We start from the raw sequence: 50,517 nt of genomic DNA on the forward strand, positions 1-50,517 counted from the left end.
GCCCGGCTGATCGCCGCGTTCCGCGAGGCAGGCGATTCGGTGGTACACATTCGCCACGAATTCACCTCAGCGGATGCGCCGTTTTTCACCCCGGGCTCAGAGGGCGCCAAGCTGCATCCAAAGGTACTCAACCGTGCCGATGAACCGGTGGTGCTCAAGCACTTCGTCAACTCGTTCCGCGAAACCGAACTGCAAGCGATCCTCGAAGAACGAGGCATCAAGGAATTGGTGGTGGTCGGCAGCATGAGCCACATGTGCGTTGACGGTATCACCCGGGCGGCGGCGGATCTGGGTTACGCCGTCTCGGTGATTCACGACGCCTGCGCCAGCCGCGATCTGCAGTTCAACGGGCTTACGGTGCCGGCCGCCCACGTCCACGCCGCGTTCATGTCAGCGCTGGGTTTTGCCTACGCCAGCGTGCTATCCACTGACGAATTCCTCGCCGCCACTCGCTGAGTAATATCCTGCAAGAAATTCAGGCCCGCGATGCAGCGGGTCTTTTTTTGTCTGTCATAAAAATCTCACGCGTGAGCCATTGATGGCACTTTGAATTGGTTGTAGTGTGGCTCACGCGTGAGATGTTCATAACCGAGCCATTGCCATGAAAAGCCGTTCCCCCACCGCGAAATCAGAGAGCCCCAAGGGGGAGCGCGCGAAGCCGTCGGCGAAAAAACCATCGAGCTTCTATATGAAGCAGATGCGCGCGGGTCTGGCCGCTGCCGGTTATGTGAAACACGAAACTTGGGTGCTTCCCGAAAACCGAAGCTTGCTCAAGCAAATGGAGCAACAGCTACGCCAACCGATTCTGGCTGGCTCTTTCATGTCGGAGAATTACATGAGCGCAGGCAACAACTGGACCATCGATAGCCTCTTCAACGCCCTCAAGGCTCTGGACGAGGTGGCTTCGCAAGAGATCACGCTGTCGCTGATCCAGAGCTCCGAACCCAGCATCAAGCTGGAAATGAACGAATTCGGCGGTCTGCCGATTCATATCGCCCTGGCTGGCCAGCAGATCATCGTCGACACCGTGCTGGTGGACATCGATTCGATCTCGAACGTAGCGGCCTTCAACGACGCCGTGTTGCGCAGCCGGGAAATGTTCCCGCTGTCGTCGATCGGTATCGAGTCGATGCCCAACGGGCAGACCGTTTACAACATGTTTGGCGCCCTCAGCGCCGACTCGAGCCTGACCAACGTCGTCACCGAGGTGAAAACACTGGTCGACAACGTGCAGCGCGCGAGTGAAGCCTTCGAACACTTCTTCAAGTAATCAACAGGGAATATCCAATGACTCAGTCCATCTGGAGCAAGTTGTTCACCGCGCTGCGCGGCGGCGCCAATGAAGTCGGCGAAGCCATTGCCGACCAACAGGCCCTGCGCATCCTCGATCAGGAAATCCGCGACGCCGACACCGCACTGTCGAACGCTCGTCGCGAGCTGGTCACGATCATGGCCAAACACAAACTGGCCGCCGACCGCGTGAGCGAGTACGACGCCAAGATCAAGGATCTGGAAGCCAAAGCCGTCTCGGCGCTGAACGCCGGCCGTGAAGACCTGGCGCTGGAAGTGGCCGAAGCAATTTCGACCCTGACCAACGAGCTGGATGTCGAGAAAAAGCAGAGCGACGAATTCGGCACTTACGCCGAAAACATGCGCAAAGACATCAGCAAGGCCGAGTCGCGTATCAAGAGCCTGCGCCAGCAAGTGGACATGGCCAAGGCCCGCGAAAGCGTGCAGAAAGCCCAGGTCAGCGCTTCCATCGCCAGCGGCGGCGCCAATGGCAAACTGGAAACCGCCGTCGGTACGTTGAACCGTCTGCAGGCCAAGCAGCAGCAACGCGCGGCTGAACTGAGCGCTGCCGACGAACTGGCCGACGCTTCGACCGGCAACGATCTGGAACGCAAACTGCGCGACGCCGGCATCACGCCGAACGAAGGCAGCGCCAATGCGATTCTCGAGCGTCTGAAGCAAAAGTCCTCGCAGTAACGCCGCAACTGGCTCTGTGTAGGAGCTGCCGAAGGCCGCGATCTGTTGATCTTGTCTTTTAAAATCAAAAGATCGCAGCCTTCGGCAGCTCCTACCCAGGCTCTCGTTTACTCGCGCAACATTTCATTTTGCCTGCTAGTTCGCCGCTCAGCCCGGTACACTAGCGACGCTTTTTCGCCGACGAACACTTCCACCCGCTTCAAGGAACGTACCCATGGGATGGTTTAAAGACTTGCTGGGCACCAGCAACTGGCAGACCGCTGCGCCAACACCGACCGTTGCCAGTGGCCCACTCGGCATGGCTCAGGGCAAGGCTGTCAGGTTCGATACGACGCTGGCGCTGTTGCTCGATGGCTCGACCACCGTGCGAGTGCCCTTCGATCAGGCGATCTGGAGCCACGGCTGGGTCGACCTCGGCCAGTCCAATAAACTGCACCGCTATTACATGAACGACGAGGATTTCTGGCTGCAGATCCACGTCACCGGTGACGATCAGATCGAATCCGTCACCCTGTTCAATTACCTCAGTTACGTGACCGTCAACAGTGACGCCGAACTGCAGCGCCTGGCCGGCCCCAACAGCCAGATCGGCTTGCCCGGTTACAACCACGGCGGTGTCGAATACAGCCGTGAGTGGGGCACCGAACAAGGCCAGACCGAACTCGTGCCGATGACCGAACAGGTGGTCAATCCGGACGAGAGCTACACCATCGAACACCACTCAATGCTTTATGCCCGCGAAACCGGTCTGACCGATCGACGCGAATTGCTGCTGTTCTCCGTCGAACAGGATGAAGAAGGCACCGTCAGCCTGAGCACCTCGCTCGGCATCTCGCTGTACACGACAGATCTGAGCACCATTTAAAAAAGGAAGTTTTTCATGCTGGAAGTGCTGGCCGTTTCCCTGAACAAAACCGCCCTGGTCGGTTTCGTCGTCTACCTCATCGGCGCCGTACTGCTGTTCATGCTGTTTCAATTCGTCTACACGCGCATCACCCCGCACAAAGAGTTCGAGCTGATTCGCTCCGGCAACGTTGCCGCCGCCATCGCCTTGGCCGGCGCGATCATCGGCTTCGCGATTCCAGCCAGTAACGTGATTGCGTTTTCGGTCAACGTCCTCGACTTCGTGCTCTGGGCAGTGATTGCCGCCGTGGTGCAACTGCTGGCATTCCTCGCCACGGGTCTGGTGCTCAAAGGCACGTCCCAGCGCATCGCCAACGGTGAAGTGGCTTCGGGTATCTATGTTGCTGCGGTCGCGATCAGCGTCGGCATGCTCAACGCCGCGTGCATGACACCGTCCAACTGATCGGCAGGAAGCCTTAGATGAAACGCAGCAAATACGTTCAGTTGTCCCTCGCCGCCTCGGTGGCCATGGCCATTTCCGGCCAAGCGACAGCCGCAGATCAACCACGCAGTTTCCAGAACGTGGAACAGTGCGTCGACGCCGAAGTGGCCGCCGATGTCTGCTCCACCGCCTACGTCGCCGCCCTGACCGAACACCGGCGCATTGCCCCGGCGTACGACAACAAGGCCAAGTGCGACGCGGACTTTGCCGCTGACTGGTGCCAAAAGAATTCTGACGGCCGCTTCGTGCCGAAACTCGGCGGCTTCAAAGTGCCAATGAGCGGTGAGCCGGCGCAGAACCTCGACGCCATCGCCGATGCGCAGATGCCTGCCGGTAATGCAACGGCGCAAAATGTGCAAAGCACTTCGCACGTCTCCAGCGGTGGCGGTGGCGGCAACGGCTGGCTAACCGGTTGGCTGATCGGCAACGCGATGAGCAACAACGCCGAACGCACGGTTTACCGCGATCGCGAAACGCGCCAGCCGTACAACACCTCGACGCAGTATCGCAGAGCCGAAACCACGACGCGCAGCCAGACGGATTACGAAAGCAGCAAAAGCAAACCGGTCAACGTGGCCTCATCGACGTCACGCGGCGGCTTCGGCAGCCAGTCCAGCGCCCGTAGCGGTTGGGGTGGCTGGGGCAGCAGTTCCGGTCGTTCGAGCAGCTGACGATGAAGAAGATCCACTGCGCCGAACGGCCTGACTGGAAACAGACTGCCGAAAGTCTCGGCTTCATGTTTCACACCATTGATGACGAGCCGTACTGGGACGAAAGCGCGTATTACCAGTTCACGCTCGCGCAGATCGAAAACGATCTTGAGGATCCGACCACCGAACTGCACGAGATGTGCATGGACCTGGTCGACCGCGTGGCGCACAGCGAAGAACTGCTGGATCGCCTGAGCATCCCGGCGCCGTACTACGACATGATCCGCACATCCTGGCGGGAAGGTCATCCGCATCTGTACGGGCGCATGGACTTTTCCTACAGCGGCGACGGCCCGGCGAAACTGCTGGAACTCAACTACGACACGCCGACCAGCCTCTACGAAGCGGCGGCGTTCCAGTGGGGCTGGCTGGAACAATGCATCGAACGCGGCACGCTGCCGCGCCATGCCGACCAGTTCAACAGCATCGACACCCAGCTGCATCAGGCCTTCGCCGAGTTACAACTGAAGCGACCGTTCTACTTCGCCTCGATGAAAGACTCGGTCGAGGACAAGGGCACCACGGATTACCTGCGCTTGATCGCCGAGAAGGTCGGCATCGAATCACGGCACATCGATATCGAAGACATCGGTTTGACGGCTGAAGGTCGTTTCGTCGACCTGGAAGATCGCTGGATCCCGCACCTGTTCAAGTTGCATGCCTGGGAATTCATCTTCCACGAGCCATTCGGCGCGGCGATTGCCGAGTGCGATACGCAGTTTTTCGAACCGGCGTGGAAGGCGATCCTGTCGAACAAGGGCGCGTTGCCGTTGCTGTGGGAGCTGCACAAGGGCCATCCGAATCTGCTGGCAGCGCATCTCGATCCGAATCCGGCCAGCGCAGTGCCGAAAGGCTGGGTACGCAAGCCGTACTTTTCCCGCGAAGGCGCCAACATTGAGTTGCAAACGGCTGACGGTCTGATCGTAAAAGAGGACGGGCCCTACACGGATGCGCCGTTCATCCTGCAGGAGTTTGCGCCGCTGCCGAAGTTTGGCGACAGCTACACACTGATCGGTTCCTGGGTGATTGGCGATCAGGCTGCGGGGATTGGAGTGCGGGAAGACAACAGTTTGATCACCAAAGACTCCAGCCGCTTCTTGCCCCACCTGATCCTCGACTGAAACACAAATCCCCTGTAGGCGCTGCGGCACGCTGCGATCTTTTGATCTTGTTTTTTAAGATCAAAAGATCGCAGCCTCGTTTCACTCGACAGCTCCTCCAGTCGATCGGCGTTATCTCCGATTCTTCAGAACAAAAAAGGCCCGTCGTTTAAGCGACGGGCCTTTTTATTTAGAGCGGGTGCAGCAACAAATCAGAACGGAATATCGTCGTCAAAGCTGTCGAAATCCGGCGCCGGTTGCGGTGCGGCCTGCTGTGGAGCCGGGGCCGAACGCTGCTGTGGAGCCGACTGCTGCGGACGCGGAGCCTGCTGGCGTGGGGCCGGAGCGGACTGCTGGTAGTTGTTGCCACCGCCTTGTTGGTCGCCCTGTTGTGGACGGCCGCCGAGCAGTTGCATGGTGCCTTGCATGTCGACCACGATTTCGGTGGTGTAACGCTTGATACCGTCTTTTTCCCACTCGCGGGTCTGCAGCTTGCCTTCGATGTAGACCTGCGAACCTTTACGCAGGTATTCACCGGCGATTTCGGCAACCTTGCCGAACATCGAAACACGGTGCCATTCGGTCTTCTCGACCTTCTGACCGGTTTGCTTGTCAGTCCATTGTTCGCTGGTGGCCAGACTCAGGTTGGTCACGGCGTTACCGTTAGGCAGGTAGCGAACTTCGGGATCCTGGCCGCAAGTGCCGACCAATATGACTTTGTTAACCCCACGGGCCATAACGTTCTCCTAGGCTTCGCAAGCAGCCCCGGCCGGGTTGTTCACCAGGCGTTCGAGGGTGTCGCGATCCACTAATTCTTTGTCCAGTTTGATGTAAACAGCCGCCTCGTCAGCGACTATCACTGCATCGGTTACCCCTACGAGGGCCTTGAGGCGCTCGACCAGACCCGCTTCGCGGATCGCCTCGGGCGACAACGGCAAGCGCAGACTCGTCACGTAGGGAGGTTCACGCATGGTAACAGCAAAGGCCAGCCAAAGTGCAGCCAGCGCGGCGCATCCGAGGAACACAACCGACAGACCGCCATGCTGAAACAGCCAGCCGCCGAGTATCCCGCCGAGTGCCGAACCGAGGAACTGGCTGGTGGAATACACGCCCATGGCCGTGCCCTTCCCGCCTGCCGGTGAAACCTTGCTGATCAGCGACGGCAATGAAGCCTCCAGCAGATTGAACGCGGTGAAGAACACCACCGTACCAATCACCAGAGCCCGCAGGCTGTCGCCGAACTGCCAGAAGAATAGCTCAGTCAGCATCAGCGTCAGGACGGCGCCAAGCAAAACTCGTTTCATTTTGCGTTTCTTCTCGCCATAGATGATGAACGGGATCATGGCGAAGAACGAAATCAGCAGCGCGGTGAGGTAGACCCACCAGTGCTGCTCCTTGGGCAAACCGGCTTTTTCGACCAGTGCCAGCGGCAGCGCGACGAAGCTCGACATCAACATGGCATGTAACACAAAGATGCCCAGATCGAGGCGCAGCAGGTCTGGATGCTTGAGTGTCGGCATCAGTGCCTGACGCGCGACACCGGACTCACGATGCTGCAGCGGCCCGGTAGCGCGCGGCACCATGAACATGATGATCAGGATCCCGACCAGCGCCATGCCACCGGTAGCGAGGAACAATCCGGAAAGGCCGAAAGCACGGGTCAGCAGGGGCCCGACCACCATGGCCACGGCAAACGACAGACCGATGGTCATACCGATCATGGCCATCGCTTTGGTGCGATGTTGCTCGCGAGTCAGGTCTGAGAGCAGTGCCATGACCGCAGCAGAGATTGCTCCGGCACCTTGCAGGATCCGGCCGGCAATCACCCCCCAGATCGAATCGGCCTGAGAGGCCAGCACGCTGCCGAGCGCAAAGACGATCAGCCCGAGGTAAATCACCGGGCGACGACCAATGCGGTCAGAAATGATCCCGAACGGAATCTGGAAAATTGCCTGGGTCAGGCCGTAAGCGCCAATGGCCAACCCGATCAGCGCCGGGGTCGCTCCCGCCAGATCCATGCCGTAGGTCGCCAGTACCGGCAACACCATGAACATGCCCAGCATACGGAAGGCGAACACCAGGGCCAGACCGCTCGCCGCGCGGGTCTCGCTGCCACTCATGCGTTCGCTGTGGGGATCGTGCATGGAAAAACCTCATGTGAACCGGCGGCGATTCTACCAGTCCCATCGAAAGACGGGGTAGATCGCGACGCTTTGACGCGTATAGATGAAACTCTCTTCATCCAGGGCAAAAAACCCTTCGTTTGATAGTGTGCATCCATCCAGTATTTGCCCGTATACTCCTACGTTTTCGACGCCCGCCGAGCGAGGCCACTTTGGACAAGATCCTGATACGTGGGGCCCGTACCCACAACCTGAAGAACATCGACCTGACCCTGCCACGGGACAAGCTGATCGTCATCACCGGCCTGTCCGGATCCGGCAAGTCGTCCCTGGCCTTCGACACACTGTACGCCGAAGGTCAGCGCCGCTATGTCGAATCGCTGTCGGCCTACGCCCGCCAGTTCCTGTCGATGATGGAAAAACCCGACGTCGACACCATCGAAGGCCTGTCGCCGGCGATTTCCATCGAACAGAAATCGACCTCGCACAACCCGCGCTCCACGGTCGGCACCATCACCGAAATCTACGACTACCTGCGCCTGCTCTATGCACGCGTTGGTACACCGCGCTGCCCGGATCACGATATTCCGCTGGAAGCACAAACGGTCAGTCAGATGGTTGACCTGGTGCTGGCGCAACCGGAAGGCAGCAAACTGATGCTGCTGGCGCCGGTGATCCGCGAGCGAAAAGGTGAACACCTGTCGGTCTTCGAAGAGCTGCGCGCCCAAGGTTTCGTCCGTGCCCGGGTCAATGGCCGGATCTGCGAACTCGACGAGTTGCCGAAACTGGATAAACAGAAGAAGCATTCGATCGATGTGATCGTTGACCGCTTCAAGGTGCGCGCCGACCTGCAGCAACGTCTGGCCGAGTCTTTCGAGACCGCGCTGAAACTGGCGGACGGCATCGCCCTGGTCGCGCCGATGGACGATGAGCCGGGCGAAGAGATGATCTTCTCCGCGCGCTTCGCCTGCCCGATCTGCGGCCATGCAATCAGCGAGCTCGAACCCAAGCTGTTTTCCTTCAACAACCCGGCCGGCGCCTGCCCGACGTGTGACGGTCTGGGGGTGAAGCAGTTCTTCGACATCAAGCGACTGGTCAACGGCGAGCTGACGCTGGCCGAAGGTGCGATTCGCGGCTGGGACCGGCGCAACGTCTATTACTTCCAGATGCTCGGCTCACTGGCCTCGCACTACGGCTTCAGCCTGGAAGTGCCGTTCAACGATCTGCCGGCCGATCAGCAGAAATCCATCCTGCACGGCAGCGGCTCGCAGAACGTCGACTTCAAATACCTCAACGACCGTGGCGATATCGTTAAACGCTCGCACCCGTTCGAAGGCATCGTGCCGAACCTGGAGCGTCGCTACCGCGAGACCGAGTCGGCGAGCGTGCGTGAAGAGCTGGCCAAGTTCCTCAGCACTCAGTCCTGCCCGGACTGCCGCGGCACTCGCCTGCGTCGTGAAGCGCGCCACGTGTGGGTTGGCGAGAAAACGCTGCCAGCGGTGACCAATCTGCCGATCGGTGACGCTTGCGAGTATTTCGGCCAGTTGAAGATGACCGGTCGACGCGGCGAGATCGCTGACAAGATCCTCAAGGAGATCCGCGAGCGTCTGCAGTTCCTCGTCAATGTCGGTCTCGACTATCTGTCGCTGGATCGCAGCGCTGACACGCTGTCCGGTGGCGAGGCGCAGCGGATTCGTCTGGCCAGTCAGATCGGTGCGGGCCTGGTCGGCGTTCTGTACATTCTCGATGAACCGTCGATTGGTTTACATCAACGCGATAACGACCGCCTGCTCGGCACGCTCAAGCACCTGCGCGATATCGGCAATACGGTGATTGTGGTCGAGCACGACGAAGATGCGATTCGCCTGGCAGACTATGTCGTCGATATTGGTCCGGGCGCAGGCGTGCATGGTGGGCAAATCGTTGCCGAAGGCACGCCGGCAGAAGTCATGGCGCACCCGGATTCCCTGACCGGCAAATACCTGTCGGGCCGGGTAAAGATCGAAGTGCCGGCCAAGCGCACACCGCGTAACAAGAAGCTCAATCTGTCGCTGAAAGGCGCGCGCGGCAATAACCTGCGCAACGTTGATCTGGACATCCCGATTGGTCTGCTGACTTGCGTGACCGGTGTTTCCGGCTCGGGTAAATCGACGTTGATCAACAATACGTTGTTCCCGCTGAGCGCCACGGCGCTCAACGGCGCAACCACCCTGGAAGCGGCAGCGCACGACAGCATCAAAGGCCTGGAACATCTCGATAAAGTCGTCGACATCGACCAGAGCCCGATCGGTCGCACCCCGCGGTCAAACCCGGCAACTTATACCGGGCTGTTTACGCCGATCCGTGAACTGTTCGCTGGCGTGCCCGAGTCTCGCTCCCGTGGTTACGGCCCGGGGCGTTTCTCGTTCAACGTCAAGGGCGGTCGCTGCGAAGCGTGCCAGGGCGATGGTCTGATCAAGGTGGAAATGCACTTCCTGCCGGACATCTACGTGCCCTGCGACGTGTGCAAGAGCAAGCGCTACAACCGCGAAACCCTCGAGATCAAATACAAGGGCAAAAGCATTCACGAAACCCTCGAAATGACTATCGAGGAAGCCCGGGAGTTCTTCGACGCGGTGCCGGCACTGGCGCGCAAACTGCAGACTTTGATGGATGTCGGCCTGTCGTACATCAAGCTCGGTCAGTCGGCGACCACGTTGTCGGGTGGTGAGGCGCAGCGGGTCAAGCTGTCTCGCGAGCTGTCCAAGCGTGACACCGGCAAGACCCTGTACATCCTCGATGAGCCGACCACCGGTTTGCACTTCGCGGATATCCAGCAGTTGCTCGATGTACTGCATCGTCTGCGCGACCACGGCAACACGGTGGTGGTGATCGAACACAACCTCGACGTGATCAAGACGGCCGACTGGCTGGTCGATCTCGGGCCGGAGGGCGGTTCCAAGGGTGGTCAGATCATTGCCACCGGTACACCGGAAGAAGTGGCCGAGATGAAGCAATCTCATACCGGTCATTACCTCAAACCGCTGCTGATCCGCGATCGGGCGTAAACGCCAGACATGAAAAAGCCCCTGTCACTTCATCAGTGACAGGGGCTTTTTTGTATCGATTGCAATCAGGAAGTGTGAGATTGCAGGTAGTTCTCAAGGCCGATCAGCTTGATCAGGCCCAACTGCTTTTCCAGCCAGTAGGTGTGGTCTTCTTCGGTGTCGTTGAGCTGAACCCGCAGGATCTCGCGGCTGACATAGTCTTTGTGCTGTTCGCACAGCTCGATGCCTTTGCACAGCGCAGCACGAACTTTGTATTCAAGGCGCAGATCCGCTTCGAGCATCTCCGGCACGGTTGTACCCACATCCAGATCGTCCGGACGCATACGCGGGGTGCCTTCAAGCATCAGAATACGGCGCATCAACGCATCAGCGTGACCGGCCTCTTCTTCCATTTCATGGTTGATTCGCTCGTAGAGCTTGGTGAACCCCCAGTCCTCATACATCCGCGAATGAACAAAATATTGATCACGCGCGGCCAGTTCGCCGGTCAGCAACGTGTTGAGGTAATCGATAACGTCTGGGTGGCCTTGCATCGCCCTACATCTCCCTACTTGAAAGTCTGTAGTTTGAACCAACCTGACCGGAAGGTCACCCGCCGCGCGCAATAAAAGCGAAGATATTCTTAGAAAAGCAGCCTAAATAACGCAAAAACCGCCCAAATGAGGGCGGTTCTGCTTCTCGTTTAGACTTCGTTAAGCTGTACGTTGAGCAGCTTTGCGATTGCTTCTCCATACGCCGGATCGGCTTTATAAAAATGCTGCAGCTGGCGGTCGACCACATCACTGGAAACGCCTGCCATAGCACCGGCGATGTTGCTTACCAGCAATGCTTTCTGTTCGTCGCTCATCAAACGAAACAGCGCACCGGCGTGGCTGTAGTAATCGGTGTCTTCGCGGTGATCGTAGCGATCGGCCGCACCACTCAGGGCCAGCGCAGGCTCGGCATAATGCGGAGCTTGTTTCGGCGACTCGATATAACTGTTCGGTTCGTAGTTTGGCGCTGCACCACCGTTACTGCCGAAAGCCATTGAACCGTCGCGCTGGTAGGTATTGACCGGACTGCGCGGAGCGTTCACCGGCAGTTGCTGGTGATTGGTACCCACACGGTAGCGGTGAGCATCGGCGTACGCGAATACGCGACCTTGCAGCATACGATCCGGCGACAGGCCGACACCCGGTACCATGTTGCTTGGGCCAAACGCAGCTTGCTCGACTTCAGCGAAGTAGTTCTGCGGGTTACGGTTCAACTCCAGCTCGCCAACTTCGATCAACGGAAATTCTTTTTGCGACCAGGTTTTGGTCACATCGAAAGGGTTCTCGTAGTGCGCCGCGGCTTGCGCCTCGGTCATGATCTGAATGCACACGCACCATTTCGGGAAGTCGCCGCGCTCAATCGCTTCAAACAGATCGCGCTGCGCGTAATCTGGATCGGTACCTGCCAAGCGCGCTGCATCAGCCGGCGCCAGGTTCTTGATCCCTTGCTTTGTCTTGTAGTGCCACTTCACCCAGTGACGCTCACCTTTAGCGCTGATCAAGCTGTAGGTGTGACTGCCGAAGCCGTGCATATGACGATAGCCGTCAGGAATGCCGCGGTCAGAAAACAGGATGGTGACCTGATGCAGCGCCTCAGGTGAATGTGACCAGAAGTCCCACATCATCTGCGCGCTTTTCAGGTTGCTTTGCGGCAAGCGTTTTTGCGTGTGGATGAAGTCAGGGAATTTAAGCGGATCACGAATGAAGAACACGGGCGTGTTGTTACCCACAATGTCCCAATTGCCTTCTTCGGTGTAAAACTTCAGGGCAAAGCCGCGTGGGTCACGCTCGGTATCCGCCGAACCACGTTCTCCACCCACTGTAGAAAAGCGCAGGAAAGTCGGGGTTTGCTTGCCAACGGATTCAAACAGCTTGGCGCTGGTGTAATCAGTGATGTCACGAGTAACGGTGAACGTGCCATAAGCACCCGAGCCTTTCGCATGGACGCGACGCTCAGGGATATTTTCACGGTTGAAGTGCGCAAGCTTCTCGATCAGATGGAAATCGTCGAGTAGCAGCGGGCCACGCGGGCCGGCGGAGCGAGAATTCTGGTTATCCGCGACAGGTGCGCCACTGGCGGTCGTAAGCGTTTTGATCTGGCTCATACGGTCTTCTTCCTCTGTCAGTCTTGAAACTGCCGGCTAATCGGCTTGCTGGGAATTATTGATCATCAATATGACAGCCACAAATTCATTAACTTGCAGACATCGATAGATAATTACTAATTATGTTTCCCAGCACATAGTGACAACACAACGGTGTCAGAAGCTTGTACGAACAGCGCATTTTTCTGCGGACACAAAAAACCGGGCACTAGGCCCGGTTCTTCGTTTCAGACTGACGTCTTACTCGGCGGATACAGCTTCGCCAGCAGTAGCACGATCAACCAACTCGACGTACGCCATAGGCGCGTTGTCGCCAGTGCGGAAACCGCACTTGAGGATGCGCAGGTAGCCACCCTCACGGGTAGCGTAACGCTTGCCCAGGTCGTTGAAGAGCTTACCAACGATGGCTTTCGAACGAGTACGGTCGAAAGCCAGACGGCGGTTAGCCAGGCTGTCTGTCTTGGCCAGAGTGATCAGCGGCTCAGCAACGCGACGCAGTTCTTTGGCTTTTGGCAGAGTAGTTTTGATCAGCTCGTGCTCGAACAGCGACACCGCCATGTTTTGAAACATGGCCTTGCGGTGCGAGCTGGTGCGGCTCAGGTGACGACCACTTTTACGATGACGCATGGTTCATTCCTTACCAAACACTACGTTCGGTGATTACGACGATCAGGCAGTCGCCTTGTCGTCCTTCTTAAGACTTGCAGGCGGCCAGTTGTCGAGGCGCATGCCGAGGGACAGACCGCGGGAGGCCAGAACGTCCTTGATTTCAGTCAAGGATTTCTTGCCCAGGTTCGGAGTCTTCAACAGCTCCACTTCGGTGCGCTGGATCAGGTCACCGATGTAGTAGATGTTTTCCGCCTTAAGGCAGTTAGCCGAACGTACAGTCAGTTCCAGATCGTCAACCGGGCGAAGCAGGATCGGATCGATCTCGTCTTCCTGCTCGACAACCACTGGCTCACTGTCACCTTTGAGGTCGACGAACGCAGCCAACTGCTGTTGCAGAATGGTTGCAGCGCGGCGGATAGCCTCTTCAGGATCCAGAGTACCGTTGGTTTCCAGATCAATAACCAGCTTGTCCAGGTTAGTACGCTGCTCGACACGGGCGTTTTCCACCACGTATGCGATACGGCGAACCGGGCTGAACGAAGAGTCGAGCTGCAAGCGACCGATGCTGCGGCTTTCGTCTTCATCGCTCTGACGCGAGTCTGCTGGTTCATAACCACGACCACGAGCTACGGTGAGCTTCATGTTCAGGGCGCCGTTAGACGCCAGGTTAGCGATTACGTGATCGGGATTAACGATCTCGACATCATGATCCAGCTGAATATCGGCAGCGGTAACCACCCCCGAACCCTTCTTCGACAAGGTCAGCGTAACTTCGTCACGACCGTGCAGCTTGATGGCCAGACCTTTAAGGTTCAACAGGATTTCAATTACGTCTTCCTGTACACCTTCGATGGCGCTGTACTCGTGGAGCACACCGTCAATCTCGGCCTCGACTACTGCGCAGCCGGGCATTGAGGACAACAGGATGCGGCGCAGCGCGTTGCCCAGGGTGTGGCCAAAACCACGCTCGAGAGGCTCGAGAGTGATCTTGGCGCGGGTTGGACTGACAACCTGCACATCAATATGGCGGGGTGTCAGGAACTCATTTACCGAAATCTGCATGGATGCACCTATTTTCTAGCCCTTACTTGGAGTAGAGCTCGACAATCAGGCTTTCGTTGATGTCGGCGGACAGATCACTGCGAGCAGGAACGTTCTTGAAAACGCCCGACTTCTTCTCAGTGTCTACTTCTACCCATTCTACGCGGCCACGTTGGGCACACAGATCGAGAGCTTGGACAATGCGAAGCTGGTTTTTTGCTTTCTCGCGAACTGCAACCACGTCACCAGCACGAACCTGATACGACGGAACGTTTACGGTCTGACCGTTAACGCTGATCGACTTGTGCGATACCAGTTGACGGGATTCAGCACGAGTCGAACCAAAGCCCATACGATATACGACGTTGTCCAGACGGCATTCGAGCAGTTGCAGCAGGTTTTCACCGGTTGCACCTTTCTTGCCAGCAGCTTCTTTGTAGTAGCCGCTGAACTGACGCTCGAGAACGCCGTAGATACGACGGACCTTCTGCTTTTCACGCAGTTGGGTGCCGTAGTCGGACTGGCGACCGCGGCGTTGGCCGTGGATACCAGGTGCTGCTTCAATGTTGCACTTCGATTCGATCGCGCGCACGCCGCTCTTCAGGAAGAGATCGGTGCCTTCGCGACGAGCGAGTTTGCATTTTGGACCAATGTAACGAGCCATTCTTTACAATCTCCTGGATTACACGCGGCGCTTCTTCGGCGGACGGCACCCGTTGTGCGGGATTGGCGTCACGTCGGTGATGCTGGCGATCTTGTAGCCACAGCCGTTCAAAGCGCGGACTGCGGATTCACGACCTGGACCTGGACCTTTGACGTTGACGTCGAGGTTTTTCAGGCCATATTCCAGCGCAGCTTGACCAGCACGTTCAGCAGCTACTTGAGCAGCGAACGGGGTGGACTTGCGGGAACCGCGGAAACCCGAACCACCAGAGGTAGCCCAAGAAAGCGCGTTACCTTGACGGTCGGTGATGGTCACGATTGTGTTGTTAAAAGAAGCATGGATGTGGGCGATGCCATCAACCACTGTCTTTTTAACTTTTTTACGAGGACGAGCAGCAGGTTTTGCCATGATTAATTTCCTGTCGATTCGCGTGGGCGATTACTTGCGGATCGGCTTACGCGGACCTTTACGGGTACGCGCGTTAGTCTTGGTACGCTGACCGCGTACTGGAAGACCACGACGATGACGCAGACCACGGTAGCAACCGAGGTCCATCAAACGCTTGATTTTCATGTTGATTTCGCGACGCAGGTCACCTTCAGTGGTGAACTTCGCCACTTCGCCACGCAATTGCTCAATCTGCTCGTCGCTCAGATCTTTGATCTTTGCGGCTGGGTTTACCCCAGTCTCTGCGCAAATTTTCTGCGCAGTAGTGCGACCAACACCATAGATGTAGGTCAGCGAGATAACAGTGTGCTTGTTATCTGGAATGTTAACGCCTGCAATACGGGCCATTCAGTGGGACTCCAATTGACAGCTACCTACGCCCCGGAAGCCAAGAAATAGGGCGCGAGATAATATCGCTGTAATAACAAATAATCAACCCGGCAGCGCACTAGCTGCCGGGCTTCAAGCGGATCACACTCAGCCTTGGCGCTGTTTGTGACGCGGTTCCGCGCTGCAAATTACTCGAACAACACCTTCGCGGCGAATAATCTTGCAGTTACGGCACAGCTTTTTCACCGATGCACGAACTTTCATCACCAACTCCTCGAACCTTATGGGTACTCAGCGCAACATGCCGCTGCCGTAACCCTTCAGGTTGGCTTTCTTCATCAGGGATTCGTACTGGTGCGAAACGAGGTGCGATTGTACTTGGGACATGAAGTCCATCACAACCACGACCACGATCAGCAACGAGGTCCCGCCAAGGTAGAACGGAACGTTTGCTGCAACCACCAGGAACTGGGGCAACAGGCACACGGCCGTCATGTAAAGAGCACCGAACATGGTCAAGCGGGTCAGAACGCCATCAATGTAGCGCGCAGACTGCTCACCTGGACGGATGCCCGGAATAAAGGCACCGGACTTCTTCAGGTTTTCCGCTACGTCTTTCGGATTGAACATCAACGCCGTATAGAAGAAGCAGAAGAAAATAATCCCTGCACTAAACAGCAGAATATTCAACGGCTGACCAGGAGCGATCGACTGCGAGATGTCCTGCAACCAGCCCATACCTTCAGACTGACCAAACCAGGCACCCAGCGAAGCCGGGAACAGCAAAATGCTGCTCGCGAAAATAGCCGGAATAACACCGGCCATGTTCACTTTCAGCGGCAAGTGGCTTGTCTGCGCAGCAAAAACCTTGCGGCCCTGCTGACGCTTGGCGTAGTGAACAGCGATACGACGCTGACCACGCTCAATGAACACCACAAAACCGATAATCGCTACTGCCAGCAAACCGATGGCAACCAAGGCGAAGATGTTGATATCACCCTGACGCGCAGACTCGAAAGACTGCCCGATTGCTCTCGGAAGACCGGCGACGATACCCGAAAAAATCAACATCGAGATACCGTTACCTACACCACGCTCAGTAATCTGCTCACCCAGCCACATCATGAACATCGCACCAGCCACAAAAGTGGATACCGCGACGAAATGGAAGCCAAAGTCACCAGTGAACGCAACGCCCTGCCCCGCCAGACCAATGGACATGCCAATAGCCTGAACGAGAGCGAGGACGACGGTGCCGTAGCGGGTGTACTGGCTGATCTTGCGACGGCCAGCTTCACCTTCCTTCTTCAACTGCTCCAGCTGCGGGCTGACGGCGGTCATCAGTTGCATGATGATCGATGCCGAAATGTACGGCATGATCCCCAGTGCAAAGATGCTCATCCGTTCCAGCGCGCCGCCGGAGAACATGTTGAACAAGCTAAGAATGGTCCCCTCATTCTGTCGAAACAGGTCTGCGAGTCGGTCCGGGTTGATACCTGGAACCGGGATGTGTGCGCCTATTCGGTAGACGATAATCGCCAGGAACAGAAAACGCAGACGAGCCCAGAGTTCAGACATACCGCCTTTGCCGAGCGCAGAGAGAGCACCTTGCTTAGCCATTTATTCCTCGAACTTGCCGCCAGCTGCTTCGATAGCCGCACGCGCACCTTTGGTGGCGCCGATTCCCTTGCCGATAGTGACAGCGCGAGTCACTTCACCGGACAGCATGATTTTCACACGCTGTACGTTGACGTTGATCACGTTGGCATCTTTCAGGGACTGCACGGTGACGATGTCGCCTTCCACTTTAGCCAGCTCGGACAAACGCACTTCTGCGCGATCCATGGCTTTCAGGGAAACGAAACCGAACTTCGGCAGGCGACGATGCAGCGGCTGTTGACCGCCTTCAAAGCCTGGAGCAATGGTGCCACCGGAGCGGGAGGTCTGACCTTTGTGACCACGGCCACCAGTCTTACCCAAACCGCTACCGATACCACGGCCCGGACGATGCTTTTCGCGACGGGAACCCGGCGCTGGACTCAGATCATTGAGTTTCATCGATTAACCCTCGACACGCAGCATGTAGTAAGCCTTGTTGATCATCCCGCGATTCTCGGGAGTATCCTGGACTTCTACAGTGTGACCGATGCGACGCAGACCCAGACCCTTAACGCACAGTTTGTGGTTAGGGATGCGGCCGGTCATGCTTTTGATCAGCGTTACTTTAACGGTAGCCATGATCAGAAGATCTCCTTGACGCTTTTGCCACGCTTGGCGGCAATGGATTCAGGAGACTGCATAGCTTTCAAACCTTTGAAAGTGGCGTGAACCACGTTTACCGGGTTAGTCGAGCCGTAGCACTTGGCCAGAACGTTCTGAACGCCAGCAACTTCGAGGACAGCACGCATAGCGCCGCCAGCGATGATACCGGTACCTTCAGAAGCAGGCTGCATGTACACCTTCGAAGCGCCGTGAGCGGACTTCATTGCGTACTGCAGAGTGGTGCCGTTCAGATCAACTTGGATCATGTTGCGGCGAGCAGCTTCCATTGCCTTCTGGATCGCAGCAGGCACTTCACGCGACTTGCCACGGCCGAAGCCAACACGCCCTTTACCATCACCAACCACGGTCAACGCGGTGAAAGTGAAGATACGGCCGCCTTTAACGGTTTTGGCTACGCGGTTAACTTGAACCAGCTTCTCAATGTAGCCTTCGTCGCGCTTTTGGTCGTTATTTGACATAACTTAGAACTCCAGCCCAGCTTCACGAGCAGCATCAGCCAGCGCTTTAACGCGGCCGTGGTACTTGAAGCCAGAGCGGTCGAAAGCCACTTGCGAGACGCCAGCGGCCTTAGCACGCGTAGCGACCAGCTGGCCAACCTTTGTGGCCGCGTCGATGTTGCCAGTGGCGCCATCACGCAGTTCTTTATCCAAAGTCGAGGCGCTTGCCAGGACTTTGTTGCCGTCGGCCGAGATGACCTGGGCGTAGATGTGCTGCGACGAGCGGAACACGCAGAGACGCACGACTTCGAGTTCGTGCATTTTCAGGCGTGCTTTGCGAGCGCGACGCAGTCGAGTAACTTTTTTGTCGGTCATTTGCTATGCCCTACTTCTTCTTGGCTTCTTTACGACGGACGACTTCGTCCGCGTAGCGCACACCTTTGCCTTTGTACGGCTCTGGTGGACGGAAGTCGCGGATCTCAGCGGCCACTTGACCTACCAGCTGCTTATCGATGCCCTTGATCAGGATATCGGTCTGGCTAGGAGTCTCAGCGGTGATGCCTTCCGGCAGTTCGTAATCCACTGGGTGCGAGAAGCCAAGGGCCAGGTTCAGAACCGAGCCTTTTGCTTGCGCCTTGTAACCAACACCGACCAGCTGGAGCTTGCGCTCGAAGCCTTGGCTTACGCCTTGGACCATGTTGTTTACCAACGCACGCGTGGTACCGGCCATTGCGCGAGTTTGTTGATCGCCATTGCGAGCAGCGAAACGCAGCTCACCAGCTTCTTCAACGATCTCAACGGACGAATGGATGTTCAGTTCAAGAGTACCCTTGGCACCCTTCACCGAAAGCTGTTGGCCTGCGAATTTTACTTCGACACCGGCTGGCAGCTTAACGGGGTTCTTAGCGACGCGAGACATGCTTATCCCCCCTTAGAACACAGTGCAAAGAACTTCGCCGCCGACACCGGCAGCGCGCGCAGCACGATCCGTCATCACACCTTTGTTGGTGGAGACGATAGACACGCCAAGACCGCCACGAACTTTCGGCAGATCTTCAACGGACTTGTACTGACGCAGGCCTGGACGACTAACGCGCTTCACTTCTTCGATAACCGGACGGCCTTCGAAGTACTTCAGCTCGATGGACAACGACGGCTTAGCGTCGGTGGTGATCTGAAAATCCGCGATGTAACCTTCGTCCTTCAGGACTTTTGCTACAGCCACCTTCAGCGTGGAAGACGGCATGCTTACGACAGACTTTTCAGCCATCTGGGCATTACGGATTCGAGTTAGCATGTCCGCTAACGGGTCCTGCATACTCATGGGCTAGACGCTCCTAATACAGAAAAATTAGCCTTGCGGCTACTACTTGTCGCCGAGAACTTCCGGGCATGAAAAACACGGGCTCAGGCGAGCCGGTCATTCTAGACACACCCCAGAAATGAATCAAGCCCCAAAAGGGGCTTGATTCAGATTCAAGGCCACCGATGGTCAGGTTCTTCCGAACCCGAACATCGAGACTTTGACAGAAATTACCAGCTGGCTTTAACCAGACCTGGTACGTCACCACGCATTGCAGCTTCACGCAGCTTGTTACGGCCAAGGCCGAACTTGCGGTAAACGCCGTGCGGACGACCAGTCAGGCGGCAACGGTTACGCATGCGCGCAGCGCTTGCGTCACGTGGTTGCTTCTGCAGAGCTACGGTAGCTTCCCAACGTGCTTCTGGACTTGCGTTCAGATCAACGATGATAGCTTTCAGCGCTGCACGCTTGGTGGCGTACTTGGCAACAGTGAGCTGACGCTTCAGCTCACGGTTTTTCATGCTCTTCTTGGCCATTTTCCTACTCCAATCAGTTGCGGAACGGGAATTTGAAAGCACGCAGCAGAGCGCGGCCTTCATCATCGTTCTTGGCAGTGGTGGTCAGGGTGATGTCCAGACCGCGGAGAGCATCGATCTTGTCGTAGTCGATTTCCGGGAAAATGATCTGCTCTTTCACGCCCATGCTGTAGTTACCACGACCATCGAAGGACTTGGCATTCAGGCCGCGGAAGTCGCGAACCCGAGGCAGGGAGATCGACAGCAGACGATCCAGGAACTCATACATACGCTCACGGCGCAGGGTCACCTTGACGCCGATCGGCCATCCTTCACGGACTTTAAAGCCAGCGATGGATTTACGAGCGTAGGTCACAACGACTTTTTGGCCGGTGATCTTTTCCAGGTCAGCAACAGCATGCTCGATGACTTTCTTGTCACCAACAGCTTCGCCCAGACCCATGTTCAGGGTGATTTTTGTAACGCGTGGAACTTCCATCACGTTCGAAAGCTTAAGTTCTTCCTTAAGCTTCGGTGCGATTTCCTTCCAGTAAATCTCTTTTAGTCGTGCCATGGTCTTCTACCTAGCAGTGTTCAAGCATCAACCGCTTTTTGGGTCGACTTGAAGACACGAATTTTCTTGCCGTCTTCTACTTTGAAACCAACGCGGTCAGCCTTGTTGGTTTCGCCGTTGAAAATGGCGACGTTAGAAGCGTCCAGTGGAGCTTCTTTTTCGACGATACCGCCTTGCACGCCCGACATCGGGTTAGGCTTGGTATGACGCTTAACCAGGTTCAGACCACCAATAACCAGACGGTTATTAGCAAGAACCTTAAGCACCTTACCGCGCTTACCTTTGTCTTTGCCGGCGATCACGATGATCTCGTCGTCACGACGAATCTTTTGCATGTCGGATCTCCTTACAGCACTTCTGGGGCGAGCGAGACGATCTTCATGAACTTCTCAGTACGAAGTTCACGGGTCACTGGCCCAAAGATACGGGTGCCGATCGGCTCTTGCTTGTTGTTCAGAAGAACAGCAGCGTTGCCATCAAAGCGGATAATGGAGCCATCAGCACGACGTACGCCGTGACGAGTGCGGACTACAACAGCAGTCATCACTTGGCCTTTTTTCACCTTACCGCGAGGAATTGCTTCCTTCACGGTAACTTTGATGATGTCACCGATACCAGCGTAACGACGATGGGAGCCACCCAGCACCTTGATGCACATAACGCGGCGAGCGCCGCTGTTATCGGCCACATCGAGCATGGATTGAGTCTGAATCATATAATTTCTCCGACCCCTAGTCCTTAGACTTCCACAGCGCGTTCGAGAACATCAACCAGCGCCCAAGACTTGGTCTTGGCCAAAGGACGAGTTTCACGAATAGTGACTTTGTCGCCGATGTGGCACTGATTGGTTTCGTCGTGCGCGTGCAGCTTAGTCGAACGCTTAACGTATTTACCGTAGATCGGGTGCTTAACGCGACGCTCGATCAGTACGGTGATGGTTTTGTCCATCTTGTCGCTGACAACACGGCCAGTCAGCGTACGGACAGTTTTTTCGGCTTCAGCCATGATTACTTACCTGCCTGCTGGTTGAGCACAGTCTTCACGCGAGCGATGTCACGTTTAACTTGCGAGAGCAGATGAGACTGCCCCAACTGGCCAGTTGCTTTCTGCATACGCAGATTGAACTGGTCGCGCAGCAAGCCGAGCAGTTGCTCGTTCAGCTGCTGTGCGGATTTTTCACGAAGTTCATTCGCTTTCATCACATCACCGTCCGTTTAACAAAGGCGGTGGCGAGCGGCAGCTTTGCAGCAGCCAGGGCAAAAGCCTCACGCGCCAGCTCTTCAGAAACACCCTCGATTTCATACAGGACTTTGCCTGGCTGAATCTGGGCAACCCAGTACTCCACACTACCCTTACCTTTACCCATCCGAACTTCGAGTGGCTTCTTGGAAATAGGCTTGTCCGGGAATACACGGATCCAGATCTTGCCGCCACGTTTAACGTGACGGGTCAGTGCACGACGCGCTGACTCGATCTGACGAGCGGTGAGACGACCACGAGCTACAGACTTCAGCGCGAACTCGCCGAAGCTGACTTTGCTACCGCGCTGAGCCAGACCACGGTTGTGGCCTGTCATCTGCTTGCGGAACTTCGTACGCTTAGGTTGCAACATTTGGCGTACCCCTTACTTAGCAGCTTTTTTACGAGGCGCTGGTGCTTGTGGTTTCAGCTCTTCTTGGCGACCACCAATTACTTCGCCTTTGAAGATCCAAACCTTTACACCGATCACACCGTAAGTGGTGTGAGCTTCGTAGTTGGCATAGTCGATGTCGGCACGCAGGGTGTGCAATGGCACACGACCTTCGCGATACCATTCAGTACGTGCGATTTCAGCACCGCCGAGACGACCGCTCACTTGGATTTTGATGCCTTTGGCACCAATGCGCATGGCGTTCTGAACGGCGCGCTTCATAGCGCGACGGAACATTACACGACGCTCCAGCTGCTGAGCTACGCTCTGCGCAACCAGCATACCGTCGAGTTCCGGCTTGCGGATCTCTTCGATATTGATGTGCACAGGCACACCCATTTGCTTGGTCAGGTCCTGACGCAGTTTCTCAACATCTTCACCCTTCTTCCCGATAACGATACCTGGACGAGCGGTGTGGATGGTGATACGTGCAGTTTGGGCCGGACGATGGATATCGATACGGCTTACGGACGCGCTTTTTAGTTTGTCTTGGAGATACTCACGCACTTTCAGATCTGCGAACAAGTAGTCCGCATAAGTCCGACCGTCTGCGTACCAGACGGAGGTGTGCTCCTTGACGATTCCCAGGCGAATGCCAATGGGATGTACTTTCTGACCCATCTCTTCGACTCCGTTACTTGTCAGCAACCTTGACAGTGATATGGCAAGACCGCTTGACGATGCGATCAGCACGGCCTTTGGCACGTGGCATGATGCGCTTCAGCGAACGCCCTTCGTTGACGAAAACGGTGCTGACCTTAAGGTCATCAACGTCTGCGCCTTCGTTATGCTCGGCGTTGGCTACGGCCGACTCCAGCACTTTCTTCATGATCTCGGCGGCTTTCTTACTGCTGAAAGCCAACAAGTTGAGCGCTTCGCCCACCTTCTTCCCGCGGATCTGGTCGGCGACCAAGCGGGCTTTCTGGGCGGAGATTCGAGCGCCCGACAACTTAGCGGCTACTTCCATTTCCTAACCCCTTAACGCTTGGCTTTCTTGTCAGCCACGTGCCCACGATATGTGCGGGTACCGGCGAACTCGCCCAGTTTATGGCCGACCATGTCTTCGTTCACGAGAACTGGGACGTGCTGACGACCGTTATGTACGGCGATGGTCAGACCGACCATCTGTGGCAGGATCATCGAACGACGCGACCAAGTCTTAATTGGTTTGCGATCGTTCTTTTCCGCCGCCACTTCGATCTTCTTCAGTAGGTGAAGATCAATAAAAGGACCTTTTTTCAGAGAACGTGGCACTGTCGTATCCCTCTATTTACTTGCGACGACGGACGATCATTTTGTCGGTACGCTTATTACCACGAGTCTTCGCGCCCTTAGTCGGGAAGCCCCATGGCGATACCGGATGACGACCACCAGAGGTACGACCTTCACCACCACCATGCGGGTGGTCAACCGGGTTCATGGCAACACCACGAACGGTTGGGCGAACGCCACGCCAGCGTTTGGCACCAGCTTTACCCAGCGAACGCAGGCTGTGCTCGGAGTTCGAGACTTCGCCCAGGGTCGCACGGCATTCAGCCAGGACTTTACGCATTTCACCGGAACGCAGACGCAGGGTAACGTACACGCCTTCACGAGCGATCAGCTGAGCCGAAGCACCAGCGGAACGAGCGATCTGTGCGCCTTTACCTGGCTTCAGTTCGATGCCGTGTACGGTAGAACCGACTGGAATGTTGCGCAGTTGCAGAGCGTTGCCTGGCTTGATTGGAGCCAGAGCGCCTGCGATCAGCTGGTCGCCAGCACTCACGCCTTTAGGGGCGATGATGTAGCGGCGCTCGCCGTCTGCGTAGCAGAGCAGTGCGATGTGAGCAGTACGGTTTGGATCGTATTCGATACGCTCGACAGTGGCGACGATGCCATCTTTGTCGTTGCGACGGAAATCGACCATACGATAATGCTGCTTATGACCACCACCGATGTGACGCGTGGTAATACGGCCATTGTTGTTACGACCACCAGTCTTCGATTTTTTCTCGAGCAGCGGTGCGTGAGGAGCGCCTTTATGCAGCTCCTGGTTGACCACCTTGACCACAAAACGGCGGCCAGGGGAAGTCGGTTTGCATTTAACGATTGCCATGATGCACCCCTTCCTTACTCAGCACTGCTGCTGAAATCGAGATCTTGGCCTGGCTGAAGGGAGATAACTGCCTTCTTCCAGTCATTACGCTTGCCCAGACCGCGAGCAGTGCGCTTGCTCTTACCCAGAACGTTCAGGGTAGTGACGCGCTCTACTTTCACGCTGAACAGGCTTTCGACGGCCTTCTTGATTTCCAGCTTGGTTGCATCAGTAGCAACCTTGAAAACGAACTGGCCTTTCTTGTCTGCCAGAACCGTAGCCTTCTCGGAAACGTGCGGGCCAAGCAGAACTTTAAATACGCGTTCCTGGTTCATCCCAGCAGCTCCTCGAATTTCTTCACGGCCGACACGGTGATCAACACCTTGTCGTATGCGATCAGACTAACTGGATCGGAACCTTGAACGTCACGTACATCTACGTGCGGCAGGTTACGAGCAGCCAGGTACAGGTTCTGATCAACAGCGTCCGACACGATCAAAACGTCGGTCAGGCTCATGTTGTTCAGCTTGCCCAGCAGATCTTTGGTTTTCGGAGTTTCAACAGCGAAATCCTGAACCACGACCAGACGATCAGTACGCACCAGCTCAGCAAGGATGGAACGCATTGCTGCGCGATACATCTTCTTGTTCAGCTTCTGGGAGTGATCCTGTGGACGTGCTGCAAAAGTGGTACCGCCGCCACGCCAGATTGGGCTACGGATAGTACCGGCACGAGCACGGCCAGTACCTTTCTGACGCCATGGGCGCTTGCCGCCACCACGAACGTCGGAACGGGTCTTTTGCTGCTTGGTACCTTGACGGCCGCCGGCCATGTAGGCCACGACTGCTTGGTGAACCAGCGTCTCGTTGAATTCGCCGCCAAATGTCAGTTCGGAAACTTCGATCGCTTGAGCGTCATTTACATTTAATTGCATGTCAGCTTCCCCTTAACCGCGAGCCTTGGCTGCTGGACGTACAACCAGGTTGCCGCCAGTAGCGCCAGGAACAGCACCCTTGACCAACAACAGATTGCGTTCAGCGTCCACGCGCACTACTTCCAGGGACTGCACGGTCACGCGCTCAGCGCCCATATGACCGGACATTTTTTTGCCCTTGAATACACGACCAGGAGTCTGGCACTGGCCGATAGAGCCTGGGACGCGGTGGGATACGGAGTTACCGTGGGTGTTATCTTGCCCGCGGAAATTCCAACGCTTGATCGTACCCTGGAAGCCTTTACCTTTGGACTGACCGGTTACATCAACCAGTTGACCAGCGGCGAAGATTTCAGCGTTGATCAGATCGCCAGCCTGGTACTCGCCTTCTTCAAGACGGAATTCCATGGTGGTGCGACCAGCGGCAACGTTCGCTTTAGCGAAGTGGCCAGCCTGAGCTGCTGTTACACGCGAAGCACGACGCTCGCCGACAGTGACTTGCACTGCACGATAGCCATCGGTCTCTTCAGTTTTGAACTGGGTGACGCGATTCGGTTCGATCTCAATGACCGTGACCGGAATGGAGACACCTTCTTCGGTGAAAATACGGGTCATACCGCATTTACGACCGACTACACCAATAGTCATGTTGTAAACCTCATGAGTGTACGGGGCTTTCACCCGCTATGGCCGCCCATTTCAGAGCGTTACACGACTAAGACCGAGTCTTAGCCGAGGCTGATCTGCACTTCCACACCGGCCGCAAGATCAAGCTTCATAAGTGCATCAACGGTTTTATCCGTTGGCTGGACGATGTCCAGAACGCGCTTATGAGTGCGGATTTCGTACTGGTCGCGCGCGTCTTTGTTGACGTGCGGAGAAACCAGAACGGTGAACCGCTCTTTACGGGTAGGCAGTGGAATTGGACCACGCACTTGAGCACCAGTACGTTTCGCGGTTTCCACGATTTCCTGGGTTGATTGGTCGATCAGGCGATGGTCAAAAGCCTTCAACCTGATACGGATTTGCTGATTTTGCATTGGATTTCAGACTCCGGCTGCTATTCCCACCGAGCGCAATACGCCCGTTAAAAGGAGGCGCAATTCTATAGACGCCCCAGATAGGTGTCAACCCAATAAAAAAGCCCCCGCTGAGCGGGGGCTTTTTCACATCATCAAGCAATCTCTATAAAAGAGAATTACGCGATGATTTTGGCTACGACGCCAGCGCCGACGGTACGACCGCCTTCACGGATAGCGAAACGCAGACCGTCTTCCATCGCGATGGTTTTGATCAGGGTAACAGTCATCTGAATGTTGTCACCTGGCATTACCATTTCAACGCCTTCTGGCAGCTCGCAGTTACCAGTCACGTCAGTAGTACGGAAGTAGAACTGTGGACGGTAGCCTTTGAAGAACGGAGTGTGACGACCGCCTTCCTCTTTGCTCAGAACGTAAACTTCTGCAGTGAAAGTGGTGTGCGGCTTAACCGAACCCGGCTTAACCAGAACCTGACCACGCTCAACGTCGTCACGCTTGGTGCCACGCAGCAGAACGCCGCAGTTCTCGCCAGCACGACCTTCGTCGAGCAGCTTGCGGAACATTTCAACACCGGTGCAAGTAGTAACGGTGGTGTCACGCAGACCAACGATTTCCAGCGGATCTTGAACGCGAACGATACCGCGCTCGATACGACCAGTCACAACAGTACCGCGACCCGAGATCGAGAATACGTCTTCGATTGGCATCAGGAACGGCTTGTCGGTTACACGCACTGGTTCTGGGATGTAGCTGTCCAGAGTTTCAACCAGCTTCTTGACGGCAGTGGTGCCCATCTCGTTGTCGTCTTTGCCTTCCAGAGCCATACGAGCCGAACCGATGATGATTGGAGTGTCATCGCCCGGGAAGTCGTAGGTGGACAGCAGGTCGCGAACTTCCATCTCAACCAGTTCCAGCAGCTCAGCGTCGTCTACCAGGTCAGCCTTGTTCAGGAAAACCACGATGTACGGAACGCCAACCTGACGGGACAGCAGGATGTGCTCGCGGGTTTGTGGCATCGGACCATCAGCGGCCGAGCAAACCAGAATAGCGCCGTCCATTTGAGCAGCACCGGTGATCATGTTCTTCACATAGTCAGCGTGACCTGGGCAGTCGACGTGAGCGTAGTGACGGATCTTCGAGTTGTACTCAACGTGTGCGGTGTTGATGGTGATACCGCGAGCTTTCTCTTCCGGTGCGCTGTCGATCTTGTCGAAGTCAACGATTGCGGAACCGAAAACTTCGGAGCAAACGCGAGTCAGAGCAGCAGTCAGAGTGGTTTTACCGTGGTCAACGTGACCAATGGTGCCAACGTTGACGTGCGGTAGGGAACGATCAAATTTTTCTTTAGCCACGACAATTAACTCCTAGCCTAAAGGGGCTGAATCAGCCTTGTTTTTTGGTTACGGACTCGACGATGTGCGACGGAGCCGTATCGTATTTTTTGAATTCCATAGAGTAGCTTGCGCGACCCTGGGACATGGAACGAACGTCGGTCGCATAACCGAACATCTCACCCAGTGGAACCTCGGCACGGATAACCTTGCCGGACACTGTGTCTTCCATACCCTGGATCATGCCGCGACGACGGTTAAGGTCGCCCATCACATCACCCATATAGTCTTCAGGCGTAACAACCTCTACCGCCATGATCGGCTCGAGCAACTCACCACCGCCCTTCTGGGCCAGTTGCTTGGTCGCCATGGAAGCAGCCACTTTAAACGCCATCTCGTTGGAGTCGACGTCGTGGTAAGAACCATCGAACACGGTAGCCTTCAGGCCGATCAGCGGATAGCCGGCAACAACGCCGTTCTTCATCTGCTCTTCGATACCCTTCTGGATAGCCGGGATGTATTCCTTAGGAACCACACCACCTACAACTTCGTTCACGAATTGCAGACCTTCCTGACCTTCGTCAGCAGGAGCAAAACGAATCCAGCAGTGACCAAACTGGCCGCGACCACCGGACTGACGAACGAACTTGCCTTCGATTTCACAGTTCTTCGTGATGCGCTCACGATACGAAACCTGAGGCTTGCCGATGTTGGCTTCGACGTTGAACTCACGGCGCATCCGGTCAACCAGGATGTCCAGGTGCAGCTCGCCCATGCCGGAGATGATCGTTTGACCAGTCTCTTCATCAGTTTTAACGCGGAAAGACGGGTCTTCCTGAGCAAGTTTGCCCAGAGCGATACCCATTTTTTCCTGGTCATCCTTGGTCTTAGGCTCTACGGCAACCGAAATAACCGGCTCCGGGAAGTCCATACGAACCAGGATGATTGGCTTGTCAGCGTTGCAGAGGGTTTCACCAGTGGTGACGTCCTTCATGCCGATCAGGGCCGCGATGTCACCAGCGCGTACTTCCTTGATCTCTTCACGGGCGTTTGCGTGCATTTGCACCATACGACCCACGCGCTCTTTCTTGCCTTTAACCGAGTTGATCACGCCGTCGCCGGAGTTCAACACGCCCGAGTAAACGCGGACGAAGGTCAAAGTACCCACGAATGGGTCGGTAGCGATCTTGAACGCCAGAGCCGCGAAAGGCTCGTTGTCGTCTGCATGACGCTCCATCTCTTCTTCCTCGTTATCAGGGTTAGTACCCTTGATAGCTGGAATGTCAGTTGGTGCAGGCAGGTAGTCGATAACGGCGTCGAGAACCAGGGGAACACCCTTGTTCTTGAAGGAAGAACCGCAAACGGCCAGAACGATTTCACCGGCGATAGTACGCTGACGCAGAGCAGCCTTGATCTCTTCGATCGACAGCTCTTCGCCTTCCAGGTACTTGTTCATCAGCTCTTCGTTGGCTTCGGCGGCAGCTTCAACCATGTTGTTGCGCCACTCTTCAGCCAGCTCTTGCAGCTCGGCAGGAATGTCCTTGCGAACAGGAACCATACCTTTGTCAGAGTCGTTCCAGTAGACAGCTTGCATGTTGATCAGATCGATCTGACCCTGGAAGTTGTCTTCGGAACCGATAGCCAACTGGATTGGCACCGGAGTGTGACCCAGACGCTGCTTGATCTGACCGATCACGCGCAGGAAGTTGGCACCAGCACGGTCCATCTTGTTTACGTAAACAAGACGTGGAACGCCGTACTTGTTGGCTTGACGCCATACGGTTTCCGACTGAGGCTCAACACCCGAAGTACCGCAGAACACAACGACAGCGCCGTCGAGTACGCGCAGGGAGCGTTCAACTTCAATAGTGAAGTCAACGTGGCCCGGGGTATCGATTACGTTGAAGCGATGCTCGTCTTTGTACTGCTTCTCGGAACCTTTCCAGAAGGCGGTAATAGCAGCAGAAGTAATGGTAATACCACGCTCCTGCTCCTGAACCATCCAGTCTGTGGTCGCGGCGCCGTCATGCACCTCGCCCATTTTGTGACTTTTGCCGGTGTAAAAAAGGACGCGCTCGGTGGTGGTGGTTTTACCAGCATCCACGTGAGCGACGATACCGATGTTACGGTAGCGGCTAATCGGAGTAGTACGAGCCATAAAGCCCTCGCAAAATTAGTGAAGCTAAAATTAGAAGCGGTAGTGCGAGAAAGCTTTGTTAGCTTCAGCCATACGGTGCACGTCTTCACGCTTCTTAACAGCAGCACCTTTACCTTCAGCAGCATCCAGCAGTTCGCCAGCCAAACGCAGAGCCATAGACTTCTCGCCACGCTTACGGGCGAAGTCTACCAACCAGCGCATTGCCAGAGCGTTACGACGGGAAGGACGAACCTCGACCGGAACCTGGTAAGTAGCACCACCAACGCGGCGCGACTTCACTTCGACCAGCGGAGCGATGGCGTCGAGTGCTTTTTCGAAGAGTTCCAGGGGATCGGTGCCAGCCTTACGGGTCGCAACGGTTTCCAGGGCACCATAAACGATACGCTCGGCAACGGCTTTCTTGCCGCTTTCCATAACGTGGTTCATGAATTTGGCGAGGATCTGGCTTCCGTATTTCGGATCGTCCAGAATCTCACGCTTTGCTGCTACGCGACGTCTTGGCATGATAAGCCCTCAAGCGGTCTTCAGGTTAGCTCGGGACAGATCCAATGGATGCGTGCCCGACCTTACTCTTATCGACTCAATAAAATGAAAATCTGCAAAACGGCCGATTACTTCGGACGCTTGGTACCGTACTTCGAACGACCCTGGTTACGACCTTTAACGCCGGAAGTATCCAAGGAGCCGCGAACGGTGTGGTAACGAACACCTGGCAAGTCTTTTACACGACCGCCGCGGATCAGTACCACGCTGTGCTCTTGCAGGTTGTGACCTTCACCACCGATGTACGAGGAAACCTCGAAACCGTTGGTCAGGCGCACACGGCATACTTTACGCAGTGCCGAGTTAGGTTTTTTCGGCGTAGTGGTGTACACACGGGTGCACACGCCACGACGTTGCGGGCAGTTCTGCAGCGCAGGTACGTCGGATTTCTCGACGATACGCTTACGCGGCTGACGTACCAGCTGGTTGATAGTTGCCATCTACTAGCTCCACTGTTGTCTTGCGACGCTATTGTCTTGCAAGAAAAGCAAAATGGCAGGAACGAATTCCCGCCAAATTTAGGGGATCAAGAGTCTAAAGAGGATCTTGTCCCCAGTCAAGGCAAGGCCCCGACCTCCCCGCCCCTCGAACCTCGACAAAATGTCTCGATTCGATGAACGGAGTGATCAGGGCCTTACGCTCATTTATCGCAGAACTCAGTTACCGCTCGAGTTCAGCGCTTCGGTCAGTGCAGCTTCCACTTCACTGGCGCTCACGCGCAACGGCTTGTCTGCTTCACGACGACGCTTGCGCTCGCTGTGATATGCCAGGCCGGTACCTGCCGGGATCAGACGACCCACGACAACGTTTTCTTTCAGGCCGCGCAGGTAGTCGCGCTTGCCGGTGACTGCCGCTTCGGTCAGTACACGAGTGGTTTCCTGGAAGGAAGCCGCCGAGATGAACGATTCGGTGGACAACGACGCCTTGGTGATACCCAACAGAACGCGAGTGTATTTGGAGACGAATTTGTCTTCGCCGCCCAAACGCTCGTTCTCTACCAGTACGTGAGTCAGTTCCATCTGGTCGCCCTTGATGAAACTGGAATCGCCGGATTCAGCGATTTCAACTTTACGCAGCATCTGACGCAGGATGGTCTCGATGTGCTTGTCGTTGATCTTCACGCCTTGCAGACGGTAAACGTCCTGGATCTCGTTGACGATGTACTTGGCCAGCGCGCTCACACCCAGCAGACGCAGGATGTCGTGCGGATCGCTTGGACCGTCGGAGATAACTTCGCCGCGGTTTACCTGCTCGCCTTCGAACACGTTCAGGTGACGCCACTTCGGAATCAGCTCTTCATACGGATCACTACCGTCGTTCGGGGTAATAACCAGACGGCGCTTGCCTTTGGTTTCTTTACCGAACGCGATGGTGCCGCTGACTTCAGCCAGAATCGACGCTTCTTTCGGACGACGAGCTTCGAACAAGTCGGCAACACGCGGCAGACCACCGGTGATGTCACGGGTCTTCGAAGTTTCTTGCGGGATACGCGCGATAACGTCACCGATCGCGATCTTCGCACCATCCGCTACACCGACCAAGGCGTTGGCTGGCAGGAAGTACTGAGCGATAACGTCAGTGCCTGGCAGCAACAGATCCTTGCCGTTGTCGTCGACCATCTTCACTGCTGGACGAATTTCTTTGCCCGCAGCTGGACGATCTTTCGCGTCGAGTACTTCAATGTTGGTCATACCGGTCAGTTCGTCAGTCTGACGCTTGATCGTGATGCCTTCTTCCATGCCCACGTAGGTCACGGTACCTTTCATTTCGGTAACGATCGGGTGAGTGTGCGGATCCCACTTGGCCACGATTGCGCCAGCGTCGACCTTGTCACCTTCTTTAACCGAAATCACAGCACCGTACGGCAGCTTGTAACGCTCGCGCTCACGACCGAAGTCATCAGCGATGGCCAGCTCACCGGAACGGGACACAGCAACCAGGTGACCATCCACTCGCTCAACATGCTTCAGGTTGTGCAGACGGACGGTACCGCCATTCTTCACCTGAACACTGTCCGCAGCGGAAGTACGGCTTGCCGCACCACCGATGTGGAACGTACGCATCGTCAGCTGGGTACCCGGCTCACCGATGGACTGGGCAGCGATAACGCCGACCGCTTCACCGATGTTCACCTGGTGACCACGAGCCAGATCACGGCCGTAGCACTTGGCGCAAATGCCATAGCGGGTTTCGCAGCTGATCGGCGAACGCACGATCACTTCGTCGATGCTGTTCAGCTCGATGAATTCAACCCACTTCTCATCTACCAGAGTACCGGCCGGAACGATAACGTCCTCGGTGCCTGGCTTGAATACGTCACGGGCAATAACACGACCCAATACGCGCTCACCCAACGGCTCTACAACGTCACCGCCTTCAATGTGCGGAGTCATCAGCAGACCGTGTTCGGTGCCGCAATCGATCTCGGTTACAACCAGATCCTGCGCCACGTCTACCAGACGACGAGTCAGGTAACCGGAGTTCGCAGTTTTCAACGCGGTATCCGCCAGACCTTTACGAGCACCGTGAGTCGAGATGAAGTACTGAAGTACGCTCAAACCTTCACGGAAGTTCGCAGTAATCGGCGTTTCAATGATGGAACCGTCCGGCTTGGCCATCAGACCACGCATACCGGCCAGCTGACGAATCTGTGCTGCGGAACCCCGCGCACCCGAGTCGGCCATCATGTACATCGAGTTGAAGGACTCTTGGTCGACTTCGACACCATGACGGTCGATGACTTTCTCTTTCGAGAGGTTGGCCATCATCGCCTTGGAGACTTCGTCGTTCGCTTTCGACCAAAGGTCGATCACTTTGTTGTACTTCTCGCCCTGGGTTACCAGGCCGGAGGCGTACTGGCTCTCGATCTCTTTCACTTCGTCGGTGGCTGCACCGATGATGCGGGCTTTTTCATCCGGGATAACGAAGTCGTTAACACCGATGGAAACGCCGGAGATGGTCGAGTAAGCGAAACCGGTGTACATCAACTGGTCAGCGAAGATCACGGTCTCTTTCAAACCAACCACGCGGTAGCACTGGTTGATCAGCTTGGAGATCGCCTTTTTCTTCATTGGCAGGTTGACGACGTCGTACGACAGACCTTTTGGCACAACCTGGAACAGCAGCGCACGGCCGACAGTGGTGTCGACGATACGGGTGTTGCTCACGCTGTTGCCGTCACGGTCGTTGACGGTTTCGTTGATGCGTACTTTAACCTTGGCGTGCAGTGCGGCTTCGCCGGCACGGAACACACGGTCAACTTCCTGCAGATCCGCGAATACACGACCTTCGCCTTTGGCGTTGATTGCCTCACGGGTCATGTAGTACAGACCCAATACAACGTCCTGCGACGGAACGATGATTGGCTCACCGTTGGCTGGCGACAGAATGTTGTTGGTCGACATCATCAACGCACGCGCTTCGAGCTGGGCTTCCAGCGTCAGCGGTACGTGCACGGCCATTTGGTCGCCGTCGAAGTCGGCGTTGTACGCGGCGCAAACCAGCGGGTGCAGCTGGATAGCCTTACCTTCGATCAGTACCGGTTCAAACGCCTGGATACCCAGACGGTGAAGGGTCGGTGCACGGTTGAGAAGAACCGGGTGTTCGCGAATCACTTCAGCGAGAACGTCCCAAACCTCTGGCAGTTCGCGCTCGACCATTTTCTTGGCCGCTTTGATGGTGGTCGCGAGACCACGCATTTCGAGCTTGCCGAAAATGAACGGTTTGAACAGCTCGAGAGCCATCTTCTTCGGCAGACCGCACTGGTGCAGACGCAGGGTCGGACCTACGGTAATTACCGAACGACCGGAGTAGTCAACACGCTTACCGAGCAAGTTCTGACGGAAACGACCCTGCTTACCCTTGATCATGTCAGCCAAAGATTTCAGAGGACGCTTGTTGGAACCAGTGATAGCGCGGCCACGACGACCGTTGTCGAGCAGAGCATCGACCGCTTCCTGCAACATACGCTTTTCGTTGCGCACGATGATGTCCGGAGCGGACAGATCCAGCAGGCGCTTCAAACGGTTGTTACGGTTGATCACTCGACGATACAGATCGTTGAGGTCGGAAGTCGCGAAACGACCGCCATCCAGCGGGACCAGTGGACGCAGATCTGGCGGCAGAACCGGCAGAACGGTCAGCACCATCCACTCTGGAAGGTTGCCGGAACCCTGGAAGGCTTCCATCAACTTCAGACGCTTGGACAGCTTCTTGATCTTGGTTTCCGAGTTGGTTTGCGGAATTTCTTCACGCAGACGGCCAATCTCGTGTTCCAGGTCGATAGCGTGCAGCAGTTCACGGACAGCTTCGGCACCCATGCGGGCGTCGAAGTCGTCACCGAACTCTTCCAGCGCTTCGAAGTACTGCTCGTCGTTCAGCAGCTGACCTTTTTCAAGGGTGGTCATGCCTGGATCGATAACGACATAGCTCTCGAAGTAGAGAACGCGTTCGATATCACGCAGGGTCATGTCCATCAGCAAGCCGATACGGGACGGCAGCGATTTCAGGAACCAGATGTGGGCAACCGGCGAAGCCAGTTCGATGTGCGCCATGCGCTCACGACGAACCTTGGCAAGTGCAACTTCAACGCCGCACTTCTCGCAGATTACACCACGGTGCTTCAAGCGCTTGTACTTACCGCACAGGCACTCGTAATCCTTTACCGGGCCAAAGATCTTGGCGCAGAACAGACCGTCACGCTCAGGTTTGAACGTACGGTAGTTGATGGTTTCCGGCTTTTTAACTTCACCGAACGACCACGAGCGGATCATCTCAGGCGAGGCCAATCCAATACGGATGGCGTCGAACTCTTCGACTTGACCCTGGTTTTTCAGCAAATTCAGTAGGTCTTTCAAGGCCTTTCCTCCTGGCGGAGCAGAGAGCGGGCAATCCTGCCCCGCTCTCGATTCGCGTCACGTGTTATTCGGTTTCCAGATCGATATCGATGCCGAGGGAACGAATTTCCTTGATCAACACGTTGAAGGACTCGGGCATGCCCGGCTCCATACGGTGATCGCCATCCACGATGTTTTTGTACATCTTGGTACGGCCGTTCACATCGTCCGACTTCACTGTGAGCATTTCTTGCAGAGTGTAAGCAGCACCGTATGCTTCCAGTGCCCAGACCTCCATCTCCCCGAAACGCTGACCACCGAACTGCGCCTTACCACCCAGCGGCTGCTGGGTAACCAGGCTGTACGAACCGGTAGAACGCGCGTGCATCTTGTCGTCTACCAAGTGGTTCAGCTTCAGCATGTACATGTAGCCAACGGTAACTGGACGCTCGAACTTGTTGCCGGTACGGCCGTCAGTCAACTGCATCTGGCCGCTTTCCGGCAGGTCTGCCAGTTTCAGCATGGCCTTGATTTCGCTTTCCTTGGCGCCGTCGAACACTGGAGTGGCCATTGGAACACCGCCACGCAGGTTCTTCGCCAGATCCAGGATTTCCTGATCGGAGAAGCTGTCCAGATCTTCGTTACGACCGCCGATCTGGTTGTAGATCTCGTCCAGGAAGGTACGCAGTTCAGCGACTTTACGCTGCTCTTCGATCATCCGGTTGATCTTCTCGCCCAGCCCCTTGGCCGCGAGGCCCAGGTGGGTTTCAAGGATCTGACCAACGTTCATACGCGAAGGTACGCCCAGCGGGTTGAGGACGACGTCGACCGGGGTGCCATTGGCATCGTGCGGCATGTCTTCAACCGGCATGATCACGGAGACCACACCTTTGTTACCGTGACGACCGGCCATCTTGTCGCCCGGCTGGATGCGACGACGGATTGCCAGGTAAACCTTGACGATTTTCAGCACGCCTGGAGCCAGGTCATCGCCCTGCTGCAGTTTGCGCTTCTTGTCTTCGAACTTGTCGTCCAGCAGACGGCGGCGATCAACGATGTAGGCCTGAGCCTTCTCGAGCTGCTCGTTCAGAGCATCTTCAGCCATGCGCAGTTTGAACCACTGACCATGCTCAAGACCGTCGAGAACTTCGTCGGTGATGTCCTGACCTTTCTTCAGACCTGCGCCGCCTTCAGCCTTGTGGCCTACCAGAGCGGAACGCAGACGTTCGAAAGTCGCGCCTTCAACGATACGGAACTCTTCGTTCAGATCCTTGCGAATCTCGTCGAGCTGAGTCTTCTCGATCGACAGTGCACGAGCATCACGCTCAACGCCGTCGCGGGTGAAGACCTGTACGTCGATGACAGTACCTTTGGTACCGGTAGGTACGCGCAGGGAAGTGTCTTTAACGTCGCTGGCTTTCTCACCGAAGATTGCACGCAGCAGTTTTTCTTCCGGAGTCAGTTGGGTCTCGCCTTTCGGAGTGACCTTACCGACCAGGATGTCGCCTGCGCCAACTTCAGCACCTACGTAAACGATACCGGCTTCGTCCAGTTTGTTCAGTGCAGCTTCACCCACGTTCGGGATGTCTGCAGTGATTTCCTCAGGCCCAAGCTTGGTGTCACGGGCCACACAGGTCAGTTCCTGAATGTGGATCGTGGTAAAGCGGTCTTCCTGAACCACACGCTCGGACAGGCAGATGGAGTCTTCGAAGTTGAAGCCGTTCCATGCCATGAACGCGATGCGCATGTTCTGACCCAGTGCCAGCTCACCCATGTCGGTGGACGGGCCGTCGGCCATGATGTCGCTACGCTGAACGCGATCACCTTTGCTCACCAGCGGACGCTGGTTGATGCAGGTGTTCTGGTTCGAGCGGGTGTATTTGGTCAGGTTGTAGATGTCGACACCAGCTTCGCCGGTTTCAACTTCGTCATCAGCAACACGAACCACGATACGGCTGGCGTCGACGGAATCGATCACGCCACCACGACGAGCCACGACGCAAACGCCGGAGTCACGGGCTACGTTACGCTCCATGCCGGTACCTACCAGCGGCTTGTCAGCGCGCAGGGTTGGTACAGCTTGACGCTGCATGTTCGAACCCATCAACGCACGGTTGGCGTCGTCGTGCTCGAGGAACGGAATCAGCGACGCTGCGACCGAAACTACCTGCTTCGGCGAAACGTCCATCAAGGTGACTTCTTCAGGTGCCTTGACGGTGAATTCGTTCAGGTGACGTACGGCTACCAGTTCGTCGATCAGGACTTTCTGGTCGTTCATGGTCGCCGAAGCCTGCGCGATCACGTGATCGGCTTCTTCAATGGCGGACAGGAACACGATTTCGTCGGTGACCACACCCTCTTTCACCACGCGGTACGGGCTTTCCAGGAAGCCGTACTGGTTGGTGCGAGCGTAAGCAGCCAAGGAGTTGATCAGACCGATGTTCGGACCTTCCGGCGTTTCAATCGGGCATACACGACCGTAGTGAGTCGGGTGTACGTCACGAACTTCAAAGCCTGCGCGCTCACGAGTCAGACCGCCAGGGCCGAGTGCAGAAACACGACGCTTGTGGGTGATCTCGGACAGCGGGTTGTTCTGGTCCATGAACTGCGAGAGCTGGCTGGAACCGAAGAACTCTTTCACCGCTGCAGCCACTGGCTTGGCGTTGATCAGGTCTTGCGGCATCAGGCCTTCGCTTTCAGCCATCGACAGACGCTCTTTGACCGCACGCTCAACACGTACCAGGCCAACGCGGAACTGGTTCTCGGCCATTTCGCCTACGCAGCGAACACGACGGTTACCCAGGTGGTCGATGTCATCGACGATGCCTTTACCGTTACGGATGTCGACCAGGGTCTTCAGTACCGCGACGATGTCTTCCTTGCACAGCACGCCCGAGCCTTCGATCTCGGTACGACCGATACGACGGTTGAACTTCATCCGGCCGACCGCAGACAGGTCATAACGCTCAGGGCTGAAGAACAGGTTGTTGAACAGGGTTTCGGCAGCGTCTTTGGTTGGCGGCTCGCCTGGACGCATCATGCGATAGATCTCGACCAGCGCTTCCAATTGGTTGCTGGTGGAGTCGATCTTCAGCGTGTCGGAGACGAACGGACCGCAGTCGATGTCGTTGGTGTACAGAGTTTCGATGCGAACGACGCCGGACTTGGCAATTTTTGCCAGGACTTCAGTGTTCAGCTCGGTGTTGCACTCTGCCAGGATTTCGCCGGTAGCCGGGTGCACGATGACCTTGGCGGTAGTGCGACCGAGGACGTAGTCCAGAGGCACTTCCAGGGTCTTGATGCCGGCTTTTTCGATCTGGTTGATGTGGCGCGCGGTAATACGGCGGCCCGCTTCAACAATGACCTTGCCTTTCTCGTCCTGAATGTCGAGAACCGCAATTTCACCACGCAGACGCGAAGCAATCAGTTCCAGACTGAGGGTTTCGCCGCTCAGGTGGAAAACGTTGGTGGTGTAGAAAGCGTCCAGCACTTCTTCAGTGGTATAGCCGAGCGCACGCAGCAATACCGATGCCGGCAGCTTGCGACGACGGTCGATACGCACGAACACGCAGTCTTTCGGGTCGAACTCGAAGTCCAGCCACGAACCGCGGTAAGGAATGATGCGCGCGGAGTACAGCAGTTTGCCGGAGCTATGCGTCTTGCCGCGGTCGTGGTCGAAGAACACGCCCGGGGAACGGTGCAGCTGGGAAACGATTACACGCTCGGTACCGTTGATTACGAAGGTACCGTTCTCAGTCATCAGGGGGATTTCACCCATGTAGACTTCTTGCTCTTTGATGTCCTTGATCGCTTTGTTCGACGATTCTTTGTCGAAAATGATCAGGCGCACTTTTACCCGCAAAGGTACGGCGAAAGTTACACCGCGCAATACGCATTCTTTGACATCAAATGCCGGTTCGCCCAGGCGATAACCGACGTACTCCAGCGCAGCATTGCCGGAGTAGCTGATGATCGGGAAAACGGATTTGAAGGCCGCATGCAGGCCCACGTCGCGGAACTGATCTTTAGTCGCTCCCGCTTGCAAGAATTCACGATACGAATCCAGCTGGATGGCCAGGAGGTAAGGCACATCCATGACGTCCGGCAACTTGCTAAAGTCCTTGCGGATACGTTTTTTCTCAGTATATGAGTAAGCCATCAGCGTTCCCCAGCTTGGTCACCTGCTTGTTTGGCCCCTCCCGACGGGAGCAGCCAGAAAATCGTGCAAACCCCATGGTTTGCGCCACCGCATCGGGTGGTTACAGCGCCTTCATCAGCACCGACCCAGTCGGCTGCCAATAACGGAAAAAGGCCGGTGGCAAGAGCCACCAGCCATCAGCCTGTCGCTTGACGCTCGGGCTGGAGGAGCAAAGTCGATACTTATTTCAGCTCGACTTTAGCGCCTGCTTCTTCCAGCTTCTTCTTAGCGTCTTCAGCCGCTTCTTTCGAAACGCCTTCAGCTACAACCTGAGGAGCGCCGTCTACTTTCTCTTTGGCTTCTTTCAGGCCCAGACCGGTCAGTTCACGAACTGCCTTGATCACGTTAACCTTCTTCTCGCCAGCTTCCAGCAGAACAACGTTGAACTCGGTTTGCTCTTCAACAACAGCGGCAGCAGCAGCTGGACCAGCAGAAGCAGCGGCAGCGGATACGCCGAACTTCTCTTCCATTGCCTTGATCAGCTCAACGATTTCCAGAACCGATTTTTCGCCGATTGCGTCGATGATTTGTTCGTTAGTCAGAGACATGACTTATTTCCTGAATTGGGGGATAGCCTGGAGGCCATCGAAATAAACAAAAATACGCGAGAGAGGAAACGCTCAGCCTTAGGCTGCAGCAGCTTCTTTCTGGTCGCGAAGTGCCGCCAGAGTACGAGCCAATTTGCTGGTAGCGCCTTGAATCACGCTCATCAGCTGGGAAATTGCTTCGTCACGGGTCGGCAGGCTTGCCAGAACGTCGATCTGATTAGCTGCGAGGAACTTGCCCTCGAACGCAGCTGCCTTGATCTCGAACTTGTCCTGACCTTTAGCGAACTCTTTGAACAGACGAGCAGCAGCGCCCGGGTGTTCGTTGGAGAATGCGATCAAGGTCGGGCCGGTGAACACGTCGTTGAGAACACTGTATTCAGTGTCAGCAACAGCGCGCTTGAGCAGGGTGTTACGTACAACACGTACGTAAACGCCAGCTTCACGAGCCTCTTTACGGAGTCCGGTCATTGCGCCTACTGTTACGCCACGGGCATCAACCACGACAGCGGACAGAGCGACTTTGGCAGCCTCGTTGACTTCAGCGACGATGGCCTTCTTGTCTTCGAGATTAATTGCCACGGGTTTAACTCCTGCTTGTTACCGTTTCATTCGATCGAAACCGAATGTCGTTTTGGTGTCTGATTCGGTAAGGAACCGGGAGCACCATCTGCGTAGGCTGGTGGTTTAAGACTTGCGTCGCCTACGGTCTTGGATAGCCCCCGCCAGGCAGGGACCCCAATTTTTCAACTGGCGCGAGTAGTCGCGCCAATTTTTGTCTTACGCGTCCAGCGAGCTCTGGTCGATAACCAGACCTGGGCCCATAGTGGTGCTCAGGGTAACGCGCTTGACGTAAATACCTTTCGACGAAGCTGGCTTGATACGCTTCAGATCAGCGATCAGGGCTTCAACGTTTTCCTTCAGCTTGACGGCGTCGAAGCCCATCTTGCCAACGGAAGTGTGAATGATGCCGTTTTTGTCGGTGCGATAACGAACCTGACCAGCTTTAGCGTTCTTGACCGCAGTCGCTACGTCTGGAGTTACGGTACCAACCTTAGGGTTAGGCATCAGACCGCGCGGACCGAGGATCTGACCCAGTTGACCTACAACGCGCATGGCATCCGGGGATGCGATCACTACGTCATAGTTCAGGTCGCCGCCTTTCATTTCGGCAGCCAGGTCGTCCATACCTACACGGTCAGCGCCGGCAGCCAGAGCGGCCTCGGCAGCTGGACCCTGGGTGAACACAGCAACGCGAACAGTCTTGCCAGTGCCGTGTGGCAGCACAGTAGCGCTACGAACAACCTGGTCGGATTTACGCGGGTCTACACCCAGGTTTACAGCAACGTCAAACGACTCGCTGAACTTGACAGTCGACAGCTCGGCCAACAGGGCTGCGGCGTCTACAATGTTGTAGGCCTTGCCTGCTTCGATTTTGCCGGCGATAGCCTTTTGACGCTTGGTCAGCTTAGCCATTACACACCCTCCACGTTAAGGCCCATGCTACGAGCAGAACCGGCGATAGTACGCACGGCTGCATCCATATCAGCTGCAGTCAGATCCGCGTTTTTGGTTTTCGCGATTTCTTCCAGCTGAGCACGGGTAACAGTGCCAACCTTAACGGTGTTCGGACGAGCGGAACCGCTGGTCAGACCGGCCGCCTTCTTCAGCAGAACCGAAGCAGGGGTGGATTTTGTTTCAAAAGTGAAGCTACGGTCGCTGTAGACAGTGATGATCACTGGAGTCGGCAGACCTGCTTCAAGACCCTGAGTACGGGCGTTGAAAGCCTTGCAGAATTCCATGATGTTCACGCCGTGCTGACCCAGAGCAGGACCAACAGGTGGGCTTGGGTTAGCCTGAGCGGCCTTCACTTGCAGCTTGATGTAAGCGGTAATTTTCTTGGCCATGAGGCACTCCAATTACGGGTTCGATCGCCTCGAAAGGCTCCCCGGTTACTTGCGCGTTTATCCCAGTGACGACAAAACCCCACAGCCTAGGGCTGCGGGGTTGGGATGCTTGTTCAGCTAGACCTTTTCGACCTGACTGAACTCCAACTCTACCGGGGTAGAGCGACCGAAAATAAGCACAGCCACTTGGATCCGGCTCTTTTCGTAGTTAACTTCTTCAACAACGCCATTGAAATCAGCAAATGGACCGTCATTGACTCGCACCGTTTCGCCTGGCTCAAACAGAGTCTTCGGCTTCGGCTTGTCGCTACCATCAGCGACGCGACGCAGAATTGCTTCCGCCTCTTTATCAGTGATTGGCGCAGGCTTATCAGCGGTACCGCCAATGAAACCCATCACCCGAGGAGTGTCCTTGACCAAGTGCCAAGTCCCCTCATTCATATCCATCTGAACCAGCACATAGCCTGGAAAGAACTTACGCTCGCTCTTGCGCTTCTGGCCGTTACGCATTTCAACCACTTCTTCAGTGGGAACCAGAATCTCGCCGAAGCCATCTTCCATGCCAGCCAGCTTTACGCGCTCGATCAGCGAGCGCATCACATGCTTCTCGTAACCCGAGTAAGCATGCACAACATACCAACGCTTAGCCACGGGACACCCTTAGCCGACGATCAAGGAAACAAGCCAGCCGAGCAGGGAATCGAGCCCCCACAACAGCAACGCCATAACCAGAACAACAGCCACCACAATAAGGGTGGTCTGCGTGGTTTCTTGGCGAGTTGGCCACACGACTTTACGAATCTCGGTGCGAGCTTCCTTAACGAGTACAAAGAAAGACTTGCCCTTCGCAGTCTGCAGGCCTACAAAGGCAGCTACAGCAGCAATGACAAGCAAAGCGAGTACACGGTACAGGATCGGCGAAGCAGAGTAATACTGATTGCCAACAACGCCAACAACCACCAAAGCGACAACTACAAGCCACTTGAGCAGATCGAAGCGAGAGCCTTGAGCTTCAGCTTTAGGAGTCATCTATGAAGATCCTGTGAAAAGAAAGCCAGACACACCAAGTGAATCTGGCAGGTCAGGAGGGAATCGAACCCCCAACCTACGGTTTTGGAGACCGTCGCTCTGCCAATTGAGCTACTGACCTAAAACAAAATCAGGCCGACCATTATGCCGGCCCGAAAAATACATTACAACTACTTACTCGATGATTTTAGCTACGACGCCAGCGCCGACGGTACGACCGCCTTCACGGATAGCGAAACGCAGACCGTCTTCCATCGCGATGGTTTTGATCAGGGTAACAGTCATCTGAATGTTGTCACCTGGCATTACCATTTCAACGCCTTCTGGCAGCTCGCAGTTACCAGTCACGTCAGTAGTACGGAAGTAGAACTGTGGACGGTAGCCTTTGAAGAACGGAGTATGACGACCGCCTTCTTCCTTGCTCAGAACGTAAACTTCTGCAGTAAACTTGGTGTGCGGCTTAACCGAACCCGGCTTAACCAGAACCTGACCACGCTCAACGTCGTCACGCTTGGTGCCACGCAGCAGAACGCCGCAGTTCTCACCAGCACGACCTTCGTCGAGCAGCTTGCGGAACATTTCAACACCGGTGCAAGTAGTAACGGTGGTGTCACGCAGACCAACGATTTCCAGCGGATCTTGAACGCGAACGATACCGCGCTCGATACGTCCGGTCACAACAGTACCGCGACCCGAGATCGAGAATACGTCTTCGATTGGCATCAGGAACGGCTTGTCGGTTACACGCACTGGTTCTGGGATGTAGCTGTCCAGAGTTTCAACCAGTTTCTTGACGGCAGTGGTGCCCATCTCGTTGTCGTCTTTGCCTTCCAGAGCCATACGAGCCGAACCGATGATGATTGGAGTGTCATCGCCCGGGAAGTCGTAGGTGGACAGCAGGTCGCGAACCTCCATTTCAACCAGTTCCAGCAGCTCAGCGTCGTCTACCAGGTCAGCCTTGTTCAGGAAAACCACGATGTACGGAACGCCAACCTGACGGGACAGCAGGATGTGCTCGCGGGTTTGTGGCATCGGACCATCAGCGGCCGAGCAAACCAGAATAGCGCCGTCCATTTGAGCAGCACCGGTGATCATGTTCTTCACATAGTCAGCGTGACCTGGGCAGTCGACGTGAGCGTAGTGACGGATCTTCGAGTTGTACTCAACGTGTGCGGTGTTGATGGTGATACCGCGAGCCTTTTCTTCTGGCGCACTGTCGATCTTGTCGAAGTCAACGATTGCGGAACCGAAAACTTCGGAGCAAACGCGAGTCAGAGCAGCAGTCAGAGTGGTTTTACCGTGGTCAACGTGACCAATGGTCCCAACGTTGACGTGGGGCAGGGAACGATCAAATTTTTCCTTAGCCATCGATATCACCCTCAACAGAAGAAATTAGACAAACAATATCAACCATTAAAACAAAGGCAGATATTTTCATATCTGCCTTGTTATATGGAGCTCTTGAGCGGATTTGAACCGCTGACCTCACCCTTACCAAGGGTGTGCTCTACCAACTGAGCTACAAGAGCAAAACACTTTGCACAACCTGCAAACTTGGAGCGGGTAGCGGGAATCGAACCCGCATCATCAGCTTGGAAGGCTGAGGTTCTACCACTAAACTATACCCGCGGAGCCTGCAGCTCACGCTTAAATCTGGTGGAGGGAGAAGGATTCGAACCTTCGAAGTCGTAGACGTCAGATTTACAGTCTGATCCCTTTGGCCGCTCGGGAACCCCTCCTAATCAGGCCGGCATTCTATACTATGCCAAACCCCTGTCAAGCATTTTCTCATTTAAAAACCTGAGGTTAGCTGCGTTGACACCGCCTCACATCGAAAACCTGTTTGGGTCTTCGCTGTGGAGCGGGCGCCATTCTATGCAAACTATTCAGCAGGTGCAACCCCCTCACACAGCATTATTTTATGTTTTAACTCATTGAATTCGTTGGAAAGGTTTTGCAGCTGAGCATCACCCAACAAACGCTGGCTCTGAGGCGCGACAGACAACCAATAACCGGCCCCAGAAGCATCCTTCGATGAAGATTGCACATCGACCCCCATTTCGGCCAAACGCTGCTGAAAAACTGAAAGAGACTCTTGCCGGGAAAAACCACCGAGGAACAGACACTCCTGCCGTCGAGCCCCCCGCCCCTCCCGAACTTCACCTGTCGTTTCGCTAAGCAAGCGAATGTCTTGCTGGGAACCTCGATACAAACTGAGAGGCGTTACGTCCTTCGCCCGCAAAGGTGCTTCCTGCTGGTGCCAGACATAATAGAAACCATTAAGAACGATAAGCAGGAGGAACAACCAACGCATACAAACCTCAGGAAAAAGGACATGCCATAGCCAGCCCCACAAATACCAGGTCAGGAACGACTCTGGCCCCGGGCGCGACATCTGCGACCAATACAGCATCACCACCAGTTATAAAGACTGCGAAATCTTCCCCCCAGTAGGCGCTCGCCATTTCCAGCTGCGTCAGCACAAAACCCCGCAACATTAACGAACACCCACGCTCCACCGCCTCAACGGTGGTGCGCCCAGGTGCATTGCTGGACAGCGCGCGCTCAGCCGCCAGATCTCCATAGCGAATCTTACGGGTATGTGTACGTAACTGATTGCGCATCAATGGCATACCAGGACAAATGAAACCGCCCAGATGCTCACCATCAGCAGCAATAAAGTCAGCCGTTACCGCCGTACCGAAATCGAGCACAAGGCAAGCGCTGCCCGATGCAAGATGAAACCCACCCAGCATGGCCAACCACCTATCAAGCCCTAGACGCTCATAGTCTTCATAACCATTTTTGACACCAGATATTTCACGTGCGGACTGCGCACACACCACCGAAATACCGAACTCTCGCTTGATCGCATCGATTAATGCATCAGTTTCTTCCGCAGTCCTGACACTAACCAAGCGGCACTTGCGCAGCACAAGCCCGTCAAGGGATCTCAAACTTTCAAGTAACGCCAGATCAGAGTCGACAACCCCTTCGGAAAAGAGAGCCGCGGGCGCAGCCCTCAGCACTCGCCACTTAATAAAGCTGTTCCCGCAGTCGAGCTCAAGAATCATCACGCAACCTCAGGCTGAGCTCACCACCGCTAAAGACTTTTTCCACGCCATCCACCTTCAGGCGCAGCGCACCCTGATTATCTATTCCGAGCACAACACCATCTATCTGACTGGAACCCGCAATCAACGATACAGGCCGATCATGCCACAAGTGATTAGCCTCCCATTCTGCCTGGAGAACCGAGAAACCATCCGCCTGATGGCGCCGGATGTAAGCACTTAACTGTTTACTCAGCTCAACCACCAAGGCATTACGATCACTGCTTTTGCCTGACTCAAGCCGGATAGATGTCCATTGCTGATCGACCTCATCCGATAATTGCATATTCACGTTAATGCCAATGCCCAGCACAACATGGCAAACATCGGCGGGATCTCCGACGAGTTCAAGGAGAATGCCGGCGATTTTCTTGTTACCTACCAAGACATCGTTGGGCCACTTCAATCCGCTACTTGGCACTCCAAAATTTCGCAGAGTCTGCAAGACAGCCAACCCCACAACAAGACTCAACCCCTCGAGCTGGCGCATTCCGCCGTCGATACGCAGGACAAGACTGTAATAGAGATTCTCAGCAAATGGACTCACCCATTTGCGACCTCTTCGCCCACGTCCAGAGACTTGTCGCTCCGCGAGCACCAAAAAGGGCGCCAAACTACCTTGGCCAATCGCACGCAAGGCCTCAGCATTTGTCGAGTCGACCGAATCCAGGACAGTCACCGGCCAACCTGGCGCCATTGCCGATATCGCCCGAGAGTCGAGAAGCGTCAATGGCGCAGCCAATTGATAACCCCGCCCACGAACTTTATGAATGGACAAGCCAAGCTCAGCCTCTAGATGCTGAAGCTGTTTCCATACAGCACTTCGACTTATTCCCAGGGCAACCCCCAGATCCTGACCAGAATGGAATCGACCATCCTTCAGAAGGTTCAACAACGTCAGCATGCAGGTCTCGCCTTACAATGAGGCCCGAATAATAGCCATGCCCCGGGCCGTTGCATAGAAATCAAGCAGATACTTTCCTGCGGGCAAAACAAAACCCCAACTGCTTTCGCAATTGGGGTTTCGGAATTTAATCTTGACGATGACCTACTCTCACATGGGGAAACCCCACACTACCATCGGCGATGCATCGTTTCACTGCTGAGTTCGGGATGGGATCAGGTGGTTCCAACGCTCTATGGTCGTCAAGAAATTCGGGTACCGAATCGTGGCCAAATGGCCTCGCTTCAGCAAATTGGGTATGTGACAGCTTTCGGTGTTTTGTGAGCATCGAACTTTCGGTTCGTTTCGTCTTCACACACCGCAATCTGATGCTCTCTCGAGTAGTCAAATTGCTTGGGTGTTATATGGTCAAGCCTCACGGGCAATTAGTATTGGTTAGCTCAACGCCTCACAGCGCTTACACACCCAACCTATCAACGTCGTAGTCTTCGACGGCCCTTCAGGGAACTCAAGGTTCCAGTGAGATCTCATCTTGAGGCAAGTTTCCCGCTTAGATGCTTTCAGCGGTTATCTTTCCCGAACATAGCTACCCGGCAATGCCACTGGCGTGACAACCGGAACACCAGAGGTTCGTCCACTCCGGTCCTCTCGTACTAGGAGCAGCCCCTCTCAAATCTCAAACGTCCACGGCAGATAGGGACCGAACTGTCTCACGACGTTCTAAACCCAGCTCGCGTACCACTTTAAATGGCGAACAGCCATACCCTTGGGACCGGCTTCAGCCCCAGGATGTGATGAGCCGACATCGAGGTGCCAAACACCGCCGTCGATATGAACTCTTGGGCGGTATCAGCCTGTTATCCCCGGAGTACCTTTTATCCGTTGAGCGATGGCCCTTCCATACAGAACCACCGGATCACTAAGACCTACTTTCGTACCTGCTCGACGTGTCTGTCTCGCAGTCAAGCGCGCTTTTGCCTTTATACTCTACGACCGATTTCCGACCGGTCTGAGCGCACCTTCGTACTCCTCCGTTACTCTTTAGGAGGAGACCGCCCCAGTCAAACTACCCACCATACACTGTCCTCGATCCGGATAACGGACCTGAGTTAGAACCTCAAAGTTGCCAGGGTGGTATTTCAAGGATGGCTCCACGCGAACTGGCGTCCACGCTTCAAAGCCTCCCACCTATCCTACACAAGCAAATTCAAAGTCCAGTGCAAAGCTATAGTAAAGGTTCACGGGGTCTTTCCGTCTAGCCGCGGATACACTGCATCTTCACAGCGATTTCAATTTCACTGAGTCTCGGGTGGAGACAGCGCCGCCATCGTTACGCCATTCGTGCAGGTCGGAACTTACCCGACAAGGAATTTCGCTACCTTAGGACCGTTATAGTTACGGCCGCCGTTTACCGGGGCTTCGATCAAGAGCTTCGCGTTAGCTAACCCCATCAATTAACCTTCCGGCACCGGGCAGGCGTCACACCCTATACGTCCACTTTCGTGTTTGCAGAGTGCTGTGTTTTTAATAAACAGTCGCAGCGGCCTGGTATCTTCGACCGGCATGAGCTTACGGAGCAAGTCCTTCACCCTCACCGGCGCACCTTCTCCCGAAGTTACGGTGCCATTTTGCCTAGTTCCTTCACCCGAGTTCTCTCAAGCGCCTTGGTATTCTCTACCCAACCACCTGTGTCGGTTTGGGGTACGGTTCCTGGTTACCTGAAGCTTAGAAGCTTTTCTTGGAAGCATGGCATCAACCACTTCGTGTTCTAAAAGAACACTCGTCATCAGCTCTCGGCCTTAAGATCCCGGATTTACCTAAGATCTCAGCCTACCACCTTAAACTTGGACAACCAACGCCAAGCTGGCCTAGCCTTCTCCGTCCCTCCATCGCAATAACCAGAAGTACAGGAATATTAACCTGTTTTCCATCGACTACGCTTTTCAGCCTCGCCTTAGGGACCGACTAACCCTGCGTCGATTAACGTTGCGCAGGAAACCTTGGTCTTTCGGCGTGGGTGTTTTTCACACCCATTGTCGTTACTCATGTCAGCATTCGCACTTCTGATACCTCCAGCAAGCTTCTCAACTCACCTTCACAGGCTTACAGAACGCTCCTCTACCGCATCATCCGAAGATGATACCCGTAGCTTCGGTGTATGGTTTGAGCCCCGTTACATCTTCCGCGCAGGCCGACTCGACTAGTGAGCTATTACGCTTTCTTTAAAGGGTGGCTGCTTCTAAGCCAACCTCCTAGCTGTCTAAGCCTTCCCACATCGTTTCCCACTTAACCATAACTTTGGGACCTTAGCTGACGGTCTGGGTTGTTTCCCTTTTCACGACGGACGTTAGCACCCGCCGTGTGTCTCCCATGCTCGGCACTTGTAGGTATTCGGAGTTTGCATCGGTTTGGTAAGTCGGGATGACCCCCTAGCCGAAACAGTGCTCTACCCCCTACAGTGATACATGAGGCGCTACCTAAATAGCTTTCGAGGAGAACCAGCTATCTCCGAGCTTGATTAGCCTTTCACTCCGATCCACAGGTCATCCGCTAACTTTTCAACGGTAGTCGGTTCGGTCCTCCAGTTAGTGTTACCCAACCTTCAACCTGCCCATGGATAGATCGCCCGGTTTCGGGTCTATTCCCAGCGACTAGACGCCCTATTAAGACTCGCTTTCGCTACGCCTCCCCTATTCGGTTAAGCTCGCCACTGAAAATAAGTCGCTGACCCATTATACAAAAGGTACGCAGTCACAGAACAAAGTCTGCTCCCACTGCTTGTACGCATACGGTTTCAGGATCTATTTCACTCCCCTCTCCGGGGTTCTTTTCGCCTTTCCCTCACGGTACTAGTTCACTATCGGTCAGTCAGTAGTATTTAGCCTTGGAGGATGGTCCCCCCATATTCAGACAAAGTTTCTCGTGCTCCGTCCTACTCGATTTCATGACCAAGAGATTTTCGCGTACAGGGCTATCACCCACTATGGCCGCACTTTCCAGAGCGTTCCGCTAATCTCAAAGCCACTTAAGGGCTAGTCCCCGTTCGCTCGCCACTACTAAGGGAATCTCGGTTGATTTCTTTTCCTCAGGGTACTTAGATGTTTCAGTTCCCCTGGTTCGCCTCTTGCACCTATGTATTCAGTACAAGATAACCATCTTATGATGGCTGGGTTCCCCCATTCAGACATCTCCGGATCAAAGTCTGTTTGCCGACTCCCCGAAGCTTTTCGCAGGCTACCACGTCTTTCATCGCCTCTGACTGCCAAGGCATCCACCGTATGCGCTTCTTCACTTGACCATATAACCCCAAGCAATCTGGTTATACTGTGAAGACGACATTCGCCGAAAATTCGAATTTCTCAACTAAGAGAACTCACAAATTTTACCTTAGCCTGATCCGTTACCAGTGAAAGTAACGTTCAGTCTATCTTTCTATCACATACCCAAATTTTTAAAGAACGAACTAGTCAAAGACTAGAAATCAACATTCATCATCACAGCGATGGAATGCTCATTTCTAAGCTTTCAAACTTCAGAAGCAGTAGTGGTGGAGCCAAACGGGATC

The 50,517-nt window shown here is 55.4% G+C and carries 56 protein-coding genes, 5 tRNA genes and 2 rRNA genes (2 of these 63 running past the window's edge); 8 read left to right on the top strand and 55 right to left on the bottom strand.

The window, feature by feature from the left end; translation table 11 throughout:
- The 7 genes from P3G59_RS25865 to P3G59_RS25895 form a co-directional block, all read left to right on the top strand.
- Positions 1-456, top strand: the 3' portion of a protein-coding gene (locus tag P3G59_RS25865; RefSeq protein ID WP_277759496.1) for a cysteine hydrolase family protein. 99 nt of this gene lie to the left of the window's left edge; 456 of the gene's 555 nt are visible here — the last part of the coding sequence; its start codon lies off the left edge, out of view; the stop codon is at positions 454-456.
- A gap of 145 nt (positions 457-601) precedes the next feature.
- Entirely contained in the window at positions 602-1,270 is a 669-nt protein-coding gene (locus tag P3G59_RS25870) for a YjfI family protein (protein WP_242206876.1), read from the top strand.
- Positions 1,271-1,287: 17 nt separating this feature from the next.
- Positions 1,288-1,986 carry a PspA/IM30 family protein gene (locus P3G59_RS25875; protein WP_186621716.1) on the top strand — a complete coding sequence of 233 codons (699 nt, stop codon included), beginning with the start codon at positions 1,288-1,290 and terminating at the stop codon, positions 1,984-1,986.
- 214 nt (positions 1,987-2,200) lie between these two features.
- Positions 2,201-2,851 carry a DUF2491 family protein gene (locus P3G59_RS25880; protein ID WP_277759497.1) on the top strand — a complete coding sequence of 217 codons (651 nt, stop codon included), beginning with the start codon at positions 2,201-2,203 and terminating at the stop codon, positions 2,849-2,851.
- A 15-nt stretch (positions 2,852-2,866) separates the two neighbouring features.
- Positions 2,867-3,292, top strand: coding sequence for a DUF350 domain-containing protein (locus tag P3G59_RS25885; RefSeq protein WP_277759498.1), 426 nt, complete (start codon positions 2,867-2,869; stop codon positions 3,290-3,292).
- A gap of 17 nt (positions 3,293-3,309) precedes the next feature.
- Positions 3,310-4,002 carry a DUF1190 domain-containing protein gene (locus P3G59_RS25890; RefSeq protein WP_277759499.1) on the top strand — a complete coding sequence of 231 codons (693 nt, stop codon included), beginning with the start codon at positions 3,310-3,312 and terminating at the stop codon, positions 4,000-4,002.
- Between the two features lie 2 nt (positions 4,003-4,004).
- A complete protein-coding gene (locus tag P3G59_RS25895) occupies positions 4,005-5,162 on the top strand; it encodes a glutathionylspermidine synthase family protein (protein ID WP_277759500.1) in 1,158 nt (385 codons plus the stop codon).
- Between the two features lie 191 nt (positions 5,163-5,353).
- Here P3G59_RS25895 and P3G59_RS25900 read toward each other — a convergent pair whose 3' ends face one another.
- A complete protein-coding gene (locus P3G59_RS25900) occupies positions 5,354-5,878 on the bottom strand; it encodes a single-stranded DNA-binding protein (protein ID WP_008081898.1) in 525 nt (174 codons plus the stop codon).
- Between the two features lie 9 nt (positions 5,879-5,887).
- Positions 5,888-7,285: an MFS transporter gene (locus P3G59_RS25905; RefSeq protein WP_277759501.1), complete on the bottom strand. Its 1,398-nt coding sequence runs from the start codon at positions 7,283-7,285 to the stop codon at positions 5,888-5,890.
- 191 nt (positions 7,286-7,476) lie between these two features.
- Here P3G59_RS25905 and uvrA point away from each other — a divergent pair, with 191 nt between their 5' ends.
- Entirely contained in the window at positions 7,477-10,311 is a 2,835-nt protein-coding gene (uvrA, locus tag P3G59_RS25910) for an excinuclease ABC subunit UvrA (protein WP_007918441.1), read from the top strand.
- Positions 10,312-10,376: 65 nt separating this feature from the next.
- Here uvrA and bfr read toward each other — a convergent pair whose 3' ends face one another.
- From bfr to P3G59_RS26175, 53 genes are all read right to left on the bottom strand, one after another.
- Positions 10,377-10,844 (bottom strand): bacterioferritin, encoded by a 468-nt coding sequence (gene bfr, locus P3G59_RS25915; protein WP_007918444.1) that lies wholly within the window; start codon positions 10,842-10,844, stop codon positions 10,377-10,379.
- Positions 10,845-10,993: 149 nt separating this feature from the next.
- Entirely contained in the window at positions 10,994-12,448 is a 1,455-nt protein-coding gene (locus P3G59_RS25920) for a catalase (protein ID WP_277759502.1), read from the bottom strand.
- 240 nt (positions 12,449-12,688) lie between these two features.
- On the bottom strand, positions 12,689-13,075 hold the full coding sequence (rplQ, locus tag P3G59_RS25925) for a 50S ribosomal protein L17 (protein WP_007918448.1): 387 nt from the start codon (positions 13,073-13,075) through the stop codon (positions 12,689-12,691).
- A 42-nt stretch (positions 13,076-13,117) separates the two neighbouring features.
- Entirely contained in the window at positions 13,118-14,119 is a 1,002-nt protein-coding gene (rpoA, locus tag P3G59_RS25930; protein ID WP_003186012.1) for a DNA-directed RNA polymerase subunit alpha, read from the bottom strand.
- 22 nt (positions 14,120-14,141) lie between these two features.
- Positions 14,142-14,762, bottom strand: a complete 621-nt coding sequence (gene rpsD, locus P3G59_RS25935; protein ID WP_003176404.1) for a 30S ribosomal protein S4 — start codon at positions 14,760-14,762, stop codon at positions 14,142-14,144.
- A gap of 18 nt (positions 14,763-14,780) precedes the next feature.
- Complete coding sequence (gene rpsK / locus P3G59_RS25940) at positions 14,781-15,170, bottom strand: 30S ribosomal protein S11 (protein ID WP_002555466.1); 390 nt, start codon at positions 15,168-15,170, stop codon at positions 14,781-14,783.
- 30 nt (positions 15,171-15,200) lie between these two features.
- Positions 15,201-15,557 carry a 30S ribosomal protein S13 gene (gene rpsM / locus P3G59_RS25945; protein WP_009045849.1) on the bottom strand — a complete coding sequence of 119 codons (357 nt, stop codon included), beginning with the start codon at positions 15,555-15,557 and terminating at the stop codon, positions 15,201-15,203.
- Positions 15,558-15,686: 129 nt separating this feature from the next.
- Positions 15,687-15,803, bottom strand: coding sequence for a 50S ribosomal protein L36 (rpmJ, locus tag P3G59_RS25950; RefSeq protein ID WP_002555468.1), 117 nt, complete (start codon positions 15,801-15,803; stop codon positions 15,687-15,689).
- Between the two features lie 27 nt (positions 15,804-15,830).
- Positions 15,831-17,159, bottom strand: a complete 1,329-nt coding sequence (secY, locus tag P3G59_RS25955) for a preprotein translocase subunit SecY (RefSeq protein WP_003228718.1) — start codon at positions 17,157-17,159, stop codon at positions 15,831-15,833.
- Complete coding sequence (gene rplO / locus P3G59_RS25960; protein ID WP_003228720.1) at positions 17,160-17,597, bottom strand: 50S ribosomal protein L15; 438 nt, start codon at positions 17,595-17,597, stop codon at positions 17,160-17,162. It lies immediately after the preceding gene.
- A 3-nt stretch (positions 17,598-17,600) separates the two neighbouring features.
- The gene (gene rpmD, locus P3G59_RS25965; protein WP_003176408.1) at positions 17,601-17,777 is read right to left on the bottom strand and encodes a 50S ribosomal protein L30; all 177 of its coding nucleotides are present in this window, start codon (positions 17,775-17,777) and stop codon (positions 17,601-17,603) included.
- 2 nt (positions 17,778-17,779) lie between these two features.
- A complete protein-coding gene (gene rpsE / locus P3G59_RS25970; protein ID WP_003186035.1) occupies positions 17,780-18,280 on the bottom strand; it encodes a 30S ribosomal protein S5 in 501 nt (166 codons plus the stop codon).
- A gap of 3 nt (positions 18,281-18,283) precedes the next feature.
- Positions 18,284-18,634 carry a 50S ribosomal protein L18 gene (gene rplR, locus P3G59_RS25975; RefSeq protein WP_003186037.1) on the bottom strand — a complete coding sequence of 117 codons (351 nt, stop codon included), beginning with the start codon at positions 18,632-18,634 and terminating at the stop codon, positions 18,284-18,286.
- A 10-nt stretch (positions 18,635-18,644) separates the two neighbouring features.
- Positions 18,645-19,178, bottom strand: a complete 534-nt coding sequence (gene rplF / locus P3G59_RS25980) for a 50S ribosomal protein L6 (protein WP_024077677.1) — start codon at positions 19,176-19,178, stop codon at positions 18,645-18,647.
- A 12-nt stretch (positions 19,179-19,190) separates the two neighbouring features.
- Positions 19,191-19,583 carry a 30S ribosomal protein S8 gene (gene rpsH, locus P3G59_RS25985; protein ID WP_007918458.1) on the bottom strand — a complete coding sequence of 131 codons (393 nt, stop codon included), beginning with the start codon at positions 19,581-19,583 and terminating at the stop codon, positions 19,191-19,193.
- A 209-nt stretch (positions 19,584-19,792) separates the two neighbouring features.
- On the bottom strand, positions 19,793-20,098 hold the full coding sequence (gene rpsN / locus P3G59_RS25990) for a 30S ribosomal protein S14 (protein ID WP_007918460.1): 306 nt from the start codon (positions 20,096-20,098) through the stop codon (positions 19,793-19,795).
- 13 nt (positions 20,099-20,111) lie between these two features.
- Complete coding sequence (gene rplE, locus P3G59_RS25995) at positions 20,112-20,651, bottom strand: 50S ribosomal protein L5 (RefSeq protein WP_003176415.1); 540 nt, start codon at positions 20,649-20,651, stop codon at positions 20,112-20,114.
- 20 nt (positions 20,652-20,671) lie between these two features.
- Positions 20,672-20,986 carry a 50S ribosomal protein L24 gene (rplX, locus tag P3G59_RS26000; protein ID WP_003176416.1) on the bottom strand — a complete coding sequence of 105 codons (315 nt, stop codon included), beginning with the start codon at positions 20,984-20,986 and terminating at the stop codon, positions 20,672-20,674.
- A gap of 11 nt (positions 20,987-20,997) precedes the next feature.
- A complete protein-coding gene (gene rplN / locus P3G59_RS26005) occupies positions 20,998-21,366 on the bottom strand; it encodes a 50S ribosomal protein L14 (RefSeq protein WP_002555479.1) in 369 nt (122 codons plus the stop codon).
- A 23-nt stretch (positions 21,367-21,389) separates the two neighbouring features.
- Positions 21,390-21,656 carry a 30S ribosomal protein S17 gene (gene rpsQ / locus P3G59_RS26010; protein ID WP_003176419.1) on the bottom strand — a complete coding sequence of 89 codons (267 nt, stop codon included), beginning with the start codon at positions 21,654-21,656 and terminating at the stop codon, positions 21,390-21,392.
- Between the two features lie 2 nt (positions 21,657-21,658).
- A complete protein-coding gene (gene rpmC, locus P3G59_RS26015; protein ID WP_002555481.1) occupies positions 21,659-21,850 on the bottom strand; it encodes a 50S ribosomal protein L29 in 192 nt (63 codons plus the stop codon).
- Positions 21,850-22,263 carry a 50S ribosomal protein L16 gene (gene rplP / locus P3G59_RS26020; RefSeq protein WP_007896757.1) on the bottom strand — a complete coding sequence of 138 codons (414 nt, stop codon included), beginning with the start codon at positions 22,261-22,263 and terminating at the stop codon, positions 21,850-21,852. The genes rpmC and rplP overlap by 1 nt, the downstream gene beginning before the upstream one ends.
- A gap of 12 nt (positions 22,264-22,275) precedes the next feature.
- Entirely contained in the window at positions 22,276-22,962 is a 687-nt protein-coding gene (gene rpsC, locus P3G59_RS26025; RefSeq protein WP_003176422.1) for a 30S ribosomal protein S3, read from the bottom strand.
- A gap of 13 nt (positions 22,963-22,975) precedes the next feature.
- Complete coding sequence (gene rplV / locus P3G59_RS26030; RefSeq protein WP_003103908.1) at positions 22,976-23,308, bottom strand: 50S ribosomal protein L22; 333 nt, start codon at positions 23,306-23,308, stop codon at positions 22,976-22,978.
- 11 nt (positions 23,309-23,319) lie between these two features.
- Positions 23,320-23,595 carry a 30S ribosomal protein S19 gene (rpsS, locus tag P3G59_RS26035; RefSeq protein WP_003228731.1) on the bottom strand — a complete coding sequence of 92 codons (276 nt, stop codon included), beginning with the start codon at positions 23,593-23,595 and terminating at the stop codon, positions 23,320-23,322.
- Between the two features lie 16 nt (positions 23,596-23,611).
- Positions 23,612-24,436 carry a 50S ribosomal protein L2 gene (gene rplB / locus P3G59_RS26040; protein ID WP_003228734.1) on the bottom strand — a complete coding sequence of 275 codons (825 nt, stop codon included), beginning with the start codon at positions 24,434-24,436 and terminating at the stop codon, positions 23,612-23,614.
- A gap of 14 nt (positions 24,437-24,450) precedes the next feature.
- Positions 24,451-24,750, bottom strand: a complete 300-nt coding sequence (rplW, locus tag P3G59_RS26045) for a 50S ribosomal protein L23 (protein ID WP_002555488.1) — start codon at positions 24,748-24,750, stop codon at positions 24,451-24,453.
- Complete coding sequence (gene rplD, locus P3G59_RS26050) at positions 24,747-25,349, bottom strand: 50S ribosomal protein L4 (RefSeq protein ID WP_007918468.1); 603 nt, start codon at positions 25,347-25,349, stop codon at positions 24,747-24,749. Before rplD ends, rplW begins: the two co-directional genes overlap by 4 nt.
- Before the next feature lie 12 nt (positions 25,350-25,361).
- Positions 25,362-25,997, bottom strand: coding sequence for a 50S ribosomal protein L3 (gene rplC, locus P3G59_RS26055; RefSeq protein WP_003228738.1), 636 nt, complete (start codon positions 25,995-25,997; stop codon positions 25,362-25,364).
- An 80-nt stretch (positions 25,998-26,077) separates the two neighbouring features.
- Positions 26,078-26,389: a 30S ribosomal protein S10 gene (gene rpsJ, locus P3G59_RS26060; protein ID WP_003186070.1), complete on the bottom strand. Its 312-nt coding sequence runs from the start codon at positions 26,387-26,389 to the stop codon at positions 26,078-26,080.
- 158 nt (positions 26,390-26,547) lie between these two features.
- Positions 26,548-27,741, bottom strand: coding sequence for an elongation factor Tu (gene tuf / locus P3G59_RS26065; protein ID WP_007918472.1), 1,194 nt, complete (start codon positions 27,739-27,741; stop codon positions 26,548-26,550).
- Positions 27,742-27,772: 31 nt separating this feature from the next.
- Complete coding sequence (gene fusA / locus P3G59_RS26070) at positions 27,773-29,878, bottom strand: elongation factor G (RefSeq protein WP_277759505.1); 2,106 nt, start codon at positions 29,876-29,878, stop codon at positions 27,773-27,775.
- A 30-nt stretch (positions 29,879-29,908) separates the two neighbouring features.
- On the bottom strand, positions 29,909-30,382 hold the full coding sequence (rpsG, locus tag P3G59_RS26075) for a 30S ribosomal protein S7 (RefSeq protein ID WP_007916467.1): 474 nt from the start codon (positions 30,380-30,382) through the stop codon (positions 29,909-29,911).
- 107 nt (positions 30,383-30,489) lie between these two features.
- Entirely contained in the window at positions 30,490-30,861 is a 372-nt protein-coding gene (rpsL, locus tag P3G59_RS26080) for a 30S ribosomal protein S12 (RefSeq protein WP_003186084.1), read from the bottom strand.
- 216 nt (positions 30,862-31,077) lie between these two features.
- Complete coding sequence (rpoC, locus tag P3G59_RS26085) at positions 31,078-35,277, bottom strand: DNA-directed RNA polymerase subunit beta' (protein WP_277759506.1); 4,200 nt, start codon at positions 35,275-35,277, stop codon at positions 31,078-31,080.
- Positions 35,278-35,341: 64 nt separating this feature from the next.
- Positions 35,342-39,415, bottom strand: a complete 4,074-nt coding sequence (rpoB, locus tag P3G59_RS26090; protein ID WP_007950180.1) for a DNA-directed RNA polymerase subunit beta — start codon at positions 39,413-39,415, stop codon at positions 35,342-35,344.
- A 221-nt stretch (positions 39,416-39,636) separates the two neighbouring features.
- Positions 39,637-40,002, bottom strand: coding sequence for a 50S ribosomal protein L7/L12 (gene rplL, locus P3G59_RS26095; protein WP_007916477.1), 366 nt, complete (start codon positions 40,000-40,002; stop codon positions 39,637-39,639).
- A 78-nt stretch (positions 40,003-40,080) separates the two neighbouring features.
- Positions 40,081-40,581, bottom strand: coding sequence for a 50S ribosomal protein L10 (rplJ, locus tag P3G59_RS26100; RefSeq protein WP_007916479.1), 501 nt, complete (start codon positions 40,579-40,581; stop codon positions 40,081-40,083).
- A gap of 198 nt (positions 40,582-40,779) precedes the next feature.
- Positions 40,780-41,475 (bottom strand): 50S ribosomal protein L1, encoded by a 696-nt coding sequence (rplA, locus tag P3G59_RS26105; protein WP_007916481.1) that lies wholly within the window; start codon positions 41,473-41,475, stop codon positions 40,780-40,782.
- A complete protein-coding gene (gene rplK / locus P3G59_RS26110; RefSeq protein ID WP_003228756.1) occupies positions 41,475-41,906 on the bottom strand; it encodes a 50S ribosomal protein L11 in 432 nt (143 codons plus the stop codon). Before rplK ends, rplA begins: the two co-directional genes overlap by 1 nt.
- Positions 41,907-42,023: 117 nt before the next feature.
- Positions 42,024-42,557: a transcription termination/antitermination protein NusG gene (gene nusG, locus P3G59_RS26115; protein WP_007957598.1), complete on the bottom strand. Its 534-nt coding sequence runs from the start codon at positions 42,555-42,557 to the stop codon at positions 42,024-42,026.
- A 9-nt stretch (positions 42,558-42,566) separates the two neighbouring features.
- Positions 42,567-42,935 carry a preprotein translocase subunit SecE gene (secE, locus tag P3G59_RS26120; RefSeq protein ID WP_007916493.1) on the bottom strand — a complete coding sequence of 123 codons (369 nt, stop codon included), beginning with the start codon at positions 42,933-42,935 and terminating at the stop codon, positions 42,567-42,569.
- A gap of 45 nt (positions 42,936-42,980) precedes the next feature.
- Positions 42,981-43,056, bottom strand: a tRNA-Trp gene (locus tag P3G59_RS26125).
- A 53-nt stretch (positions 43,057-43,109) separates the two neighbouring features.
- The gene (tuf, locus tag P3G59_RS26130) at positions 43,110-44,303 is read right to left on the bottom strand and encodes an elongation factor Tu (RefSeq protein WP_053124324.1); all 1,194 of its coding nucleotides are present in this window, start codon (positions 44,301-44,303) and stop codon (positions 43,110-43,112) included.
- A gap of 85 nt (positions 44,304-44,388) precedes the next feature.
- Positions 44,389-44,464: transfer RNA gene (locus P3G59_RS26135), tRNA-Thr, on the bottom strand.
- A 26-nt stretch (positions 44,465-44,490) separates the two neighbouring features.
- Positions 44,491-44,564 (bottom strand) — tRNA-Gly (locus tag P3G59_RS26140).
- A 25-nt stretch (positions 44,565-44,589) separates the two neighbouring features.
- Positions 44,590-44,674: transfer RNA gene (locus tag P3G59_RS26145), tRNA-Tyr, on the bottom strand.
- Between the two features lie 143 nt (positions 44,675-44,817).
- A complete protein-coding gene (locus tag P3G59_RS26150) occupies positions 44,818-45,249 on the bottom strand; it encodes a hypothetical protein (RefSeq protein ID WP_277759507.1) in 432 nt (143 codons plus the stop codon).
- A 7-nt stretch (positions 45,250-45,256) separates the two neighbouring features.
- Positions 45,257-46,009 (bottom strand): pantothenate kinase, encoded by a 753-nt coding sequence (locus P3G59_RS26155; RefSeq protein ID WP_277759508.1) that lies wholly within the window; start codon positions 46,007-46,009, stop codon positions 45,257-45,259.
- Positions 45,999-46,952, bottom strand: coding sequence for a bifunctional biotin--[acetyl-CoA-carboxylase] ligase/biotin operon repressor BirA (gene birA / locus P3G59_RS26160; RefSeq protein WP_277759509.1), 954 nt, complete (start codon positions 46,950-46,952; stop codon positions 45,999-46,001). The genes P3G59_RS26155 and birA overlap by 11 nt, the downstream gene beginning before the upstream one ends.
- A gap of 131 nt (positions 46,953-47,083) precedes the next feature.
- Positions 47,084-47,199, bottom strand: a 5S ribosomal RNA gene (gene rrf, locus P3G59_RS26165).
- 157 nt (positions 47,200-47,356) lie between these two features.
- Positions 47,357-50,250, bottom strand: a 23S ribosomal RNA gene (locus tag P3G59_RS26170).
- A gap of 247 nt (positions 50,251-50,497) precedes the next feature.
- A tRNA-Ala gene (locus P3G59_RS26175) sits at positions 50,498-50,517 on the bottom strand (it continues 56 nt past the right edge of the window).

Origin of the sequence: Pseudomonas sp. A34-9, assembly GCF_029543085.1 — a bacterium.
Classification (GTDB): Bacteria; Pseudomonadota; Gammaproteobacteria; order Pseudomonadales; family Pseudomonadaceae; genus Aquipseudomonas.

Excerpts from the sequence above, each read along its gene's own strand:
- rplL (WP_007916477.1), bottom strand. The coding sequence starts at position 40,002 with ATGTCTCTGACTAACGAACAAATCATCGACGCAATCGGCGAAAAATCG.
- rpsK (WP_002555466.1), bottom strand. The coding sequence starts at position 15,170 with ATGGCAAAACCTGCTGCTCGTCCTCGTAAAAAAGTTAAAAAGACAGTG.
- rpmJ (WP_002555468.1), bottom strand. The coding sequence starts at position 15,803 with ATGAAAGTTCGTGCATCGGTGAAAAAGCTGTGCCGTAACTGCAAGATT.
- rpoA (WP_003186012.1), bottom strand. The coding sequence starts at position 14,119 with ATGCAGATTTCGGTAAATGAGTTCCTGACACCCCGCCATATTGATGTG.
- rplN (WP_002555479.1), bottom strand. The coding sequence starts at position 21,366 with ATGATTCAGACTCAATCCATGCTCGATGTGGCCGATAACAGCGGCGCT.
- P3G59_RS25920 (WP_277759502.1), bottom strand. The coding sequence starts at position 12,448 with ATGAGCCAGATCAAAACGCTTACGACCGCCAGTGGCGCACCTGTCGCG.
- P3G59_RS25880 (WP_277759497.1), top strand. The coding sequence starts at position 2,201 with ATGGGATGGTTTAAAGACTTGCTGGGCACCAGCAACTGGCAGACCGCT.
- rpmD (WP_003176408.1), bottom strand. The coding sequence starts at position 17,777 with ATGGCTACCGTTAAAGTAACGCTGATCAAAAGCATGACCGGCCGCATC.
- rplX (WP_003176416.1), bottom strand. The coding sequence starts at position 20,986 with ATGCAAAAGATTCGTCGTGACGACGAGATCATCGTGATCGCCGGCAAA.
- rpoB (WP_007950180.1), bottom strand. The coding sequence starts at position 39,415 with ATGGCTTACTCATATACTGAGAAAAAACGTATCCGCAAGGACTTTAGC.
- bfr (WP_007918444.1), bottom strand. The coding sequence starts at position 10,844 with ATGCAAGGCCACCCAGACGTTATCGATTACCTCAACACGTTGCTGACC.
- rplK (WP_003228756.1), bottom strand. The coding sequence starts at position 41,906 with ATGGCCAAGAAAATTACCGCTTACATCAAGCTGCAAGTGAAGGCCGCT.
- P3G59_RS25870 (WP_242206876.1), top strand. The coding sequence starts at position 602 with ATGAAAAGCCGTTCCCCCACCGCGAAATCAGAGAGCCCCAAGGGGGAG.
- P3G59_RS25905 (WP_277759501.1), bottom strand. The coding sequence starts at position 7,285 with ATGCACGATCCCCACAGCGAACGCATGAGTGGCAGCGAGACCCGCGCG.
- P3G59_RS25875 (WP_186621716.1), top strand. The coding sequence starts at position 1,288 with ATGACTCAGTCCATCTGGAGCAAGTTGTTCACCGCGCTGCGCGGCGGC.
- P3G59_RS25895 (WP_277759500.1), top strand. The coding sequence starts at position 4,005 with ATGAAGAAGATCCACTGCGCCGAACGGCCTGACTGGAAACAGACTGCC.
- rplQ (WP_007918448.1), bottom strand. The coding sequence starts at position 13,075 with ATGCGTCATCGTAAAAGTGGTCGTCACCTGAGCCGCACCAGCTCGCAC.
- rplE (WP_003176415.1), bottom strand. The coding sequence starts at position 20,651 with ATGGCACGACTAAAAGAGATTTACTGGAAGGAAATCGCACCGAAGCTT.
- rpsC (WP_003176422.1), bottom strand. The coding sequence starts at position 22,962 with ATGGGTCAGAAAGTACATCCCATTGGCATTCGCCTGGGAATCGTCAAG.
- rplR (WP_003186037.1), bottom strand. The coding sequence starts at position 18,634 with ATGACCGACAAAAAAGTTACTCGACTGCGTCGCGCTCGCAAAGCACGC.
- P3G59_RS26155 (WP_277759508.1), bottom strand. The coding sequence starts at position 46,009 with ATGATTCTTGAGCTCGACTGCGGGAACAGCTTTATTAAGTGGCGAGTG.
- rplW (WP_002555488.1), bottom strand. The coding sequence starts at position 24,750 with ATGAACCAGGAACGCGTATTTAAAGTTCTGCTTGGCCCGCACGTTTCC.
- P3G59_RS25900 (WP_008081898.1), bottom strand. The coding sequence starts at position 5,878 with ATGGCCCGTGGGGTTAACAAAGTCATATTGGTCGGCACTTGCGGCCAG.
- rpsG (WP_007916467.1), bottom strand. The coding sequence starts at position 30,382 with ATGCCAAGACGTCGCGTAGCAGCAAAGCGTGAGATTCTGGACGATCCG.
- secY (WP_003228718.1), bottom strand. The coding sequence starts at position 17,159 with ATGGCTAAGCAAGGTGCTCTCTCTGCGCTCGGCAAAGGCGGTATGTCT.
- rpsQ (WP_003176419.1), bottom strand. The coding sequence starts at position 21,656 with ATGGCTGAAGCCGAAAAAACTGTCCGTACGCTGACTGGCCGTGTTGTC.
- rpsJ (WP_003186070.1), bottom strand. The coding sequence starts at position 26,389 with ATGCAAAATCAGCAAATCCGTATCAGGTTGAAGGCTTTTGACCATCGC.
- rpsM (WP_009045849.1), bottom strand. The coding sequence starts at position 15,557 with ATGGCCCGTATTGCAGGCGTTAACATTCCAGATAACAAGCACACTGTT.
- rpsD (WP_003176404.1), bottom strand. The coding sequence starts at position 14,762 with ATGGCTCGTTACATTGGTCCAAAATGCAAACTCGCTCGTCGCGAAGGC.
- rplP (WP_007896757.1), bottom strand. The coding sequence starts at position 22,263 with ATGTTGCAACCTAAGCGTACGAAGTTCCGCAAGCAGATGACAGGCCAC.
- rplV (WP_003103908.1), bottom strand. The coding sequence starts at position 23,308 with ATGGAAGTAGCCGCTAAGTTGTCGGGCGCTCGAATCTCCGCCCAGAAA.
- rplO (WP_003228720.1), bottom strand. The coding sequence starts at position 17,597 with ATGAAACTCAATGATCTGAGTCCAGCGCCGGGTTCCCGTCGCGAAAAG.
- rplA (WP_007916481.1), bottom strand. The coding sequence starts at position 41,475 with ATGGCTAAGCTGACCAAGCGTCAAAAGGCTATCGCCGGCAAAATCGAA.
- rpsL (WP_003186084.1), bottom strand. The coding sequence starts at position 30,861 with ATGGCAACTATCAACCAGCTGGTACGTCAGCCGCGTAAGCGTATCGTC.
- rpsN (WP_007918460.1), bottom strand. The coding sequence starts at position 20,098 with ATGGCCAAGAAGAGCATGAAAAACCGTGAGCTGAAGCGTCAGCTCACT.
- rplC (WP_003228738.1), bottom strand. The coding sequence starts at position 25,997 with ATGACTATTGGTGTAGTCGGTCGTAAATGCGGTATGACCCGTATTTTC.
- rpsH (WP_007918458.1), bottom strand. The coding sequence starts at position 19,583 with ATGAGTATGCAGGACCCGTTAGCGGACATGCTAACTCGAATCCGTAAT.
- rpsE (WP_003186035.1), bottom strand. The coding sequence starts at position 18,280 with ATGTCAAATAACGACCAAAAGCGCGACGAAGGCTACATTGAGAAGCTG.
- rpmC (WP_002555481.1), bottom strand. The coding sequence starts at position 21,850 with ATGAAAGCGAATGAACTTCGTGAAAAATCCGCACAGCAGCTGAACGAG.
- rplD (WP_007918468.1), bottom strand. The coding sequence starts at position 25,349 with ATGCAATTAAATGTAAATGACGCTCAAGCGATCGAAGTTTCCGAACTG.
- rplB (WP_003228734.1), bottom strand. The coding sequence starts at position 24,436 with ATGGCAATCGTTAAATGCAAACCGACTTCCCCTGGCCGCCGTTTTGTG.
- birA (WP_277759509.1), bottom strand. The coding sequence starts at position 46,952 with ATGCTGACGTTGTTGAACCTTCTGAAGGATGGTCGATTCCATTCTGGT.
- P3G59_RS25890 (WP_277759499.1), top strand. The coding sequence starts at position 3,310 with ATGAAACGCAGCAAATACGTTCAGTTGTCCCTCGCCGCCTCGGTGGCC.
- P3G59_RS25885 (WP_277759498.1), top strand. The coding sequence starts at position 2,867 with ATGCTGGAAGTGCTGGCCGTTTCCCTGAACAAAACCGCCCTGGTCGGT.
- fusA (WP_277759505.1), bottom strand. The coding sequence starts at position 29,878 with ATGGCTCGTACTACTCCGATTAGCCGCTACCGTAACATCGGTATCGTC.
- P3G59_RS26150 (WP_277759507.1), bottom strand. The coding sequence starts at position 45,249 with ATGCGTTGGTTGTTCCTCCTGCTTATCGTTCTTAATGGTTTCTATTAT.
- secE (WP_007916493.1), bottom strand. The coding sequence starts at position 42,935 with ATGACTCCTAAAGCTGAAGCTCAAGGCTCTCGCTTCGATCTGCTCAAG.
- rplF (WP_024077677.1), bottom strand. The coding sequence starts at position 19,178 with ATGTCTCGCGTCGCTAAGAACCCCGTTAAGCTGCCAGCCGGTGTCGAA.
- tuf (WP_053124324.1), bottom strand. The coding sequence starts at position 44,303 with ATGGCTAAGGAAAAATTTGATCGTTCCCTGCCCCACGTCAACGTTGGG.